Origin of the sequence: Chishuiella sp., from assembly GCF_032109125.1 — a bacterium.
Classification (GTDB): Bacteria; Bacteroidota; Bacteroidia; order Flavobacteriales; family Weeksellaceae; genus Empedobacter.
In genome coordinates this window covers 1-57,671 of sequence record NZ_DAMCLZ010000008.1, presented here as the reverse complement: position 1 = coordinate 57,671, position 57,671 = coordinate 1, and the positions used below count along the sequence as shown (strand labels likewise).

The window sequence follows — 57,671 nt, the reverse complement described above, 5'->3', positions numbered from 1 at the left end:
ATATGATAGGTGGATATAGTGCACACCATAAAAGTGTGAAATTATTGAATAAGCTTTTAGTTGATTGTACGAGAATATTAGGAACAACTTATACATATTCTGGACATGAAAATTTAATAAAAAATGTTCCATTAATATTTGTGAGCAATCATCAAAGTATGTATGATATATCTCCAATAGAATATGATTTATCAGATTATCATCCAAAATTTATTTCTAAAATTGAATTAGGGAAAGGATTTCCAAGTATATCGTATAATCTTAGAAACGGGGGATCAGCATTAATTGATAGAAAGAATGGGAAACAAGCAATAGAAGAAATAAAAAAACTAGCGTTATATATCCAAAAGAATAATTATTCTGCTGTTATATTTCCTGAAGGTACTCGTAGTAAAGATGGAACACCAAAAGCTTTTAAAGAAAATGGATTGAAAGTCTTAACTAAATATGCTAAAGATGCCTATATAATTCCTGTAACATTAAATAATACTTGGAAATTAAACAGATATGGAATTTTTCCAATGAATGTTGGTACAAAAATTACCATTCAATATCATAAACCTCTAAAAGTAAGTGAATATAAATTTCAAGAAATTTTAGAGCTTACTGAAAAAGTAGTAACAGAAAGTATAACCACATAAAATAATAATATGTCAATAAAAAATGTTCGACTGGAAGTGATGCAATTTATCGAAAAAGATATAGATACTTACATGGATAAATTCCTTGTTCCAGCTGATAAAATTTGGCAACCTACAGATTTTTTACCTAATTCTCAGAGTGATTCTTTTTTTGATGAAATAAAAGAATTAAGAGAATTGTCAAAAGATTTACCCGATGATTTTTGGATTACTTTAATAGGTGATACAATAACAGAAGAAGCTTTACCAACTTATGAATCTTGGTTGATGCAAATGGAAGGTGTTGTAGATGAATCTGGAGAGTACATAGAAAATGGATGGTCTAAATGGATTCGTCATTGGACTGGGGAAGAAAATCGTCATGGAGATGTATTAAATAAATTTTTATATCTATCAGGAAGAATTAATATGAGAGAAGTTGAGGTTACTACACAACATCTTATTAATGACGGATTTGATATTGGTACAGCTCATGATCCTTATAAAAATTTTGTTTATACAAGTTTTCAAGAATTAGCTACTTATATTTCTCATAATAATGTTTCTGCTATTGCTAAAAAATATGGAGCAAAGAAACTTTCACGTATGTGTAAAATTATTGCTGGAGATGAAATGAGACATCATTTGGCTTATTCTGAATTTGTTCGCCGTATTTTTGAAGTTGATCCTTCTGAAATGATGTTAGCTGTTCAACATATGTTTAAGTTAAAAATTGTAATGCCAGCACATTTTTTACGTGAATCTGGAGAAGCTAGAGGAACTTTATTTGATGCTTTTTCTGATGCAGCTCAGCGTATAGGTGTTTATACAGCTTTTGATTATATTGAAATAATGAGAAAACTTATTGAAATATGGAAGTTAGATAAAGTAACTGGATTAAATGCTGAAGCTGAAAAAGCTAGAGATTATATCATGAAATTCCCAGAAAGAATGGAAAGAATATCACAACGTATTGTTATTCCAGAAATTGGCCCAGATTTTAAATGGTTGATACCATCAACAGCAAAATAATAAATGTAATTTATCATAAAAAAGAGGTGTATCGTATGCGATATACCTCTTTTTATTTACTAACTTTACTATGTTAAACGATTAATTAAAAAATAAAATTTATGGACGATTTTATAGCTGCACGAAGTCAGATGGCAATGTCCTTAGCCTTTCACATTATTTTTTCTTGTGTAGGAATGGTAATGCCATTCATGATGGCTATAGCTCATTATAAATATTTAACAACAAAAAAAGAAATTTACAAGGGATTGACCAAAGCTTGGAGTAAAGGTGTAGCTATTCTTTTTGCAACAGGTGCTGTTTCTGGAACTATGTTATCTTTTGAGTTAGGATTGTTGTTTCCTAAATTTATGGAACATGCAGGACCAATATTTGGAATGCCTTTCTCCTTAGAAGGAACTGCTTTTTTTATAGAAGCAATTGCTTTAGGTTTTTTTCTTTATGGATGGGACAAATTTAATAAATGGTTTCATTGGTTTTGTGGGGTTATCGTAGGGATTAGTGGTTTAGCCTCTGGTATTCTAGTTGTTGCTGCAAATGCGTGGATGAATTCACCTTCAGGGTTTGATTTTATAAATGGAGAATACCTAAATATTGATCCAGTAAAAGCAATGTTTAATGCAGCTTGGTTTTCTCAAGGATTACACATGACTATTGCAGCTTTTTGTGCTACTGGTTTTGCTGTTTCTGGATTACATGCTTTTTTAATTTTAAGAGGGAAAAATGTAAATTTTCATAAAGAAGCTTTTAAAATAAGTTCAGTTTTAGCTATAGTTGCAGCATTAATATCACCTATGAGTGGAGATATTTCAGCTAAAGATGTAGCAAAGAGACAACCTATAAAATTAGCAGCAATGGAAGCTCATTTTAAAACTGAAAAAAATGCCGAATTTGTTTTAGGAGGAATTGTAAATGAGAAAGAACAAAAAGTTGATTATGCAATAAAAGTTCCTGGATTATTAAGTTTCTTAGTTCATTCAGATTTTCATACAGAAGTAAAAGGATTAGATGCTTTTCCAAAAGATGAATGGCCTCCTGTACCTATTGTTCATTATGCTTTTCAAACAATGATTACTTTTGGTATGCTGATGATGGGAATTGCTGCAATTTATTTAATTGCTCATTTTTTCAAAAAGGAATGGCTTACTCAATCATGGTTTTATAAATTGTTTATGATAGCAACTCCATTTGGATATATTGCTTTGGAAGCAGGTTGGACTGTTACAGAAGTAGGTAGGCAACCTTGGATTATTTATGGAATTTTAAGAACAATGGATTCTATAACACCAATGCCTGGAATTCAGTATTCATTCTACATTTTTACGTTTGTATTTATAACATTATCAATTATTTTAGTTTTTTTAATGAATAGACAAATACAAATGGTTGCCAAATTATATGATCCAGAAGATCCTAATTATAAATCAGAAAAACATTAGATTATGATTTACGTAGTAATAGCCTTTTTATGGGTTTCAATCTGTTTATATTTAATTTTTGGAGGAGCAGATTTTGGAGCAGGAATAGTTGAATTATTTTCTAGTAAAAAATATAAAAGTAGAACCAAAACAATTATGTATAATTCGATAGGTCCTATTTGGGAAGCGAATCATATGTGGTTAATTATTGCTATTGTTGTGCTATTTGTAGGTTTTCCTGTAATATATGCTGATGTTTCTAACTATTTACATATACCATTAGTTATTATGTTATTAGGAATTATAGCTAGAGGAACATCTTTTACATTTAGAAATTATGATGTAATTAACGATAAGTGGCATAATCTATATGATGTTATTTTTACTTATTCTAGTATAGTAACTCCTTTCTTTTTAGGAATAATTGCTGGTGCTATTGTATCTGGAAGTATAGATAATAATGCAATAGGTTTTCAAGATGCATATATATTTTCTTGGTTAACATGGTTTAATTTATCAGTCGGATTATTTACAACAACTATTTGTGCTTTTTTAGCATCTGCTTATTCAATACAAACTGTAAACGAAGAAGAAGATAGAGTAAAATTAAGAAGAAGAGCAAAAATTTATACAGTTGCTATTTTTGCTGCAGGTGCAATTGTGTTTGGAGTGTCCTTATGGAAAGGAATTCCGCTTTTTGATTGGATTACAGATCAAATTTATGGATATATAGCAGTGACATTAGCAACATTATCAATTGTATTGTTGTTAGTTTCACTTAATCAGAAAAAAGATAATTATATAAAAGTATATGCGGCATTAATTGTTGTAATGATTTTATTTGCTGCCTCATATTCTCATTATCCAAACTTATTGTATTTTTCTGATGGTTCAACATTATCATTAATTGATAATAATGGAGGGCAAGGAGCTATTAATATGTTGGCTTGGGCATTATTACTTGGTTCAATATTTATTTTACCATTTTTCTTTTATTTGATATATTCATTTAATCAGAAACAAAAAATATAAATATAAAAAAATCGAGCAATTGCTCGATTTTTTTATGAATTAAATTTAGATTGCCATTCAACGATTTCACTTTCGTTTAATAAACAAGCATTTAATTCTTCTGTTATTTTTTCTTTGTCTAATCCTTCACCAATAAAAACAAGTTCAATTGTTCTATCTCCCCATTCTTTAGACCATTTAGAGTCAATTTCTTTTTGATTAAATTGGTAAGCTGCAAATTGTATTCTTTCGTCATAAGACATAGAACACCACCAAGCTCCAGCAGGATCAATGCGAATACTTCCACCAGCTTGACTTAAATATATTGCATCATTCGGTCGATTTGCTAACCAAAACAAACCTTTAGATCTGTAAATACTTGCAGGAAAGTTATCATTTAGATACGTTAAAAAACGCTCTGCATTAAAAGGTATTTGTCGACGATAAACAAAAGAAGTCATACCATATTTTTCTTCTAAATGATCATGATGTTCATGTGTACAATGTTCTCCACATTCATGGTCATGATGATGATGATGTTCCTCTTTTTCTTGCTCTTCCAATAATTTTACCCAAACATCCATATCTTGAATTTTTTCAAAATCGAATAAGTTTGTATTTAAAATTTCGTTCAAATCAATATGTGAAAAACTAGCTGGAATTAGTTTTGCATTTGGATTTAATTTTTTTACGAATCCTTCTATTTTTAATAATGTTTCTTCATCAACTAAATCCATTTTATTAAGAATAATCACATTAGAGAATTCTATCTGATCGATTAATAAATTTACAATAGGACGATTATCTTCTTTATTTTCAGTAAATCCTCTATCAAAAACATCTTCATCTGTACCTAAATTTTTGAAGAAATTAAATGCGTCAACAACAGTAACTAAAGTGTCTAAACGAGAAACTTTAGGTAAATCTATTTTTCCATCAGGTGATACAAAATCAAGTGATTGAGCAATAGGTCCTGGATCAGAAATACCAGAACTTTCAATAACTAAATAGTCATATTTTCCAGTTTTTGCTAATTTTTCAATTTCAACAATTAAATCTTCTCTTAGTTCGCAACAAACACAACCATTACTTAGTTCAACTAATTTTTCATCTGTTTGAATTAAATTATTATCACGAGCAACCATTTGAGCATCGATGTTTACAGCACCCATATCATTAACGATAACTGCTATTTTTAATCCTTTTTTGTTGTGTAATATATGATTGAGAAGTGTTGTTTTTCCGCTTCCAAGAAATCCAGAAAGTACCGTAACAGGTAATCTATTTTCCATAATTTTTTTTTAGTGAATTGATACAAATTTACGACTTTATAATGCATCTATATATTGCTCTATGATTTATTTTATTTATAATTATCTGTTAATAATTCAATAATATTAAACAAGTGTTTAAAATTGTTTTATTTTTGTTCAAAATCAATCAGAAATGTTTACAAACGCTGTTATTATTTTAATAATTGTTTTTAGTATACTTGAAATTTACCTTTATTTCAATTTTAAAAAATTCATAAAAAGCAAATTAATTTTATTTAGCAATATATTTATTTGGATTACTGTATTAGCTAACTTTGGATATAATTTAATCTTTTTTGATCGTTCAGTTGGTCAAACTCAAACAACGATGTTAGCAACTGGCTTGTTTTTATTATTTGGTCTTCCTCGTTTATTTTTAGTAATCATCTATTTCTTTCAAGATGTTGTTCGTGGTTTAGGATGGATTGTAAATCGAATCATAAATAATAAAAATAAGCAAACTGATAGTTATCTTCCATCTCGAAGAAAATTTATTATGATTTCTGGTTTATCTATTGCTGCAATTCCTTTTTTCAGTTTATTGTATGGAATGATTCAAGGGAAATATAATTTTAAAGTTATCAGAAAAAAATTGGCTTATGATCGTTTACCAAAATCATTTAATGGATTTAAAATCCTCCAAATTTCTGATATACATTCCGGAAGTTTAGATAATAGAGAGAAAATTGAATATGCAATTGATCTTATTAATCAACAAGATTTTGATATATTTCTATTTACAGGTGATATTGTTAATAATTTTCATTGGGAAATGGATAAATGGATAGAAGTTTTTTCTAAGATAAAACAAGCTCCTTATGGTAATTATGCTGTACTTGGTAATCATGATTATGGAGAATATACTGATTGGAAATCAGAAGAAGATAAACAAGAAAATTTTGAAAAAATAAAAGCAATCTTCCCAAAAATAGGAATGGAATTATTGTTAAATGAAAATAGATTTATTCATAAAAATGGAGAAAAAATCGCTTTAGTAGGCGTACAAAATTGGGGAACACGCTTTAAAAAATTAGGAGATTTAAAAGTTGCTTCTGAAGGAGTTAATTTTTCGGATTTTAAAGTTTTGATGTCTCATGATCCATCGCATTGGAATGAAATAGTAAAATCTGATCCTAAACATTATGATTTAACATTATCTGGACATACACACGGAATGCAATTTGGAATAGAAGTTCCAAAAATTGGATTAAAATGGAGCCCCGCTGAATATATATATCCTCAATGGGCAGGATTTTATAATTACCAAGGAAAAATAATTAATGTGAATAGAGGTTTCGGTTATCATTTTTTTCCTGGTAGAGTAGGAGTTTGGCCAGAAATAACTATGATAGAATTACAAACTAGTTAATTTTAAAATATATAATAAAATAAACATAAAGAAGTTTCAAAAGATTTATAAATCTTTTGAAACTTCTTTATGTTTTACAGCCCAATTTTCTAATTGTCTCCAAATAGGAATTAAATCTTTTGCAATTTCAGTTAATTCATAATCTACTTTAGGAGGAACTTCAGCATATACAGTTCTCGTGATTAATCCTTCTTTTTCTAATTCTCTTAATTGTAATGTTAACATTCTTTCTGTAATACCATCAATTAAGTTTCTCAGTTCACTGTAACGAAGTTTTCCATGTTCTAATTTACCAAGAATTAGAATTTTCCATCTTCCACCAATTTTACATACAGCATAAGCTAAATCACATTCTAAAACATATTTTTCATTCTGCATATTAGTAGAATTTTCTTTTCTCTTTCCCATAGTTTATAAATTTATATGCATAAGTATAGATTTTGTAAAAATACTAATTGATAAATTATTTATTTAAATCAAATTTTTATTTATTTCAATATAACTGAAAATAGGGATTGTTTTGTTGTTCTATTCTAGTTAATATTGATCAAACTCTAAAAAATGAAAACAATAATACTTAGTATCATTTTTATGTTGAATTCAGTTATGGCTTGTACACAAGAGAAAAATGATAACTTATCTACTATAAATTTAAACTTGAAAGAAATAACGATCGTTCCTTTTTTAACAAAGCAAAATGAATTTATATATGTAGATAAAATAAGTTTTAAACCAGTTATTAATCAACATTTTCAAACTGCAACAACATTTACACCAACAGGTTTTGCAGTTGTAAGCAATGAAAAAAATGAATATGCTGTCGTTAATGAAACAGGTGAAATAATAATGAATTATTCTCCTTATGGAATTGATTTGAATGTTATAAATGGTCTTACTTTTTATAAAAAAAATTTAGAGTATGAAAAGAAAATGCCTTTTTATAAATGGGATTGGAATATTATGGGCAGCGGTATAAAAAAAGAACAAACTTATCATAAAACTGAAATTGGAATTTTAGAAAGTAAACAAATTTTACTTGATAAAGATATTCCGTATTTAGAAGATAATTTTTATCTCAATTTTATTGCATTAGATGAAAATCATATCTTTTGGAATGAAACTCTTTATCAAATAAAAAATAAAAAATTATATAAAATAGAGACTAACATTGCTGAGTTATTAGAAAATAAAAAGTATTTAAAAAATACTAATAATAGTTTTTCAATTTATGAATTAAATAAGAAAAAACCTATTCTAAATGGATTAATCGGTGTAGATAAAATGTTAATTTTATTTAATAAAGATAATATTGTATTGAATGATATAAATAAAGAACGTTTTGCTCCAGAAGTTCCTAAAATTTTACTTGATAGTAAAAATAATGTTTACCCTTTTCCTCAATATGATAAAGTTTTTCCTCAAAAAATTAAAAAAGCAACAACTGCTCAAATTGATTTTTTAAGAAAAACGACTTTAATATATTCAATCAATAATTCGCCTTATTTTTTATTAGGAATTTTCAATTATGACCATAATGTTTGGGCATATGATTGGCTTTATGTTGATGTTGAAGGTAATATGTTAGATGCATTAGAAAGTACATATAATTTCAAAGTTTTAGATCAGGTTGGAAATTTAGTTTGGCCAGATCGAAAAATGATTTTTCCTGATGAGTTGAATACAGAAAAATGGAAATTTGGGAAAATAAATTCTTATGAAGGAATGCATAACTTATATATAATTCCAATCGAAAATAAAGAAGAAATTCGCACCAAAGGTTTATGGAATAGCCAAACTAAAGCTTGGGAAATAAAACCTGAATATTATAATATATCAGTGTTAGATACAGAACAAGGGATTTATGCTTTACAAAAAGAAGAAAAGGGTTTGTTTATGCTTTATGATAATAAATCCAAAAAAATGGTTTCATTAAAAAAATATTATGCTGTTAATTCAAATGGATTGGTCAGTGTAAAGCAAAATGATGATGAAACTATTTATTATTACATTGATATTTATTCAGGAAAGGAATACAAAGAAGATTAAATAATGGAAATAGATTTAAAAAATATTAATGATAAAATTAAACAAAAAATAGAACAGCATTATTCTAATAAATTTGTTTATGCTATACCATATTGGACAATGATAAGTGCTTTACCAGATATTTTTATAACGCTTACAATTCATGGAAAAAATGGAATTAATTTAATTAAACAAAAGTTAGATTTTGAAGTAGATTTTAATAGCAAAGAATCATTGGAATATTATGTGAATTTTTTACAGCATAAAATGGATATACAAGAAAAAATTATAGGATATATTTTTTTTTATAAAATGAATGCAATAGCTGTAAAAGATGTAAATTATACTTTACATTTAACAGATTTTCAAGAAAAAGAATTACAAAAATTTAATCAAAATCAAGTAGAAGATTATGGTATGCTAATTACTGATTGTGATTTGAATGTACTAGATTCAACAAATGAATTAAATGAATTTTAGAAAATATAATTGATTTAAATGATGATAAATGAATTTTAAAAATATATTAGTTTTTATTTTAAGTATAATTAGTCTTTTAGTAAATGCTCAAATAGAAACTGGAGTGTACTTTGCTAATGATAAGAAGTATAACGAAATTATTGAAGATTTAGGAAATCCTTTAGATGGAAATCCTCTAATGATTGTTAAAACATTTGTACCAAATAATGGAAGTTATATTTGGTATTTAAATGAAGGTAAGGCTAAAAATAAAGCATTTTTAAATGATAATCCAAAAGATTTGTATGCAGGTATTTACATTGAAGATCATGGAGGGATAATACCAATAATAACATTTAGAGATTTTGCAAAAGGGTTAGCTCAGCCAAAATATTTATTGAATTATTGTGAAGTTGATGACGTTGATAAGGATGGATTTCCTGAATTTTATCTTACTTATTTTGAGGAATCTGATGGTTTAGATGCAAAACCATTAAAAGTTATTATTTATACAAAAACAGATAATAAAAATTTTTTGAAATCAAAAATTACAGCTTGGATTCCATTTCAATCCGAAGATGAATATTATGAAGAGAAAGATTATAATTTTAATTTAATCTCTCAAAAGATTCAGCACAAAGCCAAGAAAATTTTAAAAGAAGCAAGAAATAATATAGATTAAAAATTTTAATTATTTTCTTTTAAAAAACTCCATTATCAGGGATATTTTCTATTCATACTTTTAAGTACCTTTCATCTTAATAAAATTATTAATGATTAAAAGAATGAAAAATACTGCGATCATAACAATTTTATGCATGTTATTTGGATGTACATCACATGAAAAATCATTGCATATTACAGTAATCGACGGCAAGCCTAAAAGAATAATTAAGGAAAAACAACATTACAATACATACAATGAAAATATAGAGCGTTTAATTCCTTCAATAGAGATAATAAGTAAAAATAAAAATAATTTAAAATTAAGTATTCAAGGAAATATTTCATCTACTGGATTAAGCATAAACAAAGTTAGAAGAATACATTTTGAAGAAAGTAAGTTAGAACAAGAAACTATTACTTTGAAATATATTGTTGAAATACAAAGAATATCTGGAAAGGAAAATGCTTCTGTACGAGGTTATAATTATGAACAACAGATGATTTATAAAATTCCGAAAGGTACGAAGTATATAAAATTGGAACTTTATGAAGATTATATTGGGAATCGTTTTAAGGAAAATTCGAAACTTGTATTTGAAGATGTAAAATTTATTGTACTAGACTATTTCCATTAATAAGCGAGTGCGATCATACGGTGATTCCCAAAACCTTCTGATTTTCGTTTCCAAATTATTATCCTTAATTACAGATTCATCATAAGAATCTTCAGGAAATAAATTTACAGTATTTGATTGAACTGAAATTGAAAAACGAATCATTTGATCACTGAAATATCCATCTTCTTTTAAATCACGCAAGACATCCAAAAACAATAAATCTAGTGCTCTAAAATCAATTTCCGTTTTAATATTTATCAAAGTTTCATTAAGAGGAATAGCTTGTTTATAACACATTTTTTCAGGAGTCCACAATTCATCATAATCGATCGTTTCTTCTTTGATTTTCAATTTAAATGTATGAAAACTTCCAGCATATAAATTATATAGATTACGCATGCTATCTTTTGAGATGACTATACCATATATGTTATCTTTATTGTTCGAAACGGTTAACTTTAATTGATTAAAACTCTTTATAAAATAATTTTTCAAAGTAGTTTTATGATCTTGAAGACTTTCATAAACAGAATTAACTTGTTGAATGATTTCAAACTTATTAGAATCTAAAGCCTCTACAGCTTGAAGTAACATTTCAGAAAAAGTCATTTTCAGATCAATCAAATTATCATCTTCTATTAAGAATAATTGCTGATTTTGAATATGTGCAACAATTAAATTTTCATTGTATGCATCACCTACTGCAATATAATCATCAAACCCCAATTCCCAAATCATTTCATTTTGTTCTACAAAATCATCTTCCTCATTAAAAATTGCACCAAACAAATTATCATTAAATCCAAAAATGTTAAGATAGGATATAAAAAAGTCAGGTATATTTTTTTCTAATTTCTCATTTAACACTCTAATTTCTTCTAAATTAAGTCCTTTTTCTTTTTCGAATCTATTGATTTGTACTAATTGATCGATTATCTTCTGTATGACTTTCATTTTATTGATTTTTTCTTTTCAAATTAAAGCTTTTAAAGCTTAAAAAGCCCTCCCTATAATCAGTGATTTTACTCTGATTGTTAAAGATATAAGATTAATGATCTTTTTTAAAAATTGATCATATTCATCTTATGTTATTCTATTACTAAAGCTTATTTTTCATAAAAACCACTGATAACCGCTATTTTTTAGTTTTACTTTATTTACTAATATTGCTAAACTGACAAGTAGAATGTAACGTCATGAAAATTTCTGATCAACAAATCGAATTTATAAATGCTCATTTTCATGAAGGAATTTCAGGAGCTGAGTTAGAGAAGTCAAAATTCCAAGAATTAAACACTTCTGAAGAATTACATTATCTTTCAACATATTGGAATTGGGACAATGGAATAAAAGATTGGCATTAAGTGTTATAATATTTTTATAGTTGATAATTAAAATAAGAGAAAAAAACATGAAACAAATTCTTGTACTTTCATATTTGAGTGTTATTACACTCTTGATATCCAGCTGTAAAGATCCTGAAAGGAAGAATATGGACTTCCCAAATTATCTAAAAAACACCAGTTGGATTATTAATAATGGTGAATTAATATTTCCAGATGTAGAGAAAAACTATTCCTTATCTCAACGAATAGACACTGCAATTATTTCCAATTTCCATGCAATAGATTTTCTAGATGAAGAAAAATTTAAAAGTTACGATAGTTGGGAATGTGGTAATGATTGTTTCACAAAAGTTCACGGAAGATATTCTTTTATAGGATTGAACCAATTAAGGTTAGAAGTTGATAGTATCACTAAATCAGGAATTTGTCAAACTCCTACACAAACTTTTAATTCTTTAAAAATTTTGATTTTTAATATTTCGAAAGAAAAACAGCAATTAATGTTAATAAAACAATAATAATGAAATATTTAATAAAAATTTTCTTTGAATACGAAGATGTGTTTCGGCATCAGACTTGCTATTTCTTTTTTTTGATAATGAAATAAAGAAACAGGTTGTTGAGTTGGAGTATACTTATATATTATAAAAAATAGAAATGACAAAGAAGATTATAGTAATAGCTTTATTGATTTTTAGTGGGTTACATCTTGTAGCGCAAGAAAAGGGAAAAAATGAAAAGTGGGACGAAATGAAACAGATAAATCCAAATTTAAAAGAAACTGATCAAATATGGATTTTCGATAATCCTCAAAAAAAATATCAATTAGAACTAAAAGATAATAAACCGTACAATGGCTACGAAATAAGTAAGGAAAAATTATTGGGAGAGTTTAAGTTTGTAAATTATTATAAAAATGGAGAATTAGTCGCTAAATATTCTATAGATTATTTAGCAAAAGACCAATACAAATCGCCTTACGAGTATACTATAAAAACAACTTATCAAAATGAAAAAGTAATAGATGGTAATATATATAATGAATTACATAAAGGTATACTCCTTACAGATCAGTATAAAAAAGGAATACGCACGGGTTTTTTAGTAGATGTTTTTGCTATGCATTATTTTAATCGATTAAATTTCCAGTTAAAAGATAATATTCTTATTATTAATAATATGCAGACAAAAAATGAACTGCATATTTATAAAAAGCAAGGTTTATTACAAGCCGATTTTTATGCTGATAAAAATTATATAGCAACTTCTAAAAAGAACATTCATAAGTTAGAGAAAATAGAAGCAAATGCTACTGTTGTTTATTATATGGGAGATAAAAATACATTACAGGAGTTTTATTGTATTATAACAGAACCAGTAATATTAGAAAATATCGAAGATGAATTTCTACAGTCTATATTTTCTCAATTTTCATTTGATTTCGAAGGAGATATGTCTAAATTATTGAATAATGTTTATTCTTCTATAAATAATATTGTAGAATTGGATAGTAGCGATTTATCATTTTTATTTTATCATTATCTAATACCTTATACAGAACAAAATCTTCTAACAACTATGAACTATGATGCTGATGGAAAGCCAAAAGATGGAACTCAAATTAAAAAGTTAGATTCTTCTAAATACGAAATTAATGATTATGAAGATGGAAAAATAATTTCTACACAAATTGTTGATGATTTGAATAAAATTAAATTACAGCAATAAAAATTTTATAATTATTTTATTTGGGCAATTGCTTCGCACCGTGCTTTTACGCTATATCTTTTTAGATTGGTCATTGAGTATTTAAAAATAAGATTAATGGAGAATAGAGAAATTTGGATAAAAGATGATATTCTTTTTTATAAAGATCATGTTAGTATAGAAGAAGCATCAATTCAATTGATAAAATATGTTTACGTACAAGTTTTAGGAAATGTACCTTTTTTATTTATTTTTTCTAGCCGTCAGCATTACATATCGACTCATTTAAATGGTTTTGAGGAGGTTTATAAGATATTATCTAATCAATTTCATTTTGATGATGATATATTTTTTGCAGTTTGTAAAGCAAGAAAAGAAGATGAAAAAATAAAAATATGGTCAAAAAAAATACCTCAAAATTATCAATTATTAGATAAATATTTGAATGATGGAGATTTTGGATATGAGGTATATACAGAACCAAAAGAAATGGTTTCCTGGGATACGACTTATAAACAGTTGGAAGCGTCAAATTTTATAGAAACTCATTATGAGAGTTATGGAACAAAATATCTAAGATTTAATTATCCAGTTAGAATAGAAGGTGTTTTAATAAATCAACTAGAAGTATATGCAGACAGTATTATACCCGATCGACCTGTACAAGAGTTTTTTGTTAATCTATATAATGAAACAAATACAGATAAAAGTTATAAAGAATTACGTGAACTTTGGATAGATACTACGGCTGATATTAGTAAATACGGCTATGAAAGAAATGATCAATGCTATCTGCAATTTGTTCTTGCGAAAGGTATAGAGGCTTCTATTTGTTATACGTACGATGATGAATATGGTTATGATGATGGTAGTACATCTTTTCATATTTATAATAAGCGAGAATACAATCATTTTTTAGAAAATAAAGAATATGAGGAAATAATAGAAGTTTCTGATTTTATTTCTTTTAATAAGGTTCTTGATTTGAATATAAAATATATAGATAATGATGCAGTAAAAAATGTCCCATTAAAAGTACAGAAATTATTAAAAAATAAAAGTGGAATTTGGATAGATTCGGTTAATAAAAAAATTGGATTTGTTGGAATAGATACAGCTTTAATTTTGGATATAGACCAGATATCTCATTTTGTATTTCAGAACGTATTACCGGCAAAAGGAGCAGGATATGCTGATTTTATGGTATATCTTAAAAATGGAAAGCATTTATATGTTTTTACAGAAGATACTTATTATTTTGATCAATTTGAAAAGAAATTATTTCAAATAACAAATAAAGAGATTAAAATCCCTGAAGCATATTATAACTGTTAATAATATCAATACGATTGTTTACATGTATATAGGAAGTACAGCAAAAGAAAGAAAAGATCATTTTATAGTGATTGAAAATGATGATATCCCGGAAAATATTTTTCAATTAATGCAGGAGAAGCAAATATTTAATCTGATTATAGATGGGAATACTTGTGATGTGTCTGTCCTGATTTCTCCTGAATTTATCCAAATATTCGAACATATTAATATTGTTCATCTTTCTAATATTGTTATAAAAAAGAGTGAATTTTTGTACATATTAAATAAAGTAATTCGTTTAGAAATAAAGGGTTGTAAGTATATAGGTAAAGAGCCTATTAATTGGTTGATGTTTACAAGATTGGAAGAGCTTTTCACGATTTATTCTAAACGTTTTCAGAATCTATTTAGACATCCAACCTTGAAAACGATTTTTCTTGAAAAGTTTAGTGAAGAAAACTTTGAATTCCCTCAAAATAAAATATTAGAAACTTTTTCTATTGAAAAAAGTGTTACTTGTGATTGGTCATCATTAATCAATTTTAGGAATTTAAAAGCACTATATTTTGTTGAAATAAAATCATTAATATATGTTTATTGGTTACAAAATTTTAAAAGTTTACAGGAAATAGATTTAAGTCTATGTAAGAATGTAGAGAATATTATGGAAGAAATATCAAAAATTAAAACACTTACGTACATTCATATATATCAAAGTGGAATAATTACTACGTTACAATCGCTTTCAAAACTCGAAAACCTTCAAGAGTTAATTATCGATAATAAAGGAATTCTACAAGATAAAAATATTAAATTTTTAAATGATTCTCCTAATTTGGAATACAACATTGAGGTAGGCACATTTAGTGCAGGGAACAATTGATTAGTATTGTATTCGATCAGAATACCCCAGTTATCAGGGATATTCAGCGAAGGAACTTTCTCTTATTTTTACACAATGGCACACCGAATTTATTTATACAATTACGATCAAAAAACAAATCAATCATTTGATACTTATTTAGGTGAATGGAATTATGAAATTCCATTGCTTTTATATCCATTGATAGCAGAAAATATACAAGTACAAGGTGTTGAATTTTTTTCTGATAAAGAACAAGGTATAATAGGATTACGTAGTTTTTTTAATTTATTGGCAGATACTTATCAATTGCATTATAAGAAAGCATATTACGAGCCTGTAAATAATATGTTCGAGTTTTTAGAAGCATTGCCTTATGATTCTTTTGTTATGAATGCAACAGATGTTTTTAATATGAATGAAGAAAAACATAAGGAGCAAGCAAAAGAATGGTTGTTGAAAATTCAACAAAAAAGTAAATTATATAAAAAAGCTATACGTAATCAAAACCTTTCGCTATTAGATGGTATCTTTTCTAGTAAAGGTTATTCTTCATTTCTAGAAATTTTACAAACAGATTGGATAAATTATGGTTTGGGCTATTTTGAGGAAACTGCTTATAAAAAAGTTGAATCTTCTATTTTTGAAGAAACTGGAAAATTTGGTTTGAAGAATGCAAAAGGAGAAATTTTAGCTCCAGCTATTTATGATGAAATTTTTGAAGAAGATTATCATTATAGAATAGCCATTGTTATGAAGGAAGGATTATTTGGATATTTGCAGAGTGATGGAAAAGAAGTAATTCCACCGATTTACGAAAATGCATTTGATATTTTTGATTTTGATAAAGAACCTCTTGGGAAAGTTAAAAAGAATGGGAAAATGGGTGTTTTAAGAATATTGTCAAAAACATGGTTAATTCCTGCAAATTATGATAAAATAGAACAAATTCATTATGGTTTTTTAGGATTAGAAAAAAATGAAGAATTTGAAATTTATAGTAACGAAAATGGAATAATTTTTCCTAATAAAAGTACGTTTCCTTTTGAATATGATTATTTTTCAGAATTATTTTTCACCAAAGAGAAAGGGACAAGTAAACGTAAATATTATACGAAAAATGGTGTTTATATTGGCGATTTTCTTGAAGGTAGTATTATAAAAGCATCTACATGTTTTTGGGTAAAACCTAATAAATTCAATAAGAAATCGAAATTAATCGATAAGGATGGAAATATTATTATCGACGAATTAGATCAGTTAATTTTGATTGATAATTTTGAAACATTCGCTGTTCGAAAAGAGAAAATTTGGAAAATATATAATTCATTTAATAATCAATTTTTATTGCAAAATGAATTGATTGTTAAAGTAAAAACGCCACAGCCAAACATGGGGCAAAAAAATAATGTATTTATTTTAAAAACAGAAAAAGGATTAGGCTTTTTTGATGCAAATACAGATTGTTGGTTGGTAGAGCCACAATTTTATATTAAACAAATTCATTATTTAGAAAATGGCTTTTTATCTATTGAAACTGAAAAAGGTTATCAATTATTTGATACAGAAAATGGTTTATCAACAGAATTATATGATTATATCTCAAATCCCTTGAACTATAGAACTGAAGAAGGGCTGTTATTTCTATACAAAGAAGATAATATATTTAGAATAAATGAGGATAAAAGTATTCAGTTGTTAGGACTTTCTGAATATGGAACAATTTATTTAGATCGATATTCATTTCGAGGGAAGGATTTGGAATACTTTATATTATTTTATACCAATTGGAAGAAAAATATAGGGAATAATTCGGAACAATTAATGAGTACTGAAACCATAACAAGAATGGCTTTTGAGGCAAAAGATGATGAAAATTACGAAGAAGCGTTACGTTTATTTCAGTTAGCTGCAAATAAAAATGATTGTGATAGTTTGGTCGAAATAGGTTTATTATTAACTGACCCAGAAATAGAATCTTTGTTCGATCCTATGAGAGGAATTAAGTTTTATGAAAAAGCTGCTCAACAAAATCATGCAGCAGCATGGAATAATATAGGAGCATTATATCAAAATGGGATAGGTTATTCATATAATATAAAGAAAGCGATAAAATATTTCGGAAAAGCAGTAGAACTTGGTGATGGAATGGCACTTAATAATTTGGCTGATTTATATTATTTTGGAGAACATGTGAAGCAGAATTATGAAAAAGCATTGAATTTTTATAAAAAAGCAGAAAAAAAATTATATTATAATTACGATAAAATTTCCGAAATATATTATCAATTGAGAGATTATGAGAATCTATTAATTTACTTGAAGAAAGACTATGATAATTCTTATTCTCATATTTATTATGGAATTATTTACGAGCATGGAATGGGAGTGAAGGAAGATATAAAAAAAGCGATAAAACATTTCGAAAAAGCGAATAATTATAGTGTTTATGAATATGCTACACAACGTTTGGTTTATTATTTTGGAGAAGATCCATTATTTAGAAATGAAAAGAAATTTCAGAAATGGAAAACTTTTGCAGAAGAGCATGGTTTTGAAAATTAATGAACTTGTATTTTAGTTATATTTACTTTTTTCTTACAATAAAAATAAGGTTTTGATATATAGGTTATTATTGATGTTTATTCTTTTTACTTGTTCATTTTTTGTACAAGCACAAGATGTTTTAAATAATTTAGAGAAGGAATATATTAATACATCAAACAAGATAACAGAGCAACTTAACATTGCTTCAAAATACGCTACAGTACTATATTTTAATGGATTTAAATCTAAATCGTATCAAATTTTAGAAACTAATATTTCCTCTGCAACAAAACAAACAGATGGTAAATATGCAACAATTTTATATGCTGTTTTAGCAATGAATTATAGACTTGATAATAAGGAAGCTGAATCTTCTAAAAATCTAAATTTGTCTAGAATCTATAGTTTAAAAACAACAAGTAACGAAGCAAAAGGCTATTATCAGTATGCAAATGGATGGATTTTAACGCGCAATAATAAAATAGCAGATGCAGTAGCTTCCTATTTAAAAGCTATTAAATATTATGAAAATTCAACAACAACTTCTACATTATATGGAAGATTTGCAAATACGGTTAAAGAACTTTCTGCAATATATTCTAATCTTAATGAATATCAATTAGAAGAAAAATACAGTAAACAGTTTCTATTGTTAGCTTCCAAACAAAATGATCCCAATCTTATTTTTGATGCCTATATGAGAATGGGGTATATGTATGAACAAAAATATTTTGAAAGTCCTACAAATATATATTTCAGAAACAAAGCAGAAAGTTATTATTTACTAGCTATCACAACATTTAATAAAAATAAAATAGCAATGCTAAATAAGAGTAACCTATCTTATGCAGCGATTAATTTAGCTAATTTATATATTGGTTTTGATAAGGATAAAGCAATTCATTATGCAGAATTAGCTAACAGTGTTAGTTTAGAAAATGGTGATGCAATTCATATAGCTTCTTCTTTTGGAATTTTGGCAGAGTTAGCAATACAGGATAAAAATTATGATTTGGCTAAATCTTATTTTCTTAAAGCTTCAATGGAAATAGGTAAAAGTTCAGTCAAAGATAATAATATAGAATTATCTATTCTCGAATCTCTATCAGACATTAGTGTTGAGCAAGGAAATTACAAGGAAGCCTTAACTTATTATAAAAGTTATGTAGATAAATACAAAAATGTTTATGATCAAGAAAAATTAGATATTACCAAACGATTAGAATCACAATTTGATAAAGAGAGACAAGAGCAAAAATATATAAAATTACAACTAGAAACAGATAAAAAAGCGCAAGAAATAAAGCTAATAAATATACTTCGTGCACAACGAGAACAAGTTTATAATAATTTAAAATTAGTAGAAGAGAATCAACGTGAACGATTAAAATTTTCTGAACTAAATTCCGAAAAAAAAGAGCAACAATTACGTTTAGCAAAGTTAGAAACAGAGCAAAAAAATAATGATATTATTAATTATAAAAAGCTATTAGCCTACAAAGAAAAAATAAATAGATATTACATTTTTTCTATTATTATTTTCTTTGTTCTTATCATACTATTGCTTTATGCTTATAAACAACGTGTAAATTCTATGAAACAAAGAGATAAATTACATGTTTTAGAGCTTGAAAAAGAAAGACAAAATTCTAAAATATCGACTCTTACTGCCTTGTTAGAAGGACAAGAGCAGGAGCGAGGTCGTTTGGCTCGTGATCTGCATGATGGTTTAGGAGGTCTGCTTTCAGGAACAAAACTTCAATTGTCTTATTTAGATACAGATCAATCAGAAAATTTAAAACAAGGAATTATAAAATCTATTAATCAAATTGATGGAGCTGTAGAAGAATTAAGACGTGTAGCACATAACTTAATGCCAGATTTATTAACTAAATATGGTTTACAAGTTGCTATCGAAGAATTTGCGTCTCGTATGTCCAATAGTGCATTAGATATTCATACAGAATTTATCAACTATAGTAACTCAATCTCAGAAGATAAGCAATTATTAATTTATAGAATTATTCAAGAATTGGTCAATAATGCAATAAAACATGCTAATGCATCTGAAATAATTATTCAGATAAGCGAAGAAGAAAATACATTAAATATTACGATAGAAGACGATGGTAAAGGTTTTGATCGTAATCGTTTAGATGTAAGAAAAACAGCAGGTTTTCATAATATAGAATCAAGAGTTCAATTTTTAAAAGGAACAATAAATATCATATCCGAATTAAATATAGGAACAAGTATAGAACTTCAAATCCCTAATCATTAAAATGATAAAAGTAGCCATAACAGACGATCATCCACTTCTATTGGAAGGATTAAAAAATATTTTAGGAAACAGTGAAACAATAGATGTTGTAGATTGTTTTAAAGATGTTTCAGAAATGAACGCAGGTCTAGAAAAACAAAGTATAGATATTTTGTTATTAGACATCAATCTAGTGGATGTTAATAGTATAGAATTGATAAAGCCTTTAAAAAAGAAGTACAAGAACCTTCAAATTATTATGCTAAGTGTCCACAACGAACTTCCTGTAATTAATAGTACACTGACAGAAGGAGCATTAGGATATATTCAAAAAAATGCCTCTATTACAGAGATTCTAGAAGGTATTACAACAGTATATCAAGGTAAGCAATTTTTATGTTCCCAAACAAAATCTATTTTAGAGAAAAAGTCTCCAAATGAGTTAAATCAAGTTCCTAAGTTAACACGAAGAGAAAAAGAAATATTAGCAGAAGCAGCAAAAGGACTTACAACCAATCAAATGGCACAAAAGCTTTTTATAAGCCCACATACAGTAGAAAGTCACCGAAAAAATGTCATCGAAAAATTTAAAACTTCTAACCTTAGTTCTGCTATTAAGTTAGCAATAGAATATGGTTTAATAATTGAGTGATTTCTTTAATAAAAGTATTATTTTTTTGGACAATCCCTTAGGGACGTGCTTTTTCGCTATATCTTTTTAGATTGGTCATTGCATTGCATTTTGATTTCGATCAATGACCAATCAAAAAAGGATGCTGCTTCAATCACTATTGCAAATTAGTTAAGTTAAGAAAATTACAATGTATAGTAAAAAGTCCTACTTATAGAAGCAGGACTTTTAAAATATAATAGAATAGTTAGGAGGTATAGTAATTAGTCTTCAAATTTTAAAATAGCATAAAATAAGTTTTTCTTTCCAACTAAATCATACTCATCGTTGTAAATAGGATTGTACATTAAGATATAAACATCTTTATCAAAGTTTTTTAAATCAATAGCTTGATCTATCATTATATCGTAAAATTTTGTAATGGTTCTTTTGGCAGTCCAATTATTTAAACTTCCTTTAGGATTTTTGTCAAATCGATGATCTTTTTCATCTGTAAAGTACCAATAAGATGGTGCATTATCCATTAAAAATAATTCTTTATCTTTATTATATAATTCTTCTGCCATACCCGTATTTTGAAACCATGGAGCTCGGGCGTTATATTTATTAATAGCAGAAGTATATATTGTTTTATTTGTAGTAGCTCCAACTAAAAAACCTTCAATATTTTTGGCTGTAATCTCAAATATGAATGTAGATTTTCTAAGTTTATAGATATTATTTTTTGGTTCAATTATTTTTCCATTTTGAGTTATAATGACATTCAATGATTGCGCAAAAACAACAAAACTTAGTAAATAAAAAAAGATTGATAAATATATTTTTTTCATTTTATATTATATATAATAATTCCGTCAAAGATATTATATCTAAACCCTATAAAAGCTCACTGATTTCAGTGATTTTTTTACAGTAATTAGATCTAATAGATTTCTATTGTAGCCAAATTTTCCTTTATATATCTATAACATACAAAAATGTTTGTATCATACATTTAGTAGTATACAATGCATAAATAACTATGTATAGATACATTTACATCATAAAATATATATAATAAATTTTTATTAAATGAAAAAATACGCATACATAGGATGTTTAGGATTTTTAGGTATTATAACAACAGAATTTGGGATTATTGGAATTTTACCACAAATAGCAGATTATTACAAAATTAGTATTGATAAAGCAGGAATATTATTAAGTGCTTTTGCATTAGTTATAGCTTTAACAGGACCATTTATGACTTTATTAGTTTCAGGATTAGATCGAAAAAAAGTCATGTTTACTAGCTTATTAATCTTTTTATTTACAGGTATTATTTCTTCATTTTCACCTCCTTTTTGGTTGTTGGTATTAGTTCGATTATTACCTGCTTTTTTACAGCCAGTGTATATAGCTACTGCATTATCAGTAGCAGTTTCTAAAGGAAATGAATCAAATAAAAATGAATTAATGAGTATTGTCTTTAGTGGTGTTGCGATTGCTATGGTAACAACAGTGCCTTTTGCGACTTATTTAGCTAGTATATTCTCTTGGCAGTCATCATTTATTGTACAGGCAATTATAAGTTTTATTGCTCTTGTTTTTATTTATTTTGGATTACCTAATATGCCAGTTCATGAAAAAAAATCTTACGGTAGTCAACTTAAAATATTGAAAAAACCTGAATTTATAATAAGTACAGCAATGAATTTTTTTATGATTGCAGCTTGGTTTTCTACATATAGTTATTTTGCAGATTATTTAAATAGAGCTAAAAATATGGATAATACAACAGTAAGTTATATGCTATTTATTTTTGGAATAGTTGGTGTTGTTGCTAATTTTGTAGCAGGTAAAATGATGAATAAAAGTGTTACTAAAACAACTTTATTTTTTTTAACAGGAACTATTATTGTTCCATTACTATTATATTATACAACAGATATGTTTTTCACTACAATTATTATTGTAGGATTATGGGGATTTATGTATTCACCAAGTTTTTTAAATGCATCAACTTATATGATTTCTTCTGCTCCAGAAGCAATGGAGTTTGCAAATAGTTTAGCAACTTCTTTTGGTAATTTAGGTGTTTCTATTGGTACAACATTAGGAGGGATAATAATAATGAAATACGGAGTAGAATTTACGCCTTGGCTTACTTTTATATTTGGAATTTTAGCCATTTCTATGATAGGATTAAGAGCAATATTAGAAAACAAAAAGCATTCTAATTAAAATTACTATAAATTAAAAAAGCTCCTATTTTAGGAGCTTTTTTTATATAATTTATTTTAAGCATTTATGCTTGATTATCATCTGTGAATGTTTGTTCTACAGCAACATGACCTTCCCATTTGTCTACAGCAACAGTAGAAAGTGCATTACCTAGCACATTTGTCATAGATCTTGCCATATCACAAAAATGATCAATCGGTAGAATTAATGCAATACCTTCTGGTGGAATACCAAACATAGAACAAGTAGCAACAACAACAATTAATGAAGCTCTTGGAACACCTGCAACACCTTTAGAAGTTAGCATAAGAACTAATAACATTAATACTTGTTTTTCTATTGGCATATGTATACCATAAACTTGAGCAATGAATAGAGATGCAAACGTCATGTACATCATAGATCCGTCTAGGTTGAATGAATAACCAAGAGGTAATGTGAATGTAATTATTTTTTTCTGAGCTCCAAATTTTTCTAATTCTTCAACTAATTTTGGAAATACAGCTTCTGATGAAGTTGTAGAGAATGCTATTAATAGTGGTTCTTTGATATGTTTTAATAGATCGAATAAACGTCGTCCAATAATAAGATATCCTACAAAACAAAGTACAATCCATAAGATAGCAATACCTATAACAAAGGCAATAATATATTTTACATACAATAAGAAAATACCAAATCCATAAGTTGCAATTGCTGCAGCAATAGCTCCTAAAACCCCTAATGGAGCAGTCCACATAATATATCCTACCATTATAAGAACAACATGAGAAATTTTATCTAATGCTTTCGTAACAATTTCTCCTTCTTTTCCATAAGCAGCTAATGCAATACCAAAGAAAATAGAGAAAACAACAATTTGTAAAATTTCATTTGTAGCAAATGATTCAAAAACAGATTTAGGAATCATGTGTGTAACAAAGTGTTCTAATGTAAGAGAAGATTGAGCATTTAATAAATCTTGAGCATTACTTGTGTCCATTTGAATTGTTAAACCTTCACCAGGTTTCATAATGTTAATTACAATACAACCAATGATTAACGAACAAAGTGATGCTGTAATAAACCATCCTAATGCACGACCACCAACGCGACCAACCATTTTCATATCTCCCATTTTTGCTATACCAACTACTAATGTTGAGAAAACTAATGGAGCAATAATCATTTGTATTAAACGAATAAAAATAGTTCCAAGAAGTTTAATGTTGGTAGAAAATGTCTTAACAGTTTCTGGTGATGCATTATAATGCACAATTCCTCCCAAAATAACTCCCAGAATTAAGGCAATGATTATGGCTATAAATAGTTTATTGTTTTTCATTATGTGAATTTATACTTTTTTCAAAACTACTATTTTTTTAATAAAATATTAAGAATAATGAAAAGTTTATACGTTATAAAAAGTCTAATCAATTAATAATTAGTTAAATAAAAAATATTTTATTAGTGTACTACCATTAGCTATTTTGTTTAAATGGAATATTAGCACTAAGAATTTCCTCAATTAAAGTACTCATAGCTTCTTTAGAATTTTCTACAATAGATGAATCAATAACAGAATTTTTATCTACTTTTAATTTTATTAATTCCTTTTTAGGGAATTTTATAGGAAATATACATAGCTCAATATCCTTATTTAAATTAGCTTTATCTGCATAAAACAGATGAGCATAAAAAATTAATTGTAACTGTTTAGCTTTATCTTCTTTTTGGTAAACTAATTCTATTTCTTCGGTTTTGACTGATATATCACTTGCATATCCTGTTTTATAATCGATGATTCTTATTTGATTGTTTACAGAATCTATACGATCAATAACTCCACTTAATTTAATAGTTTTACCATTAGTTAAAGTGAAATCAATTTTGTTTTTAATTTCTAAAGACTGAATTATAAATTCATTTTCTTTTGCAGTTTTTAAATCTTTACTTAAAACACCATCAACAATTTTTTCTGCAATTTTATAAATCAAATAATTTGGTCCTTTATCCAAATGACCATCTTTGTATTCATTTCTAAAATGTTTTTGTAAAGTACTATCTTTCTGTTTTTCTATTGCTTTAAAATCGTTTTCGTGTAAAATACGATTAAGAATAGGAGTATACAATTCCTCTAAAGTAGCATGAACTATGTTTCCTAATGTTCTTGCACTAACGGTTTCTTCTGCTTCTTCAACTTCATCAATTCTAAAAATTCGTTGTTCATAGAAATCAAGTTGATTTCTTAAATAAGTTGATAAAGAAGAAGGAGAAATTCCATCATTTGCCCAATTCCATAATTTATGTATTGTTTCTTCCGTTTTCTCTATAACAATTTCTCTTAGAGGTTCTGATTTAAAGTCTGGAGCAGCAAAAATTTCTTCAATTGTATGATTACTTTCAAATTTTATTTGAGCAAGAAATCTTGATTTTTCACCAGAACTCATACCATCAGCTTCTGTATCGTAAACAAAATATGCATTTTTAGCACGTTGTATTAATCGATAGAAATGATAAGCATATATAGAATCATTTTCAGTAAAAGTATTCAACTTCATTTGTTTACGAATGTCGTAAGGAATAAAGGTATTATTTTGTCGACCAAGAGGTAATATCTCATCATTTACAGAAGTCATGATTATATTTTCAAAGTTCAATAGACGAGTTTCCAACAATCCCATTAATTGTAATCCTTTTAATGGTTCTCCAATAAAAGCAACAGTTTCTGACGAAACAATTTTATTATATAATAAAAATAGAGTTCGGTAATCCTTTATATCATCAATAACCAATAAATTTTCATGCAGCTGATTGAAAACTTTTTTAAAGAAGAATAAATATTCTTTCATTAATAAATCATTCATTTTCGGATGATGTAGTAATGCATCAGTCCAATTTTTAAGATGATGAATAAATTCTGTAATCGATTTTGGAATATGAAATAAAGACCTGAAAATAGAATCTCCTAAAGAACTTTGTATAGAATTTTCAGAATTAAAAATTCTATTTTGTTTTCTAATATCATAAGCCAGAGTTCTACTTTCATCAGAACTATATTCAGATAAAGTTTTATTTTCTAAAATCTGTAGAATATTCTTAAAGTAAAATAATGAACCTTTCCCTAATTTTTCACGATTCATTTGCAGTTCAAAAATAGATTTAAAAAATTGCGCTAATGGAACAGAACGTAAGGGTATTCCCATAGAAATATTAAGATGAGTAATATTTTCCGGTAACGAATTTAAAATAGCCGGTAATATAGATTCATCAGCTAAAATTAAGGCTGTATTTTTTATTTCTTCTTCGGATAAATTTCGAATAATATCTGCAATATATTTTGCTTGTCCAACTTGCTTTGCAACACCAATAGTTTTTAAATTTTTAGATTTAGAAAACTCATCAACAACCCAATTAATTGGTTTTATTTTGTCTTTATACTGTCTTAAAAAAGAACCAGCTTCTTGGTTAGGATTATTATAATAATATTTATCAGCATCCCAATACAAAGTAGCTAAATTTTCTTTTTCTAATCTAAAAATTAATCCTTGTTCAGCCTTTGTTAGAGCATTGAAACCAGCAAAAACATACTTTTTAGTGTTATTTTCTATAATTTCATCAGCTTTTTCACTTGCAATACGAAAAACCATTCCCGCATAACCTTCTCTTGCAGCAATTAAATCTTGTTGTAATTGAAAATACATTTTAGAAACGATTCCCCAAAATGTAAGATGATTTTGAATCACTTCATTTTTTCCGATTTCAATTTTTCCTTCTCCCCATTTACTAATGCGTTCTACAGAGACTAAATAATCCAAAATTTTATCTGCTGGCTGCAAAGAAGCATCAATGTCATCAAAATCTTTTAAAATAGTTGGTCCCCATTTTATAAATTCTTCAAAAGTATCAGCTTTTTCTACAACTTTTTTATACGCTTGATAAGCTTTAAACCAAAGGTTAATTCCAGAAATTATTTCTAAACCAGAAAGTTCACTCATCAATTCCTCAATACTTCTCATTTCTGGTAAAAGTATATTTTTTGCTTGTCGCTGAAATTCTTCTTTAAAAAATAACATCGGACGTTTTCCAGGAAGTATTAAAGTTGTATTCAGAAAGTTTGTTTTGTTATCTAACAAATCTTTCACGACACTTTGTATGAATTGAGCCATAAGTATATTCGTATAATTCTATAAACGTAAAATTACTATTTCTAAAAGACAAATAATGTCGTTATATAAAATTTATTTAAGTGACTTTTTTTGTGTTTTAAAATAGAAAAATAATAACAAAAGTAATCCTAAAGATGAAATAGCAATTCCAGGTATAGCTGTATAATTGTATGAAAAACCTTTTGTAATAGGAATACCTCCAGCCAATGCACCTATTGCATTTCCAAGATTAAATGCTATTTGCGCACAAGAAGCACCCAGCATTTGTCCTCCTTCTGAATTTCTAAGTAATAAAACTTGTTCTGGTGCAGAAAGACCAAATAAACAAGCAGTAAGCAGTAATAAACTAATAAGAGCAATGGATTGTAAATGGGATAAATAAAAAACAGAGATTAATCCAACGATAGCTAAAGCTTGTATAAAAATAACAACTTTGATGGGAGAAAATCGATCAGACATTTTTCCACTCAAAATATTACCTAAAAACATTCCTATTCCAGCCAAAAACATAATATTACCTAAATGTGCTTGGTTAAACCCTGCAACGTTTGTCATTAATTTACTGATATAGCTAAACCAACAAAAAATCCCTCCATTACCAAAAGTGATAATTAAAATTAAAACCCAAGGTTTCCAGTTTTTAAGAAAAGTAAATTGACTCGAAAAATTAGTAATTACAGTCAATGGAATGATAGGAATCCATTTATTGATTAGAATAATTGTAATAAAACTCCAAATAGTTACAGCGATATAAGTTATTCTCCATGAAAAGACATCTCCAAGAAAAGTACAAAGTGGTATTCCTAATAAATTTGCAACAGTCATTCCAGAAAGAACCATAGCAACGGCAGCACTTTGCTTACCTACATCAGATAATTTACTTGCTACAATTGCTGCAACTCCAAAATAAGCTCCATGTGGTAATCCCGCAATAAATCTAGAAGCAGCTAAAGTTTCGTAAGAGAAAGACAAACATGTGAGTAAGTTACCAAAAATGATTAGTCCAACTAAGTAAATTAATAACTTTTTATATGGGATTTTTCTTCCTAGAATTACTATTATCGGTGCACCAACACAAACTCCAGCAGCATAAAATGATATAAAATGGGCAGCTTCAGGTATAGATATTTGTAAATCTTTTGCAACGTCAGGTAAAACGCCCATCATTCCAAATTCAGATATTCCCAATCCAAGCGTTCCAGCAGCAAGTGCTAAATTATTTACTTTCATAGCAGTAAATTTTTAAAAGATTATAAAAAAATATTCTTTGAGAAATTTGTGGTTTAGTTCTACAAATATAAAGTAAAATAAGCGCACAACTATGAATTTAGAGGAATTATCTATTTGTATTATAAATCTTGTTCTTGTGGATTTGAATGGTATAATTTTTTAAAAGAACCAAGAATATTGTTCAAAGTAATAGATGAAAAAATAAAATAGAAAAAATATATAAAAATTAGAAAAAATAAACTTCCTCCAACTCCTAAATACCATTCTTCTAATAAAAATGGAGAACTAATTCCGAAAATTATAATAAATGTAATAAAGAAAATAAAAAACACAGAAACAAACCAATTCATTTTCAAGCTAAAATTAATTTCAGTTGTGTTATCATCAATTTTTATAAAATTTCCTTTTATATGAGGATTAAAAGAGTTTCTACCAGAAATAGATTTTTCAATTTCAAAGTAATCATCTTTTATAAAACCCTCAAATTCTGATTTAAAAGATCCAAGAGTAAAAAACTTTTTTTTCGTTGTATTTTCTTGAAGTATTTTTATTGCTTCATCTTTTGTTAGAGCAGTTATGATATGAAAATTTTTGGCTTTAAATAACATATTTATAATTTTTTAAATGAAACAAAGCCATTTCAAAAAAAATGGCTTTGTAAATATTTTTATAAGAAATTAATCCGTTGTGCATTTTGTTTATTTTATTAACAAAACTGTCATTTCGAGTGGAATTCTGTAAGAATTTTGTATCGAGAAAAAGGTTTTGAAGATAAAATTCTATTCTCGATACAATTTTTCTACATTTTATTCCGAAAAATAACTCGAACTGACGAATTTTAATTCAAAATGCACAACAGGTAAGAAATTATTATTTAATAATTCCTAATTCTTTTCCAACTTTTGTAAAAGCAGCAATTGTATGGTCTAATTGTTCTTTTGTATGTGCTGCAGATAATTGTACACGAATTCTAGCTTTATCCCTAGGTACAACAGGAAAGAAAAATCCAATAACATAAACACCTTCTTCAAGTAATTTATCAGCCATTATCTGTGATAATTTAGCATCATAAAGCATAACAGGAACTATTGCTGCATCTCCTTCTGGGATATCAAATCCAGCATCAACCATTCCTTTACGGAAATAGTCAGCATTCCACATTACTTTGTCACGTAAAGATGTATCTTTCTCTAACATTTCTAATACTTGTAATGCAGCACCAACAATTCCAGGAGCTAAAGAATTAGAAAATAAATAAGGACGAGATTTCTGACGTAACATTTCGATTACTTCTTTTTTTCCAGCTGTAAATCCTCCCATGGCTCCACCTAAAGCTTTACCTAATGTAGAAGTAATAATATCTACACGTCCCATAACTTCGTTATGTTCATGTGTACCACGACCAGTTTTTCCAATAAAACCTGTAGCATGAGAATCATCAACCATAACTAAAGCATCATATTTATCAGCTAAGTCACATACACCTTTTAAGTCAGCTACAATACCATCCATAGAGAAAACACCATCGGTTACAATAATTTTGAAACGGTGATTTTTTTCTGAAGCAGCAATTAATTGAGCTTCTAAGTCTTGCATGTTATTGTTTTTGTAACGATAACGAGCAGCTTTACATAAGCGGACACCATCAATAATAGAAGCATGATTTAATTCGTCAGAAATAATAGCATCTTCTTCAGTAAATAGAGGTTCAAAAACTCCTCCATTGGCATCAAATGCGGCAGCATATAAAATAGTATCTTCCATTCCAACAAAAGAAGATATTTTTTCTTCTAATTGTTTATGTATATCTTGTGTTCCACAAATAAAACGAACAGAAGACATTCCATATCCACGATTATCTAACATTTGCTGAGAAGCGTTTACAACTTCTTTATTATCAGATAATCCAAGGTAATTATTGGCACAAAAATTTAATAATTTTTTACCATTTTCTAATGTTATCTCTGCACTTTGTGGTGAAGCAATGATTCTTTCTTTTTTGAACAATCCTTGTTCTTCTAAATCATTTAGTTGTGTTTGTAAGTATTGTTGAAATTTATTACTGTACATAAATAAATTACTTTTGTTTTGTACAAATATAATTGTTTCCCTTAGTTTTGATTAACTTTGTATAGAATTAAAGTAATAAAAAGTGTATTTAGTCTTAATATTTAGTTTACAATTTTATTTTTTAGCAAGAGTTTTCAAAAAAAATAAATTAAAAACAATTCTTACTGTTATTGGTTTATATTTTGCTTGTAGTATATTTTTTGGTTTTATTTTGGTGATTTTATTCTTTACCAAAATGATTGATATTGGTGTAGATTTATCTCAAAATCCAACACCAGAAACCATGAATATTTATAGTGAGGCAATGCTTGAATATATGACTCATAGTAAAATTCCTGTTATTTTAGAAGTACTAACTTTTATTTTAATAGGTATCGTTTATTATTCATATTTAAAAAGAAAGTGGGCTTTTGAAGTTGTAGAGAAAGAAATTATAAAACAACAAGAGTTTTTAAAGAAAGAAGAACAAACTGTTTTTCAAAAACCTAAGTTAGATGTTTATTTACATTTTCATTCTGTAAACGAAAAAAATATTCATCTTGTACAACCTTTGGCAAAGGTAATTTGGGATGAATGCTACAAAGATATTTTAGATAGAGATCAAATTAATTATATGATTGATATGATGTATAACTCTAATAAAATAAATGAGGGTATTGCTAACGGAGAAACATGGGAAATTTTAAAAATAGATAATGTTCCTTCAGGTTATTTACATTATACTTATAATAAAGAAGATAACGCGGTTTATTTATATAAAATATATTTAAAATCAACGAATCAAACTAAAGGTATTGGGCAAATGATGATGAATAGAGTGCTTGATTTTGCACAAAAAAATCATGCAAAGTTTATTCAATTGACTGTAAATAAAAATAATCAAAAAGCTATTCGTTTTTATGAGAAGAATGGATTTCGTAATGTAGAATCCAAAGTCTTTGAAATAGGGAACGGATATGTAATGGATGATTATATTTACAAAAAAACGCTTTAAAATGTTTTATTATTTTCTTCAAAAGTAATAAATACAACATATTATCAAACAAAAAAATAATTTTTAAGCAGCATTTAGCTGCTTTTTTTATTTATTTGCATAACCAATTCAAAAGGATGAAATATTATATATTCTTGTTTAATTTTTGCTTATCATTTTTTGTTTACTCTCAAGTTAAAATTCGTGTTTTTGATACCCAAGATGAATTTAGGGTAATAGGAGCTAATATTTTTAATGAAACAAAAGAATTTTTAGGAGAAACAAATGAAATAGGTGAATTAGAGATAAATACATCATCACCGATTATTAATATTGTAAAAAATGGTTATTTCTCTGAAATTGTTAATATCGAAGGGAAAAAAGTCGTAGATGTTAAAATGAAGCCTACGTTTATTAGTTTAGATGAAGTTAAATTCACAACAAATGATTCTGTAGGTAGAAATATTATCATAAAAACGATAAAAAATCAATCAAAAAATTCTATCCGAAAAGCTAATAATGTATTCTTTAAATCATATACTAAGTTTTGGAGTACAGTAAATAATGATTCGATTCCTTATATAGATCATCCAAAAAATCACAATGATTCCGTAAGTAATAAATGGAAAAAATTATTAGACAATAGTCATTTATTTTTAGGAGAAAGAGCAATGGATCATAAAGTATCAAGAAAGTTTGGACTAAAGAATATTATTCAATCTTCTCGAATTTCTGGTATAAAATCTCCTTTATATGAATATATTGCAATGCAACCTATCGTATTTGATTTTGATCAAGATAAAATTAATTTCTTTTTTAAAGCAATAATAAACCCAGTTAGTAAGGAGGGTTTATCAAATTACCGTTATGGTTTTAAGGAAGACGTATATCTTGACGGAAGAAAAACAGCTGTAGTTAGCTTTTTTCCGACAGTAAAGTCTAGTCAAAGACAAATAAAAGGTACTCTTTGGATTGATGATAAAACAAATGCTTTGGTAAAAATAGAAGCTGAAAATATAAATACTAATTATATAGCTGAATTAGAAGCAGATTGGAAATTGAATAATGGAACTTGGATTCCTAATTCTCAAAAATATCGAATGGAAGGAGGTAATTTTAAATTTACCGAACAGTTAACAGATAATTCTTTTATTGATAAACAAGAAAAAATATGGATTAATCTAGAAACCACTTTCAAGGATATAGAAAATCCTGCACGTCTTAAAAGAAAAGATTTCTTAGGATATGAAGATGAAATTTCTTTTGAAAATATGGTAGAAAAGAAATGGGATAATATAATGGAAGGTTATCGTGATTCTTCATTGACAACTAGAGATAAAAATACATATAATAAAATAGACAGTGTAGGGCTGAAATATAAATTAGAGAGACAATTAAAATTATTAAGGATTATTAACTCTGGAGGCAAGTTACCAGTTGGTAAAGTTGATTTAGATTTAACAAATATTGCAGGTTATAATGATTATGAAGGACTTCGTTTAGGAGCAGCATTTAGTACTAATGAAAAATTGAGCGATAAATATTCATTAAATGCTTATTCTGCTTATGGATTTCAAGATAAAAAAGTAAAATTTGGTATTGGAGGAGAATATTATGTAAATAAGCCTTACTCAGGTAAACTTTTTGCAAAATATAAACAAGACGTTTCTCCTGCTGGTAAATCACCTATTTTATTGCAATCAAATTATACAAGTTTTGTAAGTAATGCGTTTAGTAATATTTATAATAACGAGTATTTTTCTTATAAAACATATACTTTCGGTTATCAGCAAGATATTTTTCAGAATCTAACATTTAATTTATCCTTGAATTATGAGAAACAAAAAGCTGAATTTGATTACGATTACAAAAATAAAAGAGGTTGGTTTCAATTATATAATACTCAATTATCTCTTCGTTATGCACCAAAAGACAAATTTATTCGCACTCCATATGGTAAAGTAACAGTAAATAGTGGTAAATCGGTTTTTTATGCTACAATAGCTAAATATTGGGATATTTTTGATTCTGATTATAGTCCATTACGTATTAATTTTTCTTATTTTGATGTTTTTGAAACACGTTTAGGAAAGACTAGTTTTAATTTGAATGCTGATTGGATTGATGGAGATATTCCTATTATGAATCTTTATGAAGGTAGAGGAAATGCAAAACATAATGGGTTTTTAAATTTTGGAGTAGGAGGATTAAATAGTTTTGAGACAATGAAAGCTGGAGAATTTTACTCTGATATGTATGTTTCATTTAACATCAAACATATTTTTGCAGGAATAAAAGTAGGAAATAATAAAGTTATTTTACCTCAATTTATTTATCGTGGTGTTTGGGGAGATATGAAACATAAAGAGAATCATGGGAATATGAATTTTAATAAATTAAACAATTATTTCCATGAGGCTGGAATCGAAGTTAATAATATTCTTTTCAAAACATTTGGTTTAGGATTATATTATAGATTAGGAGCCTATTCTGAACATAAATTTGAAGATAATCTACATCTTAAACTAACAATTAATCTAAATTTTTTGTAATTGAAAAAACTGTTCACTTTATTACCTATACTTATTATTATATTGTCATGTTCAAAGAAAGTAAGGAAAGATTTAACTGATGGCGAGTATATTGTAGAACATTATATTAACGATTCTGTAAAACATGGGAAATCGATTATTTATTACAACGATGGAAGAAAACAAAGAATAATAAAATATAAAAAGAATACAATCGTTGGGCAAATGAAATTGTACCATCCAAATGGTAAAATTGCAAGTAAAACTAAATTTAGAAAAGGAGTCGTTAAAGATAAATTTTATAATTTTCATTCAAATGGAAAACCATATAACACATACATCTATAAAGAGAACAAGTTAGTTATGGTTGAAAATTGTTATGATGGAAAAGGAAATAAATTAGATTGTGGAAAATTGAAAAATGGAACAGGTTTTATTAATCAGTACAACGCTTATGGTAATTTAATCGCAATTGATTATATGAAAGTAGGAAAATACATTAAAACCGATTCTATTCAAAAAAATAAATTTTAATTAAATCGTTTATAATTATTTAATAATCATAAATGATTTTTAAGTATATTCGAAAATAGTTTACAAAAATTATGCCTATAATTTTTGTAAGATAAAATATTAACTAAATTTGTAAGTATAAATAATAAAAATATGCAATCGTACGGAATTAAAGCCTTGTTAGAAAAAGGTAAGGATTTGTTACTACAAGAAGTAGTTGTAAATGGATGGGTAAGATCGTTCAGAAGTAATCGTTTCATCGCATTAAATGACGGTTCTACAATTAATAATATTCAAGTAGTAGTAAATTTCGAAAATTTTGACGAATCAATTATAAAACAAATTTCAACAGCTGCTTCTTTGAGTATAAAAGGAGAAGTTGTAGAAAGTGAAGGAGCAGGTCAAGATATAGAAATAGTAGCTAAAGAAATTAAAATCTTAGGTACAGCTCCTTCAGATGATTTAAAAGGAACAATTTTACAACCAAAACAACATAGTTTAGAAATTTTAAGAGAACAAGCTCACTTACGTTTCAGAACAAATGTTTTTGGTTCTATAATGCGTGTTCGTAATTCATTAATGTTTGCAATACATAAATATTTCAATGAAAATGAATTTGTATATGTAAACACACCTATTATTACGGGGTCTGATGCCGAAGGAGCAGGAGAAATGTTCCATATCACAAATTTAGATATGGAGAATTTACCTAAGAATGAAGAAGGTAAAATAGATTATACACAAGATTTTTTTGGAAAATCTACAAACCTTACAGTATCAGGGCAATTAGAAGGAGAAACAGCAGCAATGGGTTTAGGAAAAGTATATACTTTTGGACCAACTTTCCGTGCTGAAAATTCAAATACTTCTCGTCATTTAGCAGAATTTTGGATGGTTGAACCAGAAGTTGCTTTTATTCGTTTAGATCAAAATATGGATCTAGCAGAAGATTTTATGAAGTCTGTTATATCTTATGCAATGGAAAATTGTAAAGATGATTTAAAATTTTTAGCAGAGCGTTTTGATAAAGAACAAAAACAAAAACCAGAAGCAGAACGTTCTGAATTAGGATTAATAGAGCGTTTAGAATATGTATTAAATAATCAATTCGTACGTTTAAGCTATACAGAAGCAATAGAAATACTTAAAAATTCTAAACCAAATAAGAAAGGAAAATTCAAATATCCGATAGAAGAGTGGGGAGCTGATTTACAATCAGAACACGAACGCTATTTGGTAGAAAAACATTTTAAAACTCCAGTAATTTTATTTGATTATCCAGCAGATATCAAAGCATTTTATATGCGTATGAATGATGATGGAAAAACAGTAAGAGCAATGGATGTTTTATTTCCAGGAATTGGTGAAATTATCGGAGGTTCTGAACGTGAAGAACGTTTAGATGTTTTAGATGCTAAAATGGATAAATTTGGGATAGACAAAGAAGAACTATGGTGGTATAGAGATACAAGACGTTTTGGATCTGTTCCTCATTCAGGGTTTGGATTAGGATTAGAGCGTTTAGTATTGTTTGTAACAGGAATGGGTAACATCAGAGATGTAATTCCTTTCCCAAGAACACCAAATAATGCAGAATTTTAATTAAAAATATTTAATGGATTTAACTTTAACTTGTATAGAGTTAAATCCATTTTTTTTAAAAGATATACAATATATATGTTAAAGCAGGAACTAAATTTAAAATTACAACAAAAATTATCGCCACAACAAATTCAATTAATGAAGTTGGTACAACTTCCTACAGTTGCTTTTGAACAACGCGTAAAAGAAGAGTTGGAAGAAAACCCTGCGTTGGATGATCAGTCTTCTGATTTTGATGATGAATATAGAGAAGAACATGATGAATGGGATAATCAGAATGATGATTTTGGTGATGATCAAGTAATTGATACAAGTGAAATTAATATTGATGATTATTTGAGTGATGATGATGTACCAAATTATAAAACATATGCTAATAACTATAGTGATGATGAGGAAAGGTCAATTCCTTATGCACAAGGTGAAAGCTTTATAGAATATCTAACATCACAACTAAATACATTCAGATTAACTCCAGAACAATTTAAAATAGCAGAATTCATACTAGGAAATATAGATGATGACGGCTATATGAGAAGAGATGTAAAATCATTAGTTGATGATTTAGCTTTCTCTCAAAATATTTATACAAGTCCAGAAGAAATAGAAAATCTGCTTACTAATTACATCCAAACCATGGATCCAATTGGAGTAGGAGCTCGTAATCTACAAGAATGTCTTTTAATACAGTTAGAAAATAAAACTGTAACAGAATCAGTAGAACTTGCAGAAAAATTGATTATTGAATCTTTTGATGCATTTACTAAAAAACATTATTCAAAATTGATTGCCAAATATGGTGTTGATGATAATGAATTGAGAGATGCAATTTCTGAGATTGAAAAATTAAACCCAAAACCAGGTAAATCATTTTCTAGTAATAGTAAAATTGTAGAACAAATAACACCAGATTTTACAATTAATATTATTGATGGAGATTTAGAATTATTATTGAATGGTCGTAATGTACCAGAACTAAAAATATCTAGTGCATTTGCAGAAATGCTAGATACTTATAAAAAAACAGAAAAGAAATCAAACGAGCAAAAAGAAGCCGTTTTATTTGTGAAACAAAAATTAGATTCTGCAAAATGGTTTATAGATGCAGTACAACAACGTCGTAATACATTATTGTATACCATGGAAGCAATTATGAAGTTTCAGAAAGATTATTTTCTTACAGGAGATGAAACTAAAATCAAACCAATGATTTTAAAAGATATCTCTGACCGAATTGGAATGGATATATCTACAGTTTCTCGTGTAGCAAATTCAAAATATGTTACAACTCCTTATGGAACTTTTTTAATTAAAGACTTGTTTTCAGAATCATTAACTAATGAAGATGGAGAAGAAGTTTCTACAAGAGAAATAAAACGAATTTTACAAGATGTAATTGCAGAAGAGGATAAAAGAAAACCTCTGACAGATGAAAAATTAACAGAAATACTAAAAGAAAAAGGTTATCCAATTGCACGACGCACAATTGCAAAATACCGAGAACAATTAAGTATTCCTGTTGCAAGACTTCGTAAAATGATTTAAAATATATATTAATGAAAAACATCTTAGGTTTATTACTTAAGATGTTTTTTTATTTTATTAAATATCAAAATAATACAGTGTGTTTTGTACAATAAATGTATAGAATGTTTAGGAGAACTAAAGGGAAACTATTATTTTAGCAAATAAAAAATAATTGAATATATAAAAACATGAGAAAAATTTTATTATCCACACTTTTAATGGTTATGCTTTTTCCTTTTCAGGTAAAAGCTGACGAAGGAATGTGGTTCTTGATGTTTATCGAAAGATTGAATCATCGCGATATGCAAAAAGAAGGTTTACAATTAACTTCAGAAGAAATTTATAGTATCAATCATAATTCTTTAAAAGATGCGATTGTTCAATTTGGAGGAGGTTGTACAGCCGAAATCGTGTCAAATCAAGGGTTAGTATTAACCAATCACCACTGTGGTTATGGTTCAATTGCAGAATTATCTGCTCCAGAGCACGATTATCTAAAAGATGGTTTTTGGGCAAAGGATAAATCAGATGAATTAAAACCTAAAAGTTTAAAAGTTCGTTTTTTTGTTCGTATGGACGATGTTTCTAAACGTATTTTAGGTGTTGTAAATGATAAAATGTCTGAAGAAGATCGTGAGAAAGCGATTAACCAAGAGACAGCAAAAATAGAAAAAGAAAATAGCGAAAATGGAAAATATGTAGTTTCTGTTCGTCCATTTTTTCAAGGAAATGAATATTACTATTTCGTTTACCAAGATTTTGAAGATGTACGTTTAGTTGGTACACCACCAAGTGCTATCGGAAAATTTGGAGGAGATACGGATAACTGGGAATGGCCTCGTCATACAGGAGATTTTTCTATGTTCCGTGTATATGCGGATAAAAATGGAAATCCTGCACCATATTCTACAGAAAACGTTCCATTACAACCAAAACATCATTTACCAGTATCTTTAAAAGGGTATGAATTAAATGATTTTGCAATGATTTTAGGTTATCCAGGTCGTACAAATAGATGGATGCCTGCACAAGGTGTTGCACAAAATGTTGATTATGCATATCCTGCTTGGGTAGAAGCTTCTAAAGTTACAATGGATCAGATGAAAAAATACATGGAGAAAGATCAAAAAGTAAATATTGATTATGCTTCTAAGTATGCTGGTGTTGCTAACTATTGGAAAAATCGTGACGGAATGATTGAAGCTTTAAAACTTCACGGTACTGTTGCTAAGAAGACACAAGAAGAAGAAAAATTCAATAAATGGGCAAATAAAAAGAAGAATCAACCTGAATATGGAGATGTTGTAAAGAATTTAAATGATTATTATGCGAAAACAAATTTAGATGCTCGTCATAATAATTATATCAATATCTTATTACGTTATTCTACGTTAGCAATTGCACCATATTCTATTGGTAAAGCCTTAGAAAATTATGCTGCAGCAAATGATGCTAAAAGAGATGAAATGCGCCCAAGAATTCAAAATCTAATTAATGCGTATTACGAAAAAATGTATTTACCATTAGAAAAAGATTTATTATCTGCGCAGTTAAATTTATATGCAACAAAAGCAAAAGAAGCTGGTTTAGCTCCTTATGTAGCTCAATTAGCAAATGCCAATAACAATAATTTTACAAATTTTGTGAATGAATCTGTATCAAGAAGTTTCTTTGCAGATCAAAAACAAGTTGAAAACTTTTTAATTTCTCCTGATGTTGAGGTTTTAAAGAAAGATCCTCTTTATATTTTATCAAATGCATTAGTAGAGAGAGCTTCTAAACAAACAGAAGAACAAAAATTATTAAGTGATGTATATGCTAAAAATTTCCGTTTATTAGTAAAAGGATTACGTGAATCTAAAATTGGAAATATCTTATATCCTGATGCAAATTCAACGTTACGTTTAACATACGGATCAGTAAAATCTTTACCAAAAAGTACAAATCCAAAACGTCAACCAGATGTAGCTTCTAATTATTTTACAACATTAGAAGGAACAGTTGCTAAAAATATTCCTGGAGATGAAGAATTCGAAAACCCAGAAAGATTATTAGAATTAGCTAAAATCAAGGATTATGGACAGTATGCTGATAAAGATGGTTATTTACATGTAAATTTCTTATCGAATAATGATATTACTGGAGGTAATTCAGGTTCTCCTGTTATGAACGGAAAAGGAGAATTAATTGGTATTGCATTCGATGGAAATATAGAAGCAATGGCTGGAGATGTAATTTTTGATGATAAATTACAACGTACAATCAGTGTAGATATTCGTTATGTTTTATGGGTTGTAGATAAATTTGCAGGTGCGACAAACATTATCGATGAAATGACACTTGTTAAATAATAAAAGGTATTAAAAAACTTTTATATAAAGGCTTTATTACATTTTTTAAGATGTAATAAAGCCTTTTTTTATTATCATTATATTTTTTTTTAAAAATATTTATTTGAAATTGAGTATACTAAGTTTTTTTATCTAAAAAACTTAGTGTAATGGTTTGGTAGATAAAAAAAACCTTTTATATTTGCACTCGCAATACCGCAATAAACGGTGTTTAAGGAGAGTTGGCAGAGTGGTCGAATGCGGCAGTCTTGAAAACTGTTGAGGGTCACACCTCCGGGGGTTCGAATCCCTCACTCTCCGCTAAGAAAACCCAATAGAGCAATCTATTGGGTTTTCTTAGAATCACTTCCCTTTTCTTGGGAATATAGAATAATCCCTCACTCTCCGCTAAGAAAACCCAATAGAACAATCAGTTGTTTTTTTGAGGTTGTTGAAAGTTTTATTTTTCCTCAAAAAACTTATAAAAATACACTTTTATTTTATTTCACAATTATGGTTTTCCGTAAGGGATAAAACTTTTCTTAAATTATCTTTACAGAAAACTAAATTATAAGTAAAAAACAATGTTGTGTGTAATTATTAAAAACCATGGGAAATAAATGAATAAAGAAATAAAGATTGCAACATGGGTACTTTTATTTGGTGGAATACTATTAATATTAGCTCCATATTTTTTATCTAAAGAAAGCTGTTTCGGAACATTTAATGAATCTACAGGCGTAATTGGCGATACAATTGGTGGGATAACTGCACCAATATCAAATATTATTGGTGCAATATTAGTTTATTTAGCACTAAAGGCTCAAGTAAAAGCTAATGAAATAGTACAAAAACAAATTGATAGACAAGAAGCTAAAGATAGTAAAAGAAATATTAGTGAACAGTTGCATAGACTTTATAGTACATTAGAAGATAACATTAAAAGCTATACTTTTAAAGGTTTCAATAGTGATTATAATTACGACGATACAGAGCATAAAGAATATAAAGGCAGTGACGGTATACATAAATTCTTCAGAACAATAATATGTGATTTTCATCAAACTCCAGAAACTCTTTTGGAAACTACTTGTGTAACAGAGCTGTTGAGTATTATCAAGGTTTGTAATATTCTTTTACAAAAATTAAATAAAAGTAATATTGACGATAAAGATTTATTGTTTAATTTTACAAAACATCAATTTGAATATAAAATAATGCCAGCTTTGAAGAACCTTGATGAAGAAGCATTAAATCCATATTTTTGCGAAGATTGCAAGTGTAATCATGGTATTCCAGAAATTCTATTAAATGAAATAAATGAGATTAAAAACCAATTAAAATTATAACTGCACACAACATCATATTGGCGAAATGGCGGTTTAAAAGGAGAAATTAAAAGTTTCTAGTTCTTTTTGTCACAACAGCATTTTATATTTATTAACTGAAATATTATATTTTTTAGGTGCTCATGATTTTCAATACCTTTTTCATAAATTTAGAAAATAATAAAAAACTGTTGCTTAGGTGAGTGCTAAATTGAAAGTTATCGCTTTCTAATTCGTCACTATCGCCAATATGCAGCCCGTTAACTGAAATTTTAACCGACTATACTACAAATGTTTGGAAGATACAAAATCAAACTTTCTGAAAGAATCACGCTTCACTTTATTAGTATTAATTCCTATTCTCCAAGACTGAAGAATTTTATTGAAAGTAACATTCATCAAATTTGGAATGGGGATAACGAAATCGTAGAAAGTGAAAATGATATTAAAATTACGAAGACAGAACTAAAAAAACTTTTAGAAAAAAAAACACCATTACAAATAAATGGTATTATATCTGAATTTATTTGCCACTTATACTTACGTGCTAATAAATTTAAACAACATTTTCTTTTTAGCAATTTAGAAGAAAAGGGGATGAAAAAAGGTTTTGATGGCTTATATGGAATTAACGATGAGTTTTATATTTATGAAAGTAAATCTTCTTTAGAATCAACTCTTAATGCTACACATAATTCTAATATTAGTGAGGCTTACAATGATTTAAAAAAGAAAATTGAAGGATCTAATACAACTAATGATCCATGGAAAAATGCATATCATCATTCAACTCTTAGAGCCGTAAATTTTAATGATACAATTTCTAAAACATTGAAAAAACTTTCTAAAGATTATGTAAACAATAAATTTGAAAAAATTGAATCTCATAACCTGATACCAAGCTCAACAATATTTCTAGGCAACAGATATACTTCAATAGATAAAAATGATTTATTAATCAAGATTCAAAATCTAACGAGTACATATAGCTGTAAACATTTAAATGTATTATGTTTAAACAAAAACACAATTCAAAATTTTATAGATTATTTAGATGAGTAAAATAACTAGTTTAGAAAAACGCCAACTAAGAACATTAAAAAACAATGCAGAATTTATTTCTTGTTTTAAAAAACTTGGTTTTAATAATCAACTAACGTTTGAGGAATCTCAATATATACTTACAGCATCCTTAATTTTCTTTAGATATTATAACAATGATAAAAGACTAAAAGGTTATTTTAATATTGCTTATTACATAATATTGAAATATAGTTTAATTCATTCAGACTATAGACCTCTTTATGACATTTCATTGCAAATTGGCTTTTACCCAATTTCTGAATTCATTGTGAATAATAATTTAGTAGAAGAAGAATATTTACATGAGTCGATAATCAATCAAGAGATAAGAGCCTTATACAACAATTCAAGTTATATTGAAACCGTAGAGCAACATAATAGGTCTAAAGAAATCTTAGATAAAATTGCTAAAGAAGATTTGGCTTATATTGCACCAACTTCGTATGGGAAAAGCTCGATAATTCGAGAAGTTATCCAAAAAAATGATTTCGAAAAGATTGCAATTATAGTGCCTACTAAATCTCTTATTACTCAAACGTATTCTGATATCAGAAATTTAGATTTAAACTATAAACTCATTTTACATGATGAAATGTTCAACGGTGAAGAAAGATTTATTGGAGTATTAACACAAGAAAGAGCCACAAGATTAATTAATAAATTCAATATAAAGTTTGATATATTATTTATCGATGAAGCACACAATATTCTTAAAAACAACCCAAGGAATCATTTGCTTTCGAGACTTATAATGATCAATCATAAAAATAATCCCGATCAAAGGTTATTATATTTATCTCCACTTGTAAATGATACTAAAAATTTAAAAGCTAAATTCACATCTGATGGAGAAATATATGAGAGTAGTATAAAACATAACTTGAAAGCATATGAAGTTTTTTATTTAGATAAAAAGAAGAAACTATATTCATACAATAGGTTTTCAGATGAGTTATACCTCATGAATACAAATGTTGACTTTATAAAATATATACTTAATAATTCTCAACCAAAGAATTTTATATATAATTATCGTCCTAAAAATGTAGAGTCATTTGCAAAAAAACTAGCTTTAAGTTTACAAAATATAAATGATGAAAGTTTAAATTATATATCTAAAACAATTGCTAGCGAAATATCAGAAGATATTGATCTTGTAGAATTGGTAAAAAAAGGGATTATTTATTTACATGGAAAACAACCTACAATTCTTAAAGAGTATTTAGAATATCAGTATAAAGGCATGCAAAATTTAAACTTTGTAATAGCTAACTCTGTAATTTTAGAAGGAATAAATTTTCCTATAGACACATTATTTATCACTTCAACTTATGGCCTAAATGTCAAAGACCTAAATAATTTAATAGGAAGAGTTAATCGATTGAATTATGTGTTTCAGAGTTCATTGTCAAAACTTATTTCTACAATACATTTTATTGATTCAATTGAACTTACAGACAAAAGAAGTGAGATGGTAAATAAGCTCCCATTATTAAGAGAACATTCCTTTTTTGATGAAAACAAAAATCCATTAATGAATAATTATAATGTAGAAGAACTAAAAATTTCAAAAGAGGAACTAGTAAAACAAAAAGAAAAGGATAATAAATTAGTTAGTCTTACAAAATTTTTAATAAATGTAAATGACACCTCATTAGCAAGCACGATTAAGCGTAGTTTTATTGAAAATAATATCGATGATTTTTATTGGAATATTGACGTTATTATTCCAGCAATAATAGAGAACTTCGAAAATATATCTGATAAAAACAATGTGATATCTACAATATATGAAGTATTCATATTAAACATTGAAACGCAAATCAAAGATTTCGAAATTGAACGATTGAAAAACGAAAAAGCTAGAAATTATTATAAAAACTATATTGATGTCGTTCAATTATTAAGCTTACGAGATAAAATTATTTCAACTTTGAATTATTTTGATAAAAAATCTCAAAGTGAAAGTGATAGTCATTTGTTTATTGGAAGTTCATTTGGAGAAGTTGTAAATCCCTCTCCCAAATACAAAAATAATGAATACTTGCAAGAAGTTTATATAAATCTAAAAGGTAAAAGCAGACAACAATTGGCAAATATTGCACTAGTGAAAATTAAATTAGAAGAAGACTTTGTAAGTTTTAAATTGAAAAAACTAATAACCTTCCTTTATGATTTTGAACTCATAACTAAAGAAGCATATTTTTTAACTGTTTATGGAACTATTGATGAGCAATTAATTAATTTAACTAGGATTGGATTAGGTCCAAGTGTCACAAAACTATTAAAAGATAATAATCAAATAAATAATATTTCCTTTGATCAAAACGGGAATTTAATATCTAACGATGCTTTTAAAATATTCTTAGAAAGTCAATCCGAACTTTATAAATTTGAAATAAACAAATACATTAAATAAAAACTACAGCTAACATCGTATTGGCGTAATGGCAGGTTAAGGGAAAGATTGAAATTTTCTCCTTTTTTTGTTGTAACAGCCTTTTAAAACTTTTTTTAAAGTTGAAATTATAACTTATTTAAAAACGTCAAAAATAACATTAAGTGTTCGACAGAAATACCTGTCAGCCTGCTAAGAAAACCCAATAGAGTAATTACTCCATTATTAAAAGATTCTAAAAAATTAATATTAAAAACCTTTGGTAGAGAAACTAAATTTGCAACCAATGACAATACTATTAGAAAAGTTGCCTATTTTTTAATATAGAAAAATAAAAAGACTGCCAATTGGGATCGATAATTTACATTTTCCAATTGGCAATTCTGATCTTCAATTTCTTAAGAAATCAGTCTTAAGCCCTAAATCAAGAAAATAAAAGCCCCCCCTACATTATTAATTTTTTCTAGCGAAGTAGCTTCTTTTACTAGATTTTTATGCTAATGAAAAATTATTTAGAATTAATATATTGGAGTTAAAAACCAAATTCTTTACGTATAATTTCTGCTCCTGCACTTAAAGCACTTAATTTACCTCTTGCTACGTTTCGTGATAAAGGAGCCATACCACAGTTTGTACTTGGATAAAGGTTTTCGATATCTACAAATTCAAGAGTTTTACGCAAAGTATTAGCTACTTCTTCAGGTGTTTCAATGATGTTGGTTGCGACATCAATCGCTCCTACCATGACTTTTTTACCACGAACAAGTTCAATTAAATTTAAAGGTACGTTTGAATTATGACATTCTAATGATACGATATCAATATTAGATTTTTGAATTTTAGGAAAAATTTCTTCGTATTGACGCCACTCTGAACCTAAGGTCTTTTTCCAGTCATTATTAGCTTGTATACCATAACCATAACAAATATGTACGGCAGTTTGACAGTCTAAGCCTTCAATAGCCCTTTCAAGTGCAGCCATTCCCCAATCGTTTACTTCATCGAAGAACACATTGAATGCAGGTTCATCAAACTGAATAATATCTACTCCAGCATCTTGTAGTTCCTTTGCTTCTTCATTGAGTGCTTTGGCAAATTCCCAGGCCAGTTTCTCACGATTTTTGTAATGATCATCATATAGAGTATCAACCATGGTCAGAGGTCCTGGTAATGCCCATTTGATAGGTTTGTTGGTTTGTCTACGCAAAAATTTAGCGTCTTCTACAAAGACAGATTTTTGACGAGCTACATCACCTACAACTACTGGAACGCTTGCGTCATAACGGTTTCTAATTTTTACGATTTTACGATTTTCAAAATCTACACCACTTAGATGCTCAATAAAAGTGGTTACGAAATGTTGACGTGTTTGTTCACCATCACAGATGATATCTAACCCAGACAATTGTTGCTCTTGTAAAGAAATAAGTAAAGCATCTTGTTTTCCTTCCAATAACTGATCTCCCTCTAAATTCCAAGGTGACCAAAGTTTTTCGGGTGATGCCAACCAAGCAGGTTTCGGTAAACTTCCAACAATTGAGGTAGGCAATAATAATTTCTTTGACATAGAATAATTTTAATGTATTGTATTAATTAAAGAGCAAAATTGGCAGACCATTGCTCTAATAAATTTTTGTAAGGTGTAATAAAATGTTCTTCAGCATATTTGCCTTGTTCAATAGCTAATCGGCTACGTTCTTCACGATCATAATCAACTTGAGTCAGTGAATAATCTTCATGTTTAAGACTAGGTTGATAGATTTTTCCAGCTACTGAATTGGCATTGTAAATTTCAGGACGATAAATTTTCTGGAAAGTTTCCATCGTACTGATTGAGCTGATAAGCCCAAGATCTGTATAATCAGTAAGTAGATCTCCTGAATGATAAAAAGCCATCGGTGCCACAGCGTTAGGAGGCATGAAAAAACGAACTTTTAAACCCATTTTAGAGAAATACTCATCAGTCAGCGAATACTCACTTTGTATATACTCAAAACCCAGAATTGGATTATGAAACTCAGTGCGTGTATAAGTTTTATTGCTTGAAACACTTAAACAAATGATGGGAGACCTCTTAAAGTACTCTTTATAAGTTGTCGAATTAATAAAAGATTGATAAAGTTTTCCATGTAAATCACCAAAATCTTCAGGAACACAAAAATTAGATTTATTTTTATTATACTCAATTAATAAAACACTGAAATCGTAATCACGAACATAAGAAGAAAAATTATTTCCGGCAATTCCTTCGATATACTGGCCAGTTTTATTATCAAAAATATTTGTTTTTAAAACTTCAATCATCGGTAGATTCTTATCATTAATATTCATCGTTACTGTAATAATCTCAAGTTTTACAAGGTATCGGTCGGATTTTGGATTATCCACATAAGCTAATGAATTAAATCGATTGTTAATCATATTTAACGCATTACGTAAATTCTGTTGACGATTTTTTCCTCTGGCCAGATTTGCAAAATTGGTTGTCAGACGTGTTTGACTTGCAGGATGATAATTTTCATCTAAACATGTACTCTTTAGTGTGAAAGTAAAATCATTTTTGTTAGTAATTTGGATATTTTCCATGTATTTTTTTATTCTTTAGCTTTTTAATATGATTGAATATATACAATTATATATTAGAGTTTTTACCTTTCAAATTTCAAAATAAAAGATGAATTTATTTAGTTTTTTAATTAAATAAGTTAAAAATTCTTTTTCTTGTATTTAATAAAGATTATTATTTTTTTTACAGTTTAAAAAATTTAAAAAAAAGAAAATTATTCTTTTAATGATACACTTATAAAAATAAAATTTGATAAAAAAGAGTACATATTTATTGCAAATCATGAAAAGCTTTCAATATATAGCATCAAAATAGTATAACCTGTCAAGTAAAAGGGGAGGGGCAAATTTTTAGAAAACCATTATTGTAATAAAAATAATCTCTACTTTCTCATCATTTTGGATTCTTTCAAAATGTTCATGTTATAAATAAGAAACCACATTTGAGTAACTTTCAAAATTGGAATATTTTACTTGACGACTTCTTTGTATTTTTACATGCATTTTTACTTTTTTTAGAATAAAAATCATTTTTATTTTTTCAAACTTTTGTTCAAAATTAAATGAGATTTTACAAGATTATTATGCAAAGTTTGTATTTTAATTTTCTGCTTTTTATATCTTTTATAATAATAAGAGTATTACTTAGAACTCACTATTTCTAATTAGTTATTCAGTGTTTATGTGATTAACTTTTTTAGTTCTTTAATTCTTAATTATAGTAATTAAAAGTATTACGTAAGACTCAGAACTTACAACTAATTATTTCTAGTTTCTAAATTCAGACTTCGTATTTCGCAATAGGGATTGAAGTGGAAATCCTTTTACAAACTGGTGGCTGAGCAAAGTCGAAGTCTGTTTGTAAAAGATTGTAACGTAAAGCCCGGCCCGAAGGGATTGACCAAAAATGATTGCTTAATTTATTTAATCATTAAAATTACTTGGGTTATGAAATATTTATACTTGTTTGTAATAAAAAATGGTGTCACTTATTGTGTCACCATTTTCTGTGTTTTTATAGGAAGAAATTTATTACTCTGTAATGTAACCTTCGTTTTTTAATTTATTGATAATTTTATCACCAATCTCTCTTCCTAATTTTTGACCTGCTAACATAGAGTCTTGTGTGATGTTAGGTAGGTTAGTAATCATTTTTTTTCCTGATGGAGTAGAATAAAAAGCAATTATTGCATCTATATCTTCTTCTGTAAAATATTTATCATAAATAGGAAGTATAATCTCTAACATATTTGTAGTTTTAACTTCTTTAGAAAAATCATCCCAAAATTTTTGTTCTACACCTGTGTAATTCTTTTTGTAAATGTCTATCATTTTATTTACAATTTGAACGCCTACATCAATAGAATTAGTCATTTTTAATAATTTTTCAATCTTGTCTTTTTTAGAATTTGATATTTCTTGAGAAAATAATGTTGTAGAAAACAACATAAATACAGAAAGTAAAATAATTTTCTTCATTTATATTTTTATTGGATTTATAAACAAAACTAGTGAATTATTAATCAATTTATAGTAGTTTATAAGTAAAAAAGAGAATCATTAATGATTCTCTTTTTTTTAATGTATTTATCCTTCTATGAATTCTAAAAGATCTTTATTTATAGTTGCAGCTTCTGTAGTAGGCATACCATGTGGAAAACCAGGATATGTAATTAATTTTCCATTTTTTAAAAGCTTAGCAGATTTTACACCAGCATTTTCATAAGGAACAATTTGGTCATCTTCTTTTTTTGGTGATGTAAATATGATAATTGTATTTTTTTCTGACAGGTTTTTCGTTAGTTCAATTCCATTCATCTCAGGCATTTCTATGTCAAGAAATATCAAATCAACATGGTTAGATTGTAGGTAATTATATGCCTCAATTGCATTTGAAAATTCATTCGTTATAGTCAGATTTGGTATTTGTTTTGCTAGATGCATCAAAGTTGTTCTTGCAATATCATTGTCGTCTATTATCAAAGCCTTCATTGAATATTTATTTATGATTTTACACAAATATAATTTTTAATTACTCTTGTTTTTTTATTTACCAATAATTTAAAATAAACCATTAAAGTAATTTAATGTAATTGGTTTTAAAATTGGTAAAAAAAAAGATATTTTAAAAAGTTTTTCGTTGAATAGGCAAAATGAATCGTTGAATAGTATTTTTATAATAAAAAAAGACTTCCAATTAGGAAGTCTTTTTTGTTCATGTGTTTTGTTTTTAAGCCTATTACACTTTTAAGTCTGTATGAGCTCCTAAAAGTACTTTGTTATTTTTTATAATTGGATCAACTAAATCTTTTAAAAATTCTTCTGTTTGCTCAGAAGCAAAGCCAGTAAAGTTTTTAGGATCTAGCAATTCAACTAATTTCTCTTTATCTATTTTTACATTTTCATCAGCAATAATTCGCTCAATCAAATCATTCGATTTACCTTCAATTTTAACTTGCTTTGCAGCTTCCATTGAGTGTGTTCTAATAATTTCATGTAATTCCTGACGATCTCCACCATTTTTTACACCTTCCATAATGATATATTCAGTTGCCATAAATGGTAATTCTTCAGCAATATGTTTTTCTATTATCTTAGGGTAAACGACTAAACCATCTAAAATATTGTTCCAAATGATTAAAATTGCATCAATTGCAAGGAATGCTTGTGGTACTGCTAAGCGTTTATTAGCTGAATCATCTAATGTTCTCTCAAACCATTGTGTAGAAGCAACCATTGCAGGAGAAGTAGCTAATGACATTACGTATTTTGCTAAAGAAGCAATTCTTTCTGAACGCATTGGGTTGCGTTTGTATGCCATTGCAGAAGATCCAATTTGATTTTTTTCGAAAGGTTCTTCAATTTCCTTTAAATTTTGAAGTAGACGTAAATCATTTGTAAACTTGTGAGCAGATTGAGCAATATTAGATAACAGTTCTAAAGCCTGTGCATCTATTTTACGATCATAAGTTTGTCCCGATACAGCAAAAACATTTTTGAAACCAAAACGCTCAGATAATTTTTTATCTAATTCTTTTACTTTAGAATAATCCCCATCAAATAATTCTTTGAAAGAAGCAGCAGTTCCAGTTGTTCCTTTTACTCCACGAAATCGTAAAGTATCTATTCTAAACTCTAACTCTTCCAAATCTAATAAAACAGACTGTAGCCAAAGAGTTGCTCTTTTTCCTACAGTTGTTAATTGTGCTGGTTGAAAATGAGTAAATCCTAAAGTTGGTAAATCTTTGTATTGACGAGCAAATTTTGCTAAACCATCAATAACATTGATTAATTGTCCTTTGATATGTTGAAATCCATCACGAATCTGAATTAAATCTGTATTATCTCCTACAAATGCTGATGTAGCACCTAAATGGATAATAGCTTTAGCACTTGGAGCAACATCTCCATAAGTATGCACGTGTGCCATTACATCATGTCGGAATTTTTTTTCATATGCTGCTGCAACATCATAATCAATATTAGTTGCATTATCTTTTAACTCCTTAATTTGTTCATCAGTAATCTCCAAACCTAAATCTTTTTCAATTTCGGCTAATGCAATCCAAAGTTGACGCCAAGTTGAAAATTTTTTTTCAGGAGAAAAGATATAAAGCATTTCATCACTACAGTATCTAGACTCTAAGGGGTTTTGGTATTTGTTCATTGTGTTGTGTTTGTTGCGTTTAAAATTTCTTTAAAATCGTTTGTACATCCTTTACATAATATCCTTCGAATAAATAGGCATGAATAAGTAAAGGGAATAATTGTGTTACAGGTAAACGTTCTTCGTAACCAGGTTCCAAAGGGTTTATTTCTTGATAAGCATCAAAGAAAGTATCATCAAAACCACCAAATAATTTAGCCATTGCAATATCCATTTCTCTATTACCATAATATATAGCTGGATCTATAAGATTAAATTCTCCTTTTTCACCAGAAATAATATTTCCATTCCAAAAATCACCATGTATTAAAGCTGGTTTTTCTTTTGGAAAAATAGAATCAAATTGTTTACAAAGATTTTCGGCAGATTTTATTTGTTTTGATGTAATTAGTTGTTTGTTTTTTAATAATTTCATCATTGGAAGTATACGATTTTGAGCGTAAAAATCATTCCAATTATTTTCAAATTTATTTGGTTGTAAAACTATACCTATATAGTTGTCTTCTGACCAACCGAATTGATTATTTGTATTTTGATGAAGTTTTGCTAAGTTTCTACCTAATTTTTCCCAGTTAACAACAGTAGGAGTAGAAGGTTCTATCCATTCTAATAAAAGATATTGAAAATCTTTTCCTACTTCACCTAAATTTAAAATTTTAGGGATAGGAAATGTTTTTGTTTCTTTTATTGTATTTAATGCTCTTGCTTCTTTTATAAAAAGATTAGGGAAATTAGTAGCAGAATTTACTTTTAAAAAATATTTTTTATTGAACGATTCAATTCTAAATGCATCATTTATATCGCCTCCTTTTATAGGAACAATAGTTTCGATACCTAAATTTAATTGTTTTAATCGTTCTAGAATTTCGTTCATAAAAAAATAGATAAAAAAAGTTATAGCCTAACAGTTTATTGCTAGGCTATAAAGTTATGTTATTAAAATAAAGTTGTTCTAATAATGTTTTGAGAACGTTCTGGTCCTACAGAAACTAGATATACTTCTATACCTAAATATTTCTCAATGTAGTGAATATAATCTTGCGCTGTTGCAGGTAATTCATCAAAGGATTTTACATCTGTAATATCTTCTGTCCATCCTGGTAATTCTTCATATTGAGCTTCGTACTGAGCTAATTTAGTTGTAGAAGAAGTAAAATAATCAATTATTTTATTATCTTCTGTTTTGTAAGCTGTACAAACTTGTATTTTATCGATATTAGATAAAACATCTAATTTAGTAATAACTAAATGTGTAATACCGTTAATCATACAAGCATGTTTTAGAGCGACTAAATCTAACCATCCCGTTCTACGAGGACGACCAGTTGATGCTCCAAACTCGTGCCCAACCTTACGAATTTGTTCTCCTAATTCATTGTCAAGTTCAGTAGGGAAAGGTCCGTTACCTACACGAGTACAATATGCTTTAGAAACACCAATCAAGTTTTTAAGTTTAGTTGGAGGTACACCAGCACCAACACATACTCCACCAGTTGTTGGAGAAGATGATGTTACAAAAGGATATGTTCCAAAATCAATATCAAGCATTAAAGCTTGTGCTCCTTCAAATAAAACACTTTTACCTTCATCAATAGCTTGATTAATTTCTAACTCAGAATCTAAAATACGTTCTTTTAAACGTTCTCCGTATGCTAAATATTTTTCGTATATATCTTCAAATTTTAATGGTTCCTTATCGAATAATTTTTCGAATAAAGCATTTTTAACCACTAAATTTTCTTTAATTTTTTCAGCTAAAACTTCTGGATTTAATAAATCAATAGCTCTAATTCCAACACGAGCTACTTTGTCTTCATAACAAGGTCCAATACCGCGTTTTGTAGTTCCAATTTGGCTATCTTTTCCAGCAAATTCTTCACGATATTCATCTAATAATATGTGATAAGGCATAATGATATGTGCTCTTCTAGAAATGAACACATGATCTGTAGATAAACCTTTAGCTTCTAACGTACCAATTTCATTAAAAAATGCTTCAGGGTTAACAACAACTCCATTTGCAATTATACATTTTCCTTTACATTGTAAAACACCTGATGGTAATAAATGTAATACAAATTTATCTTCGCCTACATAAACAGTATGTCCTGCATTGTTACCTCCTTGGTAGCGTACAACATAATCTGATTTTTCAGCTAATACATCTGTTATTTTTCCTTTTCCCTCGTCACCCCATTGAAGGCCGACTACTACGTGTGTTGACATATTATTTGTTCGTTATTTTGTTTCTTGTCTGGAATAAAAAATGAAGCAATTCACTTTCTTGGTTCACTGCAAAGGTAATTGAAACCTTGTTTTAAACAAACATAAAAAGTAATTTAAACGAATTATTTTTTAAGATTATGTTAATAATTTTATAGAATTAAATTAACTAAAAAATAACTAGATATATGTCATTTATATGATGTAATTTTACGAACTTTTACATTAAAAAATTTCTAATATGAAAATTGAAATATGGTCGGATGTTATGTGTCCGTTTTGTTATATTGGGAAAAAATCTTTTGAATTAGCTTTAGATAAAATCCCTTATAAAGATAAAATTGATGTTGAATGGAAAAGTTTTCAATTAAATTCTAATTTATCTAAAACAGAAATTATTTCTATTGAAGATTACCTAATCAGAAGGAAAGGCTTTTCTAAAGAACAGGTAGAACAAATGAATCAACAAATCTATGATATGGGTGAGCGTGTTGGTATTCATTTTAATTTTGATGAAGTTAAGGTTGTAGATACATCTGATGCGCATAAATTAATTCACTTTGCTCAAGAAAATGGTAAAGGCTCAGAAATTGAAGAGGAATTATTTAAAGCTTATTTTATTGAAGGAAAAAATGTTGCTGATTTTGAAGTTTTATCTGATTTATCTGATAAAATTGGATTAGATAAAGAAAAAACTTTAGAAATATTAAATTCTGATTCTTATGTTTTTGATATTGCTTCTGATATTTTAGAAGCAAGAAATATTGGTGTTACTGGTGTTCCTTTTTTTGTGATTGATAGAAAATATACAATTTCTGGTGCACAGTCAATAGAATATTTTGAATCTGCATTAATTCAAGCATATGAAAAACATTATTTAAATGATTCATCTCAACTAAATGCTTCTTGCGAAATTGATTCAGATTGTTAATTAATTATGATAAAAAATAAAAAAGGATATACTTACTAAGTATATCCTTTTTTAATTGTAAATATTTTATAAAAAAATTACTCTACTTTAATTCCAAAGCTATAAGTTAATCCAATAATATTCTCTTTTGAAAATTTTGCATGCTTTAATTTATTTTTTGTAGGATCTATATCAAAATTATAAGCAGATTTTAAATCAGAATAACATAAATCTGTTCCTGAAAAAATTGCATGATTTAGATTACAATCATAAAAACTTGAATAACTAAGGTTTGCTATAGAAAAATCTACATTTTCTAATAAGCATTTATAAAATTTTGTATTTTTTAATGGAGATTCATAAAATGAAGATTCATTTAGATTACATTCAGTAAATGAAACTTTCAATCCAAATTGATTAATTTCATCCATATTAAATCCAATCATTTTACAGCGTTCAAATTCTACTTCTTGTAAACTTGTATTGATTAATTTTACATTGCTTAAGTTACAATCAATAAAACTACAATTGATAAATTTTATATCACTTAAATCAACATTATTTAGCTCACATTTAGAAAATATACATTGTTCAAATTCATTAAAGACTAAATTTTCAACAGAAAAATTAACTTTTGTAAATGTTTTATCAAAACAATAATTAGAACTCATAATACTAGTTAATCTATATTAACTTCTTGACCAAACTGTAAAATATATCCATTATTATCATAAATAGCAAATTCTCTTACATCCCAATCAAATGTTTCTATTTCGTATACAATTTCACAATCATCTTTTATAATATTCCATAATTCATCAATATCATCTACATTAAAATAAAAAGAACCAGTGAAAGTAGGTTGCTTGAAATTTGCATTTTCATTAGGGAAAGCTAACATAATTTCTACATCATCTCTTTTTAAACAAGCCCAAATCCAATCGTCATTTTGATCAGCTATCTTAAAACCTAATTTTTTATAAAATTTAGTTGTTTTTTGTAAATCTTTCGTCCAAATAATAGGACGTAATTTTTTGAAAGTCATTCTGTGTTATTTATATATTTTTCTCAATAAAAAACTCTTGTAATTACAAGAGTTTTTTATTGAGATTATTTTAAGGGTTATATTTCTTATTTAAAGCTTTTAAAATAGCCCAAGTTTCTGCATCTATAGTTCCATCATATTTTTCTGGTCGAAAATGCATTTGGAAAGCTATTATAACTTTTTTAGTTTGTGTATCCATAATACCAGTAACAGGTATTTTATAACCATACTTATTTAAACTATTTTGCACATCTGTAACAAAATATGTACTTGTTGTATCCCATGGATATTCGTCTATAAATAATAATTTATCCACATCATCATACCAAGCTCCAACTCCATATTCAGTGTATAATTGTTTCCAAGGGAAAAGTGGTCCTGGATCTGGTTTTCTACCTGGGGCAATATCAGAATGCCCAACAACATTTGTAGGTAAAATACCATATCTATTTACTATATCTTGAGTTAATTGTCCTACTTTTTTTATCTGATATTCTGGATAAGGAGCGTAATAATTTGGAGATGTAGTATTTCCTAAATTAACAATTTCTATACCAATAGAAGTGAAATTTAAATTATCAATTCCTTTCCAGCTACTAACTCCAGCGTGCCAAGCACGTTTTGTTTCATCGACTAAAAGATTAATTGTTTTATCATCATAATCATTTACTAAATAATGAGCACTAACATCTTTTTGAGTTAAAACTTTTAATGATAAATCAGTATTTATAGCTGTATAATGTAAAACTAAAAATCGTACTCTTTCATCTTGTGAAATAGAAGGGAAATAGTCCGTTGAAACTTTATAATCTTTTAATTTGGCAATATTATTTTTATCAATTTTATCAATATTACTTTTATTCTGAGTAGAATTATTTATACTTGTATTTACTGTAGTGCCTTGGTTATATTTATATGTTTGATTTGTAGGTACTTTATTTACTTTTTTTACTGGCGTTTTTTGTGTTGTACATCCACTTAAAAAAATAAAACAAGAAATACCTGTCAATAATAATCTATTTAAATTCATTGTTGCTTTTATATTGTATCCTTAATGGTTAACCAAAATTAAGCCAAAAATTTTAATTTTTTTTAAAAAATATTTGTTTAGGAATAAAAGAGACTATATATTTGCATCCGTTTTAAAGCAGATATCAAATCTTAAATTTTAAAATAGGAGAGGTGCCGGAGTGGTAACGGAGCAGATTGCTAATCTGTCATCGGGTAACCGATGCCAGGGTTCGAGTCCCTGTCTCTCCGCTTATATTTTATTATGACCGAATCGGGGTGTAGCGTAGCCCGGTCATCGCGCCTGCTTTGGGAGCAGGAGGTCGCAGGTTCGAATCCTGCCACCCCGACAAAATTCAATGAATTTTTGGATCGGTCCAGTAGCTCAGCTGGATAGAGCAACTGCCTTCTAAGCAGTAGGTCTCAGGTTCGAATCCTGACTGGATCACATTACATAATAGGTTACCTTTTAGGGTGACCTATTTTTTTTATTTATAATAGATAAACATTTTTATCATTTTCAAAGATATGGTTAAGTGTGATGTTTTTAAATCATCTTAGTAAATAGCTTAATGAATACATATAATTTATTAGAATAATAAAGAGCTACATTATTTTATTACTGTTAAAGTATAATAGTAATATTTGAAAACAAAATTAACATTACTATTTATTCTATTTTCTTATTTCATGTGTTCAATTAACAATTATTGATTGGAATTGTAAAAAAAGAAAAGGTGTCTGTTTTTACAGCAAATCAAAATTATATTAAATTTTTATTTTAATGATGATAGAAAATTTAATTCTAATACTACTCTTGGTGATTTAATTTATAGTTACTCTCTTGTGAAAAGAAAAATAGATTTCGAATTATTTGCTTGTAATTTTTTAATGAGAAATATTTTTCACAAAACTCTTTTTTTTAATTAAAAGTGGTTTTATTTACTAATTAAGACCAATAAAATTGATTTTAACAAATCGTTTTAGTTTTTAATAATCAAAAATTATATCATTCTATTTTTTGAATTCGGGCAATCCCTTCAGGTCGCGCTTTCCGTTTCAATCTTTTTACTTCGCTAGGATGCTTCGCAAAAAGG

Annotated in this window: 47 protein-coding genes and 4 tRNA genes; 32 read left to right on the top strand and 19 right to left on the bottom strand. The window is 27.5% G+C overall.

Going from position 1 to position 57,671, the window contains the following annotated elements; genetic code table 11:
* The first annotated feature begins 2 nt into the window (after positions 1 to 2).
* The 4 genes from RT575_RS09850 to RT575_RS09835 all read left to right on the top strand — a co-directional run bounded on the left by RT575_RS09850 (position 3) and on the right by RT575_RS09835 (position 4,102).
* A complete protein-coding gene (locus tag RT575_RS09850) occupies positions 3 to 641 on the top strand; it encodes a lysophospholipid acyltransferase family protein (protein WP_313580534.1) in 639 nt (212 codons plus the stop codon).
* A 9-nt stretch (positions 642 to 650) separates the two neighbouring features.
* On the top strand, positions 651 to 1,652 hold the full coding sequence (locus RT575_RS09845; RefSeq protein WP_313385852.1) for an acyl-ACP desaturase: 1,002 nt from the start codon (positions 651 to 653) through the stop codon (positions 1,650 to 1,652).
* 101 nt (positions 1,653 to 1,753) lie between these two features.
* Positions 1,754 to 3,091: a cytochrome ubiquinol oxidase subunit I gene (locus RT575_RS09840; protein ID WP_313385853.1), complete on the top strand. Its 1,338-nt coding sequence runs from the start codon at positions 1,754 to 1,756 to the stop codon at positions 3,089 to 3,091.
* 3 nt (positions 3,092 to 3,094) lie between these two features.
* Positions 3,095 to 4,102 carry a cytochrome d ubiquinol oxidase subunit II gene (locus RT575_RS09835; protein WP_313385854.1) on the top strand — a complete coding sequence of 336 codons (1,008 nt, stop codon included), beginning with the start codon at positions 3,095 to 3,097 and terminating at the stop codon, positions 4,100 to 4,102.
* Positions 4,103 to 4,134: 32 nt separating this feature from the next.
* Here the strand turns inward: RT575_RS09835 and RT575_RS09830 are convergent, their stop codons facing one another.
* Positions 4,135 to 5,373, bottom strand: coding sequence for a GTP-binding protein (locus RT575_RS09830; protein ID WP_313580531.1), 1,239 nt, complete (start codon positions 5,371 to 5,373; stop codon positions 4,135 to 4,137).
* A gap of 154 nt (positions 5,374 to 5,527) precedes the next feature.
* On the opposite strand from RT575_RS09830, the gene RT575_RS09825 reads away from it, so the two are divergent.
* The gene (locus RT575_RS09825; protein ID WP_313580529.1) at positions 5,528 to 6,763 is read left to right on the top strand and encodes a metallophosphoesterase; all 1,236 of its coding nucleotides are present in this window, start codon (positions 5,528 to 5,530) and stop codon (positions 6,761 to 6,763) included.
* 45 nt (positions 6,764 to 6,808) lie between these two features.
* Here the strand turns inward: RT575_RS09825 and RT575_RS09820 are convergent, their stop codons facing one another.
* Positions 6,809 to 7,171 carry a helix-turn-helix domain-containing protein gene (locus RT575_RS09820; protein ID WP_313385857.1) on the bottom strand — a complete coding sequence of 121 codons (363 nt, stop codon included), beginning with the start codon at positions 7,169 to 7,171 and terminating at the stop codon, positions 6,809 to 6,811.
* Positions 7,172 to 7,324: 153 nt separating this feature from the next.
* Between RT575_RS09820 and RT575_RS09815 the strand changes: the two genes are divergently transcribed.
* From RT575_RS09815 to RT575_RS09800, 4 genes are all read left to right on the top strand, one after another.
* The gene (locus RT575_RS09815) at positions 7,325 to 8,809 is read left to right on the top strand and encodes a hypothetical protein (RefSeq protein ID WP_313580527.1); all 1,485 of its coding nucleotides are present in this window, start codon (positions 7,325 to 7,327) and stop codon (positions 8,807 to 8,809) included.
* 3 nt (positions 8,810 to 8,812) lie between these two features.
* Complete coding sequence (locus tag RT575_RS09810) at positions 8,813 to 9,268, top strand: hypothetical protein (RefSeq protein ID WP_313580525.1); 456 nt, start codon at positions 8,813 to 8,815, stop codon at positions 9,266 to 9,268.
* A gap of 28 nt (positions 9,269 to 9,296) precedes the next feature.
* A complete protein-coding gene (locus RT575_RS09805; protein ID WP_313580523.1) occupies positions 9,297 to 9,929 on the top strand; it encodes a hypothetical protein in 633 nt (210 codons plus the stop codon).
* A gap of 103 nt (positions 9,930 to 10,032) precedes the next feature.
* Positions 10,033 to 10,548: a hypothetical protein gene (locus RT575_RS09800; RefSeq protein ID WP_313580521.1), complete on the top strand. Its 516-nt coding sequence runs from the start codon at positions 10,033 to 10,035 to the stop codon at positions 10,546 to 10,548.
* On the opposite strand, the gene RT575_RS09795 is transcribed toward RT575_RS09800, so the two are convergent.
* Entirely contained in the window at positions 10,531 to 11,484 is a 954-nt protein-coding gene (locus RT575_RS09795; protein ID WP_313580519.1) for a hypothetical protein, read from the bottom strand. The genes RT575_RS09800 and RT575_RS09795 overlap by 18 nt on opposite strands.
* Positions 11,485 to 11,726: 242 nt before the next feature.
* Here RT575_RS09795 and RT575_RS09790 point away from each other — a divergent pair, with 242 nt between their 5' ends.
* The 8 genes from RT575_RS09790 (at position 11,727) to RT575_RS09755 (ending at position 21,221) form a co-directional block, all read left to right on the top strand.
* The gene (locus tag RT575_RS09790; protein WP_313580518.1) at positions 11,727 to 11,894 is read left to right on the top strand and encodes a hypothetical protein; all 168 of its coding nucleotides are present in this window, start codon (positions 11,727 to 11,729) and stop codon (positions 11,892 to 11,894) included.
* 47 nt (positions 11,895 to 11,941) lie between these two features.
* A complete protein-coding gene (locus tag RT575_RS09785) occupies positions 11,942 to 12,394 on the top strand; it encodes a hypothetical protein (protein ID WP_313580516.1) in 453 nt (150 codons plus the stop codon).
* Positions 12,395 to 12,533: 139 nt separating this feature from the next.
* Positions 12,534 to 13,604, top strand: coding sequence for a hypothetical protein (locus RT575_RS09780; protein ID WP_313580514.1), 1,071 nt, complete (start codon positions 12,534 to 12,536; stop codon positions 13,602 to 13,604).
* A gap of 96 nt (positions 13,605 to 13,700) precedes the next feature.
* Complete coding sequence (locus tag RT575_RS09775) at positions 13,701 to 14,918, top strand: hypothetical protein (RefSeq protein WP_313580512.1); 1,218 nt, start codon at positions 13,701 to 13,703, stop codon at positions 14,916 to 14,918.
* 22 nt (positions 14,919 to 14,940) lie between these two features.
* Positions 14,941 to 15,783, top strand: a complete 843-nt coding sequence (locus tag RT575_RS09770) for a hypothetical protein (RefSeq protein ID WP_313580510.1) — start codon at positions 14,941 to 14,943, stop codon at positions 15,781 to 15,783.
* 75 nt (positions 15,784 to 15,858) lie between these two features.
* Positions 15,859 to 18,327, top strand: a complete 2,469-nt coding sequence (locus tag RT575_RS09765) for an SEL1-like repeat protein (protein WP_313580509.1) — start codon at positions 15,859 to 15,861, stop codon at positions 18,325 to 18,327.
* 73 nt (positions 18,328 to 18,400) lie between these two features.
* Positions 18,401 to 20,590 carry an ATP-binding protein gene (locus tag RT575_RS09760; RefSeq protein ID WP_313580508.1) on the top strand — a complete coding sequence of 730 codons (2,190 nt, stop codon included), beginning with the start codon at positions 18,401 to 18,403 and terminating at the stop codon, positions 20,588 to 20,590.
* Between the two features lies 1 nt (position 20,591).
* The gene (locus RT575_RS09755; protein ID WP_313580506.1) at positions 20,592 to 21,221 is read left to right on the top strand and encodes a response regulator transcription factor; all 630 of its coding nucleotides are present in this window, start codon (positions 20,592 to 20,594) and stop codon (positions 21,219 to 21,221) included.
* A 242-nt stretch (positions 21,222 to 21,463) separates the two neighbouring features.
* On the opposite strand, the gene RT575_RS09750 is transcribed toward RT575_RS09755, so the two are convergent.
* Positions 21,464 to 22,030 carry a hypothetical protein gene (locus RT575_RS09750; protein WP_313580504.1) on the bottom strand — a complete coding sequence of 189 codons (567 nt, stop codon included), beginning with the start codon at positions 22,028 to 22,030 and terminating at the stop codon, positions 21,464 to 21,466.
* 241 nt (positions 22,031 to 22,271) lie between these two features.
* Here RT575_RS09750 and RT575_RS09745 point away from each other — a divergent pair, with 241 nt between their 5' ends.
* Entirely contained in the window at positions 22,272 to 23,423 is a 1,152-nt protein-coding gene (locus RT575_RS09745; RefSeq protein ID WP_313580502.1) for an MFS transporter, read from the top strand.
* A 64-nt stretch (positions 23,424 to 23,487) separates the two neighbouring features.
* Here the strand turns inward: RT575_RS09745 and RT575_RS09740 are convergent, their stop codons facing one another.
* From RT575_RS09740 to RT575_RS09720, 5 genes are all read right to left on the bottom strand, one after another.
* Positions 23,488 to 24,747, bottom strand: a complete 1,260-nt coding sequence (locus RT575_RS09740; RefSeq protein WP_313385874.1) for a dicarboxylate/amino acid:cation symporter — start codon at positions 24,745 to 24,747, stop codon at positions 23,488 to 23,490.
* Positions 24,748 to 24,883: 136 nt separating this feature from the next.
* Complete coding sequence (locus RT575_RS09735) at positions 24,884 to 27,571, bottom strand: PD-(D/E)XK nuclease family protein (RefSeq protein ID WP_313580500.1); 2,688 nt, start codon at positions 27,569 to 27,571, stop codon at positions 24,884 to 24,886.
* 72 nt (positions 27,572 to 27,643) lie between these two features.
* Entirely contained in the window at positions 27,644 to 28,801 is a 1,158-nt protein-coding gene (locus RT575_RS09730) for an MFS transporter (protein ID WP_313580498.1), read from the bottom strand.
* 119 nt (positions 28,802 to 28,920) lie between these two features.
* Positions 28,921 to 29,409, bottom strand: a complete 489-nt coding sequence (locus RT575_RS09725) for a hypothetical protein (protein WP_313580497.1) — start codon at positions 29,407 to 29,409, stop codon at positions 28,921 to 28,923.
* Positions 29,410 to 29,671: 262 nt separating this feature from the next.
* Entirely contained in the window at positions 29,672 to 30,871 is a 1,200-nt protein-coding gene (locus RT575_RS09720; RefSeq protein ID WP_313580495.1) for a glycine C-acetyltransferase, read from the bottom strand.
* An 82-nt stretch (positions 30,872 to 30,953) separates the two neighbouring features.
* On the opposite strand from RT575_RS09720, the gene RT575_RS09715 reads away from it, so the two are divergent.
* The 10 genes from RT575_RS09715 to RT575_RS09670 all read left to right on the top strand — a co-directional run bounded on the left by RT575_RS09715 (position 30,954) and on the right by RT575_RS09670 (position 45,177).
* On the top strand, positions 30,954 to 31,865 hold the full coding sequence (locus RT575_RS09715) for a GNAT family N-acetyltransferase (protein WP_313580493.1): 912 nt from the start codon (positions 30,954 to 30,956) through the stop codon (positions 31,863 to 31,865).
* Positions 31,866 to 31,981: 116 nt separating this feature from the next.
* Complete coding sequence (locus RT575_RS09710) at positions 31,982 to 34,396, top strand: DUF5686 family protein (protein ID WP_313580491.1); 2,415 nt, start codon at positions 31,982 to 31,984, stop codon at positions 34,394 to 34,396.
* Complete coding sequence (locus tag RT575_RS09705; protein WP_313580489.1) at positions 34,397 to 34,909, top strand: hypothetical protein; 513 nt, start codon at positions 34,397 to 34,399, stop codon at positions 34,907 to 34,909.
* Positions 34,910 to 35,041: 132 nt separating this feature from the next.
* On the top strand, positions 35,042 to 36,490 hold the full coding sequence (gene asnS / locus RT575_RS09700; protein WP_313385888.1) for an asparagine--tRNA ligase: 1,449 nt from the start codon (positions 35,042 to 35,044) through the stop codon (positions 36,488 to 36,490).
* Positions 36,491 to 36,565: 75 nt separating this feature from the next.
* The gene (gene rpoN / locus RT575_RS09695; RefSeq protein ID WP_313580488.1) at positions 36,566 to 38,035 is read left to right on the top strand and encodes an RNA polymerase factor sigma-54; all 1,470 of its coding nucleotides are present in this window, start codon (positions 36,566 to 36,568) and stop codon (positions 38,033 to 38,035) included.
* A gap of 170 nt (positions 38,036 to 38,205) precedes the next feature.
* Complete coding sequence (locus tag RT575_RS09690; protein WP_313580486.1) at positions 38,206 to 40,368, top strand: S46 family peptidase; 2,163 nt, start codon at positions 38,206 to 38,208, stop codon at positions 40,366 to 40,368.
* A 215-nt stretch (positions 40,369 to 40,583) separates the two neighbouring features.
* Positions 40,584 to 40,668: transfer RNA gene (locus RT575_RS09685), tRNA-Ser, on the top strand.
* A 299-nt stretch (positions 40,669 to 40,967) separates the two neighbouring features.
* Complete coding sequence (locus RT575_RS09680) at positions 40,968 to 41,696, top strand: hypothetical protein (protein ID WP_313580484.1); 729 nt, start codon at positions 40,968 to 40,970, stop codon at positions 41,694 to 41,696.
* A 270-nt stretch (positions 41,697 to 41,966) separates the two neighbouring features.
* Complete coding sequence (locus RT575_RS09675) at positions 41,967 to 42,737, top strand: hypothetical protein (protein ID WP_313580482.1); 771 nt, start codon at positions 41,967 to 41,969, stop codon at positions 42,735 to 42,737.
* Positions 42,730 to 45,177: a DEAD/DEAH box helicase gene (locus RT575_RS09670; protein ID WP_313580480.1), complete on the top strand. Its 2,448-nt coding sequence runs from the start codon at positions 42,730 to 42,732 to the stop codon at positions 45,175 to 45,177. Before RT575_RS09675 ends, RT575_RS09670 begins: the two co-directional genes overlap by 8 nt.
* Positions 45,178 to 45,688: 511 nt before the next feature.
* Here the strand turns inward: RT575_RS09670 and RT575_RS09665 are convergent.
* The 7 genes from RT575_RS09665 to RT575_RS09635 form a co-directional block, all read right to left on the bottom strand.
* A complete protein-coding gene (locus RT575_RS09665; protein WP_313580478.1) occupies positions 45,689 to 46,723 on the bottom strand; it encodes a methionine synthase in 1,035 nt (344 codons plus the stop codon).
* 26 nt (positions 46,724 to 46,749) lie between these two features.
* Positions 46,750 to 47,742 (bottom strand): putative oxygenase MesX, encoded by a 993-nt coding sequence (locus tag RT575_RS09660; RefSeq protein WP_313580476.1) that lies wholly within the window; start codon positions 47,740 to 47,742, stop codon positions 46,750 to 46,752.
* A 1,011-nt stretch (positions 47,743 to 48,753) separates the two neighbouring features.
* On the bottom strand, positions 48,754 to 49,200 hold the full coding sequence (locus RT575_RS09655) for a DUF2059 domain-containing protein (protein ID WP_313580474.1): 447 nt from the start codon (positions 49,198 to 49,200) through the stop codon (positions 48,754 to 48,756).
* Positions 49,201 to 49,308: 108 nt separating this feature from the next.
* Positions 49,309 to 49,713 (bottom strand): response regulator, encoded by a 405-nt coding sequence (locus tag RT575_RS09650; RefSeq protein WP_313580472.1) that lies wholly within the window; start codon positions 49,711 to 49,713, stop codon positions 49,309 to 49,311.
* Between the two features lie 247 nt (positions 49,714 to 49,960).
* Entirely contained in the window at positions 49,961 to 51,388 is a 1,428-nt protein-coding gene (purB, locus tag RT575_RS09645) for an adenylosuccinate lyase (RefSeq protein WP_313580470.1), read from the bottom strand.
* Between the two features lie 19 nt (positions 51,389 to 51,407).
* Positions 51,408 to 52,262 (bottom strand): fructosamine kinase family protein, encoded by an 855-nt coding sequence (locus RT575_RS09640; protein WP_313580468.1) that lies wholly within the window; start codon positions 52,260 to 52,262, stop codon positions 51,408 to 51,410.
* Positions 52,263 to 52,324: 62 nt separating this feature from the next.
* Positions 52,325 to 53,614 (bottom strand): adenylosuccinate synthase, encoded by a 1,290-nt coding sequence (locus RT575_RS09635; protein ID WP_313580466.1) that lies wholly within the window; start codon positions 53,612 to 53,614, stop codon positions 52,325 to 52,327.
* 238 nt (positions 53,615 to 53,852) lie between these two features.
* Here RT575_RS09635 and RT575_RS09630 point away from each other — a divergent pair, with 238 nt between their 5' ends.
* Complete coding sequence (locus RT575_RS09630) at positions 53,853 to 54,542, top strand: DsbA family oxidoreductase (RefSeq protein WP_313580464.1); 690 nt, start codon at positions 53,853 to 53,855, stop codon at positions 54,540 to 54,542.
* A gap of 77 nt (positions 54,543 to 54,619) precedes the next feature.
* On the opposite strand, the gene RT575_RS09625 is transcribed toward RT575_RS09630, so the two are convergent.
* From RT575_RS09625 to RT575_RS09615, 3 genes are all read right to left on the bottom strand, one after another.
* Entirely contained in the window at positions 54,620 to 55,192 is a 573-nt protein-coding gene (locus tag RT575_RS09625; protein ID WP_313580462.1) for a pentapeptide repeat-containing protein, read from the bottom strand.
* A gap of 8 nt (positions 55,193 to 55,200) precedes the next feature.
* Positions 55,201 to 55,566, bottom strand: coding sequence for a VOC family protein (locus tag RT575_RS09620; protein WP_313385983.1), 366 nt, complete (start codon positions 55,564 to 55,566; stop codon positions 55,201 to 55,203).
* Positions 55,567 to 55,636: 70 nt separating this feature from the next.
* Complete coding sequence (locus RT575_RS09615) at positions 55,637 to 56,596, bottom strand: N-acetylmuramoyl-L-alanine amidase (RefSeq protein WP_313580460.1); 960 nt, start codon at positions 56,594 to 56,596, stop codon at positions 55,637 to 55,639.
* 146 nt (positions 56,597 to 56,742) lie between these two features.
* Between RT575_RS09615 and RT575_RS09610 the strand changes: the two genes are divergently transcribed.
* From RT575_RS09610 to RT575_RS09600, 3 genes are all read left to right on the top strand, one after another.
* A tRNA-Ser gene (locus RT575_RS09610) sits at positions 56,743 to 56,826 on the top strand.
* A gap of 23 nt (positions 56,827 to 56,849) precedes the next feature.
* Positions 56,850 to 56,924 (top strand) — tRNA-Pro (locus tag RT575_RS09605).
* 24 nt (positions 56,925 to 56,948) lie between these two features.
* Positions 56,949 to 57,022: transfer RNA gene (locus RT575_RS09600), tRNA-Arg, on the top strand.
* Positions 57,023 to 57,671: the final 649 nt, after the last annotated feature.

Coding starts and splice junctions, on each gene's coding strand:
- RT575_RS09850 (WP_313580534.1), top strand. CDS start 3: ATGATAGGTGGATATAGTGCACACCATAAAAGTGTGAAATTATTGAAT.
- RT575_RS09845 (WP_313385852.1), top strand. CDS start 651: ATGTCAATAAAAAATGTTCGACTGGAAGTGATGCAATTTATCGAAAAA.
- RT575_RS09840 (WP_313385853.1), top strand. CDS start 1,754: ATGGACGATTTTATAGCTGCACGAAGTCAGATGGCAATGTCCTTAGCC.
- RT575_RS09835 (WP_313385854.1), top strand. CDS start 3,095: ATGATTTACGTAGTAATAGCCTTTTTATGGGTTTCAATCTGTTTATAT.
- RT575_RS09830 (WP_313580531.1), bottom strand. CDS start 5,373: ATGGAAAATAGATTACCTGTTACGGTACTTTCTGGATTTCTTGGAAGC.
- RT575_RS09825 (WP_313580529.1), top strand. CDS start 5,528: ATGTTTACAAACGCTGTTATTATTTTAATAATTGTTTTTAGTATACTT.
- RT575_RS09820 (WP_313385857.1), bottom strand. CDS start 7,171: ATGGGAAAGAGAAAAGAAAATTCTACTAATATGCAGAATGAAAAATAT.
- RT575_RS09815 (WP_313580527.1), top strand. CDS start 7,325: ATGAAAACAATAATACTTAGTATCATTTTTATGTTGAATTCAGTTATG.
- RT575_RS09810 (WP_313580525.1), top strand. CDS start 8,813: ATGGAAATAGATTTAAAAAATATTAATGATAAAATTAAACAAAAAATA.
- RT575_RS09805 (WP_313580523.1), top strand. CDS start 9,297: ATGAATTTTAAAAATATATTAGTTTTTATTTTAAGTATAATTAGTCTT.
- RT575_RS09800 (WP_313580521.1), top strand. CDS start 10,033: ATGAAAAATACTGCGATCATAACAATTTTATGCATGTTATTTGGATGT.
- RT575_RS09795 (WP_313580519.1), bottom strand. CDS start 11,484: ATGAAAGTCATACAGAAGATAATCGATCAATTAGTACAAATCAATAGA.
- RT575_RS09790 (WP_313580518.1), top strand. CDS start 11,727: ATGAAAATTTCTGATCAACAAATCGAATTTATAAATGCTCATTTTCAT.
- RT575_RS09785 (WP_313580516.1), top strand. CDS start 11,942: ATGAAACAAATTCTTGTACTTTCATATTTGAGTGTTATTACACTCTTG.
- RT575_RS09780 (WP_313580514.1), top strand. CDS start 12,534: ATGACAAAGAAGATTATAGTAATAGCTTTATTGATTTTTAGTGGGTTA.
- RT575_RS09775 (WP_313580512.1), top strand. CDS start 13,701: ATGGAGAATAGAGAAATTTGGATAAAAGATGATATTCTTTTTTATAAA.
- RT575_RS09770 (WP_313580510.1), top strand. CDS start 14,941: ATGTATATAGGAAGTACAGCAAAAGAAAGAAAAGATCATTTTATAGTG.
- RT575_RS09765 (WP_313580509.1), top strand. CDS start 15,859: ATGGCACACCGAATTTATTTATACAATTACGATCAAAAAACAAATCAA.
- RT575_RS09760 (WP_313580508.1), top strand. CDS start 18,401: ATGTTTATTCTTTTTACTTGTTCATTTTTTGTACAAGCACAAGATGTT.
- RT575_RS09755 (WP_313580506.1), top strand. CDS start 20,592: ATGATAAAAGTAGCCATAACAGACGATCATCCACTTCTATTGGAAGGA.
- RT575_RS09750 (WP_313580504.1), bottom strand. CDS start 22,030: ATGAAAAAAATATATTTATCAATCTTTTTTTATTTACTAAGTTTTGTT.
- RT575_RS09745 (WP_313580502.1), top strand. CDS start 22,272: ATGAAAAAATACGCATACATAGGATGTTTAGGATTTTTAGGTATTATA.
- RT575_RS09740 (WP_313385874.1), bottom strand. CDS start 24,747: ATGAAAAACAATAAACTATTTATAGCCATAATCATTGCCTTAATTCTG.
- RT575_RS09735 (WP_313580500.1), bottom strand. CDS start 27,571: ATGGCTCAATTCATACAAAGTGTCGTGAAAGATTTGTTAGATAACAAA.
- RT575_RS09730 (WP_313580498.1), bottom strand. CDS start 28,801: ATGAAAGTAAATAATTTAGCACTTGCTGCTGGAACGCTTGGATTGGGA.
- RT575_RS09725 (WP_313580497.1), bottom strand. CDS start 29,409: ATGTTATTTAAAGCCAAAAATTTTCATATCATAACTGCTCTAACAAAA.
- RT575_RS09720 (WP_313580495.1), bottom strand. CDS start 30,871: ATGTACAGTAATAAATTTCAACAATACTTACAAACACAACTAAATGAT.
- RT575_RS09710 (WP_313580491.1), top strand. CDS start 31,982: ATGAAATATTATATATTCTTGTTTAATTTTTGCTTATCATTTTTTGTT.
- asnS (WP_313385888.1), top strand. CDS start 35,042: ATGCAATCGTACGGAATTAAAGCCTTGTTAGAAAAAGGTAAGGATTTG.
- rpoN (WP_313580488.1), top strand. CDS start 36,566: ATGTTAAAGCAGGAACTAAATTTAAAATTACAACAAAAATTATCGCCA.
- RT575_RS09690 (WP_313580486.1), top strand. CDS start 38,206: ATGAGAAAAATTTTATTATCCACACTTTTAATGGTTATGCTTTTTCCT.
- RT575_RS09680 (WP_313580484.1), top strand. CDS start 40,968: ATGAATAAAGAAATAAAGATTGCAACATGGGTACTTTTATTTGGTGGA.
- RT575_RS09675 (WP_313580482.1), top strand. CDS start 41,967: ATGTTTGGAAGATACAAAATCAAACTTTCTGAAAGAATCACGCTTCAC.
- RT575_RS09670 (WP_313580480.1), top strand. CDS start 42,730: ATGAGTAAAATAACTAGTTTAGAAAAACGCCAACTAAGAACATTAAAA.
- RT575_RS09665 (WP_313580478.1), bottom strand. CDS start 46,723: ATGTCAAAGAAATTATTATTGCCTACCTCAATTGTTGGAAGTTTACCG.
- RT575_RS09660 (WP_313580476.1), bottom strand. CDS start 47,742: ATGGAAAATATCCAAATTACTAACAAAAATGATTTTACTTTCACACTA.
- RT575_RS09655 (WP_313580474.1), bottom strand. CDS start 49,200: ATGAAGAAAATTATTTTACTTTCTGTATTTATGTTGTTTTCTACAACA.
- RT575_RS09650 (WP_313580472.1), bottom strand. CDS start 49,713: ATGAAGGCTTTGATAATAGACGACAATGATATTGCAAGAACAACTTTG.
- purB (WP_313580470.1), bottom strand. CDS start 51,388: ATGAACAAATACCAAAACCCCTTAGAGTCTAGATACTGTAGTGATGAA.
- RT575_RS09640 (WP_313580468.1), bottom strand. CDS start 52,262: ATGAACGAAATTCTAGAACGATTAAAACAATTAAATTTAGGTATCGAA.
- RT575_RS09635 (WP_313580466.1), bottom strand. CDS start 53,614: ATGTCAACACACGTAGTAGTCGGCCTTCAATGGGGTGACGAGGGAAAA.
- RT575_RS09630 (WP_313580464.1), top strand. CDS start 53,853: ATGAAAATTGAAATATGGTCGGATGTTATGTGTCCGTTTTGTTATATT.
- RT575_RS09625 (WP_313580462.1), bottom strand. CDS start 55,192: ATGAGTTCTAATTATTGTTTTGATAAAACATTTACAAAAGTTAATTTT.
- RT575_RS09620 (WP_313385983.1), bottom strand. CDS start 55,566: ATGACTTTCAAAAAATTACGTCCTATTATTTGGACGAAAGATTTACAA.
- RT575_RS09615 (WP_313580460.1), bottom strand. CDS start 56,596: ATGAATTTAAATAGATTATTATTGACAGGTATTTCTTGTTTTATTTTT.